Annotated in this window: 39 protein-coding genes; 23 read left to right on the top strand and 16 right to left on the bottom strand. The window is 63.9% G+C overall.

The window, feature by feature from the left end; all coding sequences use genetic code 11:
- Positions 1-128 precede the first annotated feature (128 nt).
- Both H7A19_16210 and H7A19_16205 read left to right on the top strand, forming a co-directional pair.
- Positions 129-2,465 (top strand): ABC transporter permease, encoded by a 2,337-nt coding sequence (locus H7A19_16210; GenBank protein ID MCP5476374.1) that lies wholly within the window; start codon positions 129-131, stop codon positions 2,463-2,465.
- Positions 2,466-2,681: 216 nt separating this feature from the next.
- The gene (locus H7A19_16205; protein ID MCP5476373.1) at positions 2,682-3,113 is read left to right on the top strand and encodes a hypothetical protein; all 432 of its coding nucleotides are present in this window, start codon (positions 2,682-2,684) and stop codon (positions 3,111-3,113) included.
- 303 nt (positions 3,114-3,416) lie between these two features.
- On the opposite strand, the gene H7A19_16200 is transcribed toward H7A19_16205, so the two are convergent.
- Both H7A19_16200 and H7A19_16195 read right to left on the bottom strand, forming a co-directional pair.
- A complete protein-coding gene (locus H7A19_16200) occupies positions 3,417-6,119 on the bottom strand; it encodes a right-handed parallel beta-helix repeat-containing protein (GenBank protein ID MCP5476372.1) in 2,703 nt (900 codons plus the stop codon).
- On the bottom strand, positions 6,116-6,835 hold the full coding sequence (locus tag H7A19_16195) for a hypothetical protein (GenBank protein MCP5476371.1): 720 nt from the start codon (positions 6,833-6,835) through the stop codon (positions 6,116-6,118). The genes H7A19_16200 and H7A19_16195 overlap by 4 nt, the downstream gene beginning before the upstream one ends.
- A 444-nt stretch (positions 6,836-7,279) precedes the next feature.
- On the opposite strand from H7A19_16195, the gene H7A19_16190 reads away from it, so the two are divergent.
- Both H7A19_16190 and H7A19_16185 read left to right on the top strand, forming a co-directional pair.
- A complete protein-coding gene (locus H7A19_16190; GenBank protein ID MCP5476370.1) occupies positions 7,280-7,876 on the top strand; it encodes a TetR/AcrR family transcriptional regulator in 597 nt (198 codons plus the stop codon).
- Positions 7,877-8,194: 318 nt separating this feature from the next.
- Complete coding sequence (locus tag H7A19_16185; GenBank protein ID MCP5476369.1) at positions 8,195-8,671, top strand: hypothetical protein; 477 nt, start codon at positions 8,195-8,197, stop codon at positions 8,669-8,671.
- Positions 8,672-8,822: 151 nt separating this feature from the next.
- Here the strand turns inward: H7A19_16185 and H7A19_16180 are convergent, their stop codons facing one another.
- The 4 genes from H7A19_16180 to H7A19_16165 form a co-directional block, all read right to left on the bottom strand.
- Entirely contained in the window at positions 8,823-13,160 is a 4,338-nt protein-coding gene (locus tag H7A19_16180; GenBank protein MCP5476368.1) for a hypothetical protein, read from the bottom strand.
- A gap of 90 nt (positions 13,161-13,250) precedes the next feature.
- A complete protein-coding gene (locus H7A19_16175) occupies positions 13,251-15,206 on the bottom strand; it encodes a pentapeptide repeat-containing protein (GenBank protein ID MCP5476367.1) in 1,956 nt (651 codons plus the stop codon).
- 96 nt (positions 15,207-15,302) lie between these two features.
- Positions 15,303-17,390, bottom strand: a complete 2,088-nt coding sequence (locus H7A19_16170; protein MCP5476366.1) for a pentapeptide repeat-containing protein — start codon at positions 17,388-17,390, stop codon at positions 15,303-15,305.
- Between the two features lie 368 nt (positions 17,391-17,758).
- Entirely contained in the window at positions 17,759-18,163 is a 405-nt protein-coding gene (locus H7A19_16165; protein ID MCP5476365.1) for a transposase, read from the bottom strand.
- A gap of 503 nt (positions 18,164-18,666) precedes the next feature.
- Here H7A19_16165 and H7A19_16160 point away from each other — a divergent pair.
- Complete coding sequence (locus H7A19_16160; GenBank protein MCP5476364.1) at positions 18,667-19,035, top strand: VOC family protein; 369 nt, start codon at positions 18,667-18,669, stop codon at positions 19,033-19,035.
- A gap of 156 nt (positions 19,036-19,191) precedes the next feature.
- Here the strand turns inward: H7A19_16160 and H7A19_16155 are convergent, their stop codons facing one another.
- The 4 genes from H7A19_16155 to H7A19_16140 all read right to left on the bottom strand — a co-directional run bounded on the left by H7A19_16155 (position 19,192) and on the right by H7A19_16140 (position 25,902).
- Entirely contained in the window at positions 19,192-22,062 is a 2,871-nt protein-coding gene (locus H7A19_16155; protein MCP5476363.1) for a serine/threonine protein kinase, read from the bottom strand.
- A complete protein-coding gene (locus tag H7A19_16150; GenBank protein ID MCP5476362.1) occupies positions 22,062-22,625 on the bottom strand; it encodes a sigma-70 family RNA polymerase sigma factor in 564 nt (187 codons plus the stop codon). The genes H7A19_16155 and H7A19_16150 overlap by 1 nt, the downstream gene beginning before the upstream one ends.
- Before the next feature lie 164 nt (positions 22,626-22,789).
- On the bottom strand, positions 22,790-25,093 hold the full coding sequence (locus tag H7A19_16145) for a DUF1566 domain-containing protein (protein MCP5476361.1): 2,304 nt from the start codon (positions 25,091-25,093) through the stop codon (positions 22,790-22,792).
- Positions 25,090-25,902 (bottom strand): DUF1566 domain-containing protein, encoded by an 813-nt coding sequence (locus tag H7A19_16140; GenBank protein ID MCP5476360.1) that lies wholly within the window; start codon positions 25,900-25,902, stop codon positions 25,090-25,092. The genes H7A19_16145 and H7A19_16140 overlap by 4 nt, the downstream gene beginning before the upstream one ends.
- A 523-nt stretch (positions 25,903-26,425) precedes the next feature.
- On the opposite strand from H7A19_16140, the gene H7A19_16135 reads away from it, so the two are divergent.
- Positions 26,426-28,237 carry a diguanylate cyclase gene (locus H7A19_16135; protein MCP5476359.1) on the top strand — a complete coding sequence of 604 codons (1,812 nt, stop codon included), beginning with the start codon at positions 26,426-26,428 and terminating at the stop codon, positions 28,235-28,237.
- Positions 28,238-28,346: 109 nt separating this feature from the next.
- On the opposite strand, the gene H7A19_16130 is transcribed toward H7A19_16135, so the two are convergent.
- A complete protein-coding gene (locus H7A19_16130; protein MCP5476358.1) occupies positions 28,347-30,746 on the bottom strand; it encodes an ABC transporter permease in 2,400 nt (799 codons plus the stop codon).
- Positions 30,747-31,169: 423 nt separating this feature from the next.
- Here H7A19_16130 and H7A19_16125 point away from each other — a divergent pair, with 423 nt between their 5' ends.
- From H7A19_16125 to H7A19_16115, 3 genes are all read left to right on the top strand, one after another.
- Entirely contained in the window at positions 31,170-32,060 is an 891-nt protein-coding gene (locus H7A19_16125; GenBank protein MCP5476357.1) for an alpha/beta hydrolase, read from the top strand.
- A 299-nt stretch (positions 32,061-32,359) separates the two neighbouring features.
- The gene (locus H7A19_16120; GenBank protein MCP5476356.1) at positions 32,360-32,935 is read left to right on the top strand and encodes an HNH endonuclease; all 576 of its coding nucleotides are present in this window, start codon (positions 32,360-32,362) and stop codon (positions 32,933-32,935) included.
- Between the two features lie 438 nt (positions 32,936-33,373).
- A complete protein-coding gene (locus tag H7A19_16115) occupies positions 33,374-34,675 on the top strand; it encodes an amidohydrolase (GenBank protein MCP5476355.1) in 1,302 nt (433 codons plus the stop codon).
- A gap of 189 nt (positions 34,676-34,864) precedes the next feature.
- Here H7A19_16115 and H7A19_16110 read toward each other — a convergent pair whose 3' ends face one another.
- Together H7A19_16110 and H7A19_16105 are read right to left on the bottom strand one after the other, a co-directional pair.
- On the bottom strand, positions 34,865-35,473 hold the full coding sequence (locus H7A19_16110) for an HAD family hydrolase (GenBank protein ID MCP5476354.1): 609 nt from the start codon (positions 35,471-35,473) through the stop codon (positions 34,865-34,867).
- A 239-nt stretch (positions 35,474-35,712) separates the two neighbouring features.
- Positions 35,713-36,450 (bottom strand): aspartate/glutamate racemase family protein, encoded by a 738-nt coding sequence (locus H7A19_16105; GenBank protein ID MCP5476353.1) that lies wholly within the window; start codon positions 36,448-36,450, stop codon positions 35,713-35,715.
- Positions 36,451-36,968: 518 nt separating this feature from the next.
- Between H7A19_16105 and H7A19_16100 the strand changes: the two genes are divergently transcribed.
- The 3 genes from H7A19_16100 to H7A19_16090 all read left to right on the top strand — a co-directional run bounded on the left by H7A19_16100 (position 36,969) and on the right by H7A19_16090 (position 39,717).
- Positions 36,969-37,979: a hypothetical protein gene (locus tag H7A19_16100; GenBank protein ID MCP5476352.1), complete on the top strand. Its 1,011-nt coding sequence runs from the start codon at positions 36,969-36,971 to the stop codon at positions 37,977-37,979.
- Positions 37,980-38,099: 120 nt separating this feature from the next.
- Entirely contained in the window at positions 38,100-38,705 is a 606-nt protein-coding gene (locus tag H7A19_16095) for an aspartyl/asparaginyl beta-hydroxylase domain-containing protein (protein ID MCP5476351.1), read from the top strand.
- A 187-nt stretch (positions 38,706-38,892) separates the two neighbouring features.
- Positions 38,893-39,717 carry a polysaccharide deacetylase family protein gene (locus H7A19_16090; protein ID MCP5476350.1) on the top strand — a complete coding sequence of 275 codons (825 nt, stop codon included), beginning with the start codon at positions 38,893-38,895 and terminating at the stop codon, positions 39,715-39,717.
- A gap of 230 nt (positions 39,718-39,947) precedes the next feature.
- Here H7A19_16090 and glnK read toward each other — a convergent pair whose 3' ends face one another.
- Complete coding sequence (gene glnK / locus H7A19_16085) at positions 39,948-40,286, bottom strand: P-II family nitrogen regulator (protein MCP5476349.1); 339 nt, start codon at positions 40,284-40,286, stop codon at positions 39,948-39,950.
- A gap of 46 nt (positions 40,287-40,332) precedes the next feature.
- Positions 40,333-41,646, bottom strand: coding sequence for an ammonium transporter (locus H7A19_16080; protein ID MCP5476348.1), 1,314 nt, complete (start codon positions 41,644-41,646; stop codon positions 40,333-40,335).
- 470 nt (positions 41,647-42,116) lie between these two features.
- Here H7A19_16080 and H7A19_16075 point away from each other — a divergent pair, with 470 nt between their 5' ends.
- The 11 genes from H7A19_16075 (at position 42,117) to H7A19_16025 (ending at position 56,968) form a co-directional block, all read left to right on the top strand.
- A complete protein-coding gene (locus H7A19_16075) occupies positions 42,117-43,331 on the top strand; it encodes a magnesium transporter (GenBank protein MCP5476347.1) in 1,215 nt (404 codons plus the stop codon).
- Positions 43,332-43,595: 264 nt separating this feature from the next.
- On the top strand, positions 43,596-44,357 hold the full coding sequence (locus tag H7A19_16070) for a TatD family hydrolase (protein ID MCP5476346.1): 762 nt from the start codon (positions 43,596-43,598) through the stop codon (positions 44,355-44,357).
- Positions 44,358-44,919: 562 nt separating this feature from the next.
- On the top strand, positions 44,920-45,858 hold the full coding sequence (locus H7A19_16065) for a DUF808 domain-containing protein (GenBank protein ID MCP5476345.1): 939 nt from the start codon (positions 44,920-44,922) through the stop codon (positions 45,856-45,858).
- 56 nt (positions 45,859-45,914) lie between these two features.
- Entirely contained in the window at positions 45,915-47,006 is a 1,092-nt protein-coding gene (locus tag H7A19_16060; protein ID MCP5476344.1) for a PA0069 family radical SAM protein, read from the top strand.
- A gap of 246 nt (positions 47,007-47,252) precedes the next feature.
- The gene (locus H7A19_16055) at positions 47,253-47,759 is read left to right on the top strand and encodes an NAD(P)H-dependent oxidoreductase subunit E (protein MCP5476343.1); all 507 of its coding nucleotides are present in this window, start codon (positions 47,253-47,255) and stop codon (positions 47,757-47,759) included.
- Between the two features lie 136 nt (positions 47,760-47,895).
- Positions 47,896-49,419, top strand: coding sequence for a formate dehydrogenase (locus tag H7A19_16050; GenBank protein MCP5476342.1), 1,524 nt, complete (start codon positions 47,896-47,898; stop codon positions 49,417-49,419).
- Between the two features lie 346 nt (positions 49,420-49,765).
- Positions 49,766-52,612: a formate dehydrogenase subunit alpha gene (fdhF, locus tag H7A19_16045; protein MCP5476341.1), complete on the top strand. Its 2,847-nt coding sequence runs from the start codon at positions 49,766-49,768 to the stop codon at positions 52,610-52,612.
- A 196-nt stretch (positions 52,613-52,808) separates the two neighbouring features.
- Entirely contained in the window at positions 52,809-53,006 is a 198-nt protein-coding gene (locus H7A19_16040) for a formate dehydrogenase subunit delta (protein MCP5476340.1), read from the top strand.
- 255 nt (positions 53,007-53,261) lie between these two features.
- On the top strand, positions 53,262-54,137 hold the full coding sequence (locus tag H7A19_16035; protein MCP5476339.1) for a neutral zinc metallopeptidase: 876 nt from the start codon (positions 53,262-53,264) through the stop codon (positions 54,135-54,137).
- A 348-nt stretch (positions 54,138-54,485) separates the two neighbouring features.
- Positions 54,486-55,736, top strand: a complete 1,251-nt coding sequence (locus H7A19_16030; GenBank protein ID MCP5476338.1) for a porin — start codon at positions 54,486-54,488, stop codon at positions 55,734-55,736.
- A 395-nt stretch (positions 55,737-56,131) separates the two neighbouring features.
- Positions 56,132-56,968, top strand: a complete 837-nt coding sequence (locus tag H7A19_16025) for an SAM-dependent methyltransferase (GenBank protein MCP5476337.1) — start codon at positions 56,132-56,134, stop codon at positions 56,966-56,968.
- Here the strand turns inward: H7A19_16025 and H7A19_16020 are convergent.
- The gene (locus H7A19_16020) at positions 56,965-57,630 is read right to left on the bottom strand and encodes a response regulator transcription factor (GenBank protein ID MCP5476336.1); all 666 of its coding nucleotides are present in this window, start codon (positions 57,628-57,630) and stop codon (positions 56,965-56,967) included. The two genes, H7A19_16025 and H7A19_16020, sit on opposite strands and share 4 nt — an antisense overlap.
- Positions 57,631-57,671: the final 41 nt, after the last annotated feature.

Genomic DNA, 57,671 nt, shown 5'->3' with positions numbered 1-57,671 from the left:
GTCCCCCTGCCCCCCTGACCCTTTCCCCGCTTCTGGCCTCGCACCCGGCGAAGCGGGCGGGCGTAGCTTCGCGATACTGGCACGCTGTGTGCTAATCGTTGTCGTCTCCACTCGCTGCGGGCCTGCCCATGACCACCGTCCGACGACTGCTCCGCGCCCCGCTCTACAGCTTCGGCGTCATGCTCAGCGTCGCCTTGCTGGTGCTGGTCAATGGCAGCGCGCTCGGCGGCCTGTGGGCGCTTGGATGGCAGCCGCTGCCCTATCCCCAACCCGAGCGGCTGGTGCAGTTGCGCATCGACCTCAAGGACATCGACTTCCAGGTGGGGCTCTCACCCACGCTGCTGGATGCGGTGCGCGCGCGCCGCGAGACCTTCGCCGGGGCGATCGGTGCGGCGCCGGTCAAGGCGGCGGTCGATCCGGGCGGGCGGGTCTGGCACACCCAGCGGATCAGCGCGGACTTCCACCAGGTGCTCGGCGTGGCCCCGGCGCTCGGGCGTGCGCTCGATGGCGCGGAGGCTGGCGGGCCAGCGCTGCTGCTGTCGCACGCGACCTGGCGCGCGCAGTTCGACGCCTCGGCGGAGGTGATCGGGCAGACCTGGCGGATCGGTGAGGTCGACTACCGCATCGTTGGCGTGATGCCGGCCGGTTTTGCCTGGCCGGACACCCGCGTGCAGGCCTGGACCGCGTTCGCGGCGACCGCCGAGGAGCGCGCAACCGACGCCGCGGGTGGATTCGGCCAGTTCGAGGTAGCCGCACGACTGGCCCCCGGGGTCACGATCGCGCAAGCGCAGGGCGCGTTGGCCGCCGTGCTGGCCAACTCCGGCAGCGAATTCCTGCGCAATCCCGAAGGCCCTGCGCGGGCCGACGTGCGTCCCTGGCGCGCGCAGTTCAGCGCCGGTCACTTCCAACCGCTGCTGCTGGTTCAGGCATCTGCGCTGCTGCTGTTGCTGATCGCGGCAACCAATCTTGCGGGACTGGCACTGGACCGCATGCTCGCGCGCCGGCGCGACCACGCCGTGCTGCGCGCTCTGGGCGCGGTGCCGCGGCAACTGCGCGCTCAGGCGGCGATCGAACTGGCGCTCCCCGCAGCCATCGGCGCGATCGTCGGCGCCCTGCTCGTGCCGGCCGGCATCGCGCTACTGCGCGCACGCGGGCTGCTGCCGGAGGCCCTGCCGGTGGCATCGGCTACGGGTGTTGTCGCGTCCGCGATGGGCGCGGCCGCGGGCGCCCTGGCGCTGTTGCTGGCGCTGGCCTTGCTGCGCCTGGGACAGGGCAGGCTGGCCGCGGGTGCGCTCGGTTCGCGCGCAGTGTCCGGACTGTCACCGGCGCAGGGCTGGCTGCTGGTGGCGCAACTGGCGCTCACCGTAGCACTGGCGGGCGGCTCGGCGCTGCTACTGCGGAGCGCGTGGAATCTCGCGACGGAGAACCGAGGCTTCGATGCGGCGAACGTGGTGCTGACCCAGGTCGATCTCGGCGACCAGGTCAGCGAAGCCCAGGTCCAGGCCCTCCGCGACGCGGTCGCGGCGTTGCCCGGCATGGACGGCGTCGCGCGCGCCGACATGCCGCCCTTCGGTGGCGCCGAGTTCATGACCGAACTGAGGAGCGCGGTGGACCCCGAGCCCGCCGAGGCGCGGATCGCGTCGGTGTCGCCCGGGTACTTCGACGTGCTGCGGATTCCGCTGGTCGCCGGGCGTGCGTTCACGCCGGCCGACGGCGCCGCGGCCGTGGTGGTGGACGAGGTCTATGCGCGCCGCTTCGGCCAGCCCGCCGATGCGCTGGGACAAATCCTGCGGCAGGCGGACGATGCCGACGCGACGCCGCTGCGGATCGTCGGTGTCGCCGCAGCGGTCAAGCAGAAATCGCTGGATGAAGATCTCCGGTACGGCACTCTGTACCAGCCGATCGGCGGCAGCGACCCGGTGCAGTTCCTGGTCAGCCGCGGGGTGGGCGCGGCGCCGGTCGAAGCCGTTCGCCGGCTGCTGGCGCAGGTGGCACCGGATGCCGAACTGCTGGTCAACGTGGCGCTGGACCAGGCGGTGGCGCGCACCCAGCAGGTCCGCGTGGCGCTGATGGAAGCGGTGTCGCTGTTTGCGCTCGCCACCCTGCTGCTGTCCGCGCTCGGGGTGTACGCCGCGCTCAGCACCGCGGTGCGCCGGCGCTTCGCGGAATTCGGCGTGCGCATGGCCATCGGCGCCGCACCGGGCGCAATCCTGCGCGAGGTCTATGCGCGCTCGGCGTGGATCCTGCTGCCCGGATTGCTGCTGGGCCTGGGCCTTGGGCTGGCACTGGCGCGCGTGGCGGGGGACCGGTTGCATCGGGTGACGCCCGGAGATGCTTCCAGCTGGGCCGTGGCATTGGCGACAGTCGCCATCATGGGCGCGCTCGCGGTGCTGCCCTCGGCCTTCCGCGCGATGCGCGTGGCGCCAGCCGCAGCGTTGCTGTCGCGCTGCGATCGCGATGCCTGAATGCCAGCCTCAGGCGCCCTGGTAGCGCGTTGGATCGGCCACGCTGGCCGTCGCGAATCCCTGTGCCCGCAAAAGCTGGGACACCCGTCGAATCCCGACAACATCGCGACAACATCGGACGACAACATCAGATCCCCACTTTGTAGGGTTTTTCCTACGAGCTTTGACACCGTTTTCCGACTGACAGTCGTCGTGGCGGGGTGAATGATTGCTTTCATGACCTACGCCCGTTCCACTCTGATCCCCACCGGCTCGGCTGCCACCTTTCACTGCGTCTCGCGCTGTGTGCGTCGGGCTTTTCTCTGTGGTGAGGATCGGCTGACGGGTCGCTCCTTCGAGCATCGTCGGCAATGGGTGGAGGATCGCATCCATGAACTGGCCGGGATCTTCGGGGTGGCCATCTTGGGCTACGCGGTGATGAGCAACCACATTCATGTGGTGGTGCAGACCTTGCCGTCGGCGGTCGCGGGTTGGTCAGCAGATGAGGTGGCTGCGCGCTGGTTGCGCTTGTTTCCGCGCCAGGATCTGAACCCCGAGATGCGTGCCGAGGTGCTGACGGGCAATGAGGAGCGCATCAAGGTGCTGCGCGAGTGTTTGTCGGATCTGCTCGAGCATTCGCGGGAGCGGTACCGATTCCAACTTAGATAGATACTTCGCAGAAAAGGTTCATGCGTTGCCTGTCCGAGCAGATTGCGCGCTCGGCGAACAGGGGAGACCACTGCAAGGGTGGGTGACGACACGACCCACGCGCGGCGCGGGTTCCGCCACCTGAACGACCCTTGCGCCTTGGTCCGTTGCGCTCTGCACGGGGGACGCCTGCGCCCCGGCTGGAGCGGAACCATGGACTCTCGACCGCACTCAGGACACCTTGCAGCGGTGGATTCGATGACTTTGCGCGGCCAGCTGATCTGATTGAGTCCGCGCATTCTCGCCGTGCCTCGAAAGGTACAGTCAGGTTGGGGGCGGCGCTTCGAATCCATCGGCAAAAAGACCTTCTGTCACCACGGTGTTCACGTCGCTGGCACTGTTGTCGCTGGCGTCGGTCTCCACGGTGCCGGCAGGGACGGTCACGGTGGCGGTATTACTGATGACCTGCCCAGGCGCAGCGCTGACGCTGGCGCTGAAGACATAGCGCAACACGGCGTTCACAGGCAGATCGACCAGCTCGTCGATGCCGCCGCTGCCGCTGGCGGCGGGACAGCTCGCGCCCTGCACCGGCGTGCAGGTCCACAGCACGCTGCTCAGTCCACCCGGCACCGGGTCCTGCACCCGCGCGCCCAGAACGCCGAGCGGGCCGGCATTGGCGACCAGGATCTCGTATTCCACAAAGCTGCCGGCGATGGCGTAGGGTGTGCCGTCGCTATTGCTGATCTCCAGATCTGCCGCCGGCAGCACCTCGACGTCCACTGTGGCGGTGGCTGCGTTGTAGTTGTTGTCGCCCGCCTTCGTGGCAGTGACGGTGCAGGTTCCGACACCGGTGCCAGTCACGCTCTGCAGTGAAACGGAACAGACGCCGCCGCCCGCGGTGACCGCAAAGTTGACGGCGCCAGTCCCTGAGCCGCCCGTGGTGCTGACCGTGCTGGCGCCGCTGTAGGGGATGGAAGCTGGGTTGGCAAGGGCTGTCAGCGTGGCCTGATCGGCCTTTGCAATGGTGATGCTGTAGTGCTGCGTGCCCGTGAAGGGGCCGCCCACGCCCGCGGCACTACTGTCGCTGGCAGTCACGGCAAATTCGAAGGGGCCGCCAGCCGCGGTCGGCGTGCCGGCCAGGGTGCCAGCAGGGGTCAGCACCAGCCCTGGCGGCAGCATGCCGGCGCTGACGGCGAAGCCATACGGCGCGCTGCTGCCGTTGCCGCTGGCACTGAGCATGGCGCTGTAGGGAGAACCGAAGCTGCCGTTCGGCAACACCTCAGGTCCGAGGGTCAAGGTGGTGATGACCGCATGCGACCAGGGCGCTGAACTGCTGTCACCATGGGTGGAAGAGGCACCGAAGCTCGCGGTCAGCAGGCGCGGGCCGAGCGTGGCGAAGACCAGTTCGCAATCGAAGACCACCGAGCTGCCACCATTGGCGCTGGGTGTCGAATCAACGCAAGTTTCGCCACTGGAGGCCATGACAGTCACCTGGCCGTCGGTGGGCGCAGTGACGCTGCCACTGACCATCACCCTGACCGTGACCGGGGCGCCCAGCAAGGAAGGATTCGGGGTGGCATTGGAGATGATCGTGGCGCTGGTTTGCGGCGCAATCTCGATGGCACCCAGATCGCAGGCGCCGTTCTGTGGGCGGGTGACGCCACGCTGATCGACTGATAGCGGTAGCCCCGCCGCACCGGTGCAGATCGAGGGCCCGGCATCGATGGCATTGCTGCCAACGAGCAAGCCATGGGTTCGACCAAGCCCGCCATTCGCTGACAGAGCCGGATCCAGCCCTGTGACCGGCCCGAGAGAGCCCGACTGCGGGCCGCAACTGGCGTCGTCGATGCGGTTTCCCAGACCCGTGATCGCGGCCACCGGAAAGCACTGTCGACCTGAGGCCGTCACCAGGCTGTGCGTCAGATGCAGCTCTGCCTGGGGGCGATCGTTGTCCCAGCGCGCAATACTGGCAGCGCCCGTCGAGGGCGTGCTGCGCTCGCTCTCATTGCCCGCCAAGGTGGCGTGGGCGATTCGTACATCGCTGAAGACGGCAAGGATGCCGCCTCCACCCAGCCAGGTCTGATCGGCACGATTGCCGGAAATGGTGGTGTTCTCGATGTCCGCGCGGGCGCCGCGCAGGGAAAGCGCCCCACCACCGGATTCATCCAGACGCGGGTGCAGCGCGCTGCCATTGGCGGCAAGGTCCGTCGCCGAGTTTCCGCTCAAGGTCGAACGCCGCAGCGCCAGATCGCCACCCAGGATCAACAGGCCGCCACCTCCCCAGCGGGTGTCATTGGCACGGTTGTCCGCCACTTCGCTGTCTTCCATGATCAGGTGCGCCAGGCTGCCGAGAATTCCCCCGCCGCCCTGAGTCAGAGACTGGTTGTCGTGAATGCGGCTGTTGCGAATCATCACCGTCGCCCTCATTCCCGCCGCCAGACCACCACCATCGGCCACATTGCCGGCAATGTCGCAGCCGTCGACGGTAAGCGTTCCCAACGGACCCACGGCAACGCCGCCACCAACTTCGGCTTGCCCATCGATCAGCTTGCAGTTGTGAAGCGTGGCCGTGCCAGCAACCCTGATCAAGCCTCCCTGGCCGGCGGCACTCCCGTGGCGCAAGGTGATTCCCGACAATACCAATGAGCCGCCGGCGATCACGTCCAGCAGGCGGTCATCCGGCGTTCCATTCCACTGCAAGATGCTCAGATCCGGTCCGGCTCCGATGATCTGCAACGGAGCCCTGACATCCAGGTCACCGGTGATACCCATGTCCTCACCCGCACCGCTGAGCTCCAGCTGATAGGTGCCAGGTCCCAGTACAATCCGATCCAGATCGGGTTCCCCGGCCGCGCATCCGCCCACGGGCGCATCTGTCGAAGCCGCCACGATGGCCGCGCGCAACGTGCAATCGGGGCCCGCCAGCGAATCCACCAGTGAGGTGACCGGGATGACCGCCGCAGAGGCCGGTGCAGCCGCAAAGGCCAGGCCAGCGAGCGCCCAGCCAAGGAGTGCGCGCAGCCTCATCCTCCGGTGCCCGGATTTGTCAGCGTACCTGCTGGCAAGCCAAGCTGGATCTCAGCATCGCGCAAGGCGGTTTCCAGCGAACCGCTCATCAGCGTTGGCGTGCACGGAAGCGAAAAGTCAGAATCTTCGATCTCCGCGCTGAAGTTCATGTAGGCGGTGTAAATCGTGGCGCTTTGGCGGTTGAACAACTGCAGGGGCAGCAGATCCTCACCCAGCCGAAGAGCAATCACATCCATCGTGACCGTGATCCCGCTTCTCTGATACCAACGTTCTACGGGCAGGAGCCCGCCGAGATTCTCGTCGCTGACATGCTCGAAGCAGCCGGTACCGATGGAAGGGCGACTGAAAGTCTGAGAGATCGGGAACTGGACGCACTGAGTGACGGTGCCGCCCGTCACCGTGACCTGAGTGAAGGTTTGGGCCGCGAAGTCGAAGTACTCGTCAAGGGTCCCGCTGGTGAACGGCAGCCGTTCTCGCCGCTTACCCCGACTTTCGCTGTACCACCATTCCTCCACAGTGCGATCTACCCCCGTGGACGTGTTGCGCCAGTATTCGAAGTGACCTTCCGGCGGGAAAACCATGCTGCGTTGACCAGCCGGACAACTCTGTGAAAATGCGGGTAGTGCGAACAACGCAAGAACCGTGATGGCCAGGCATCGACACAGGATGGCCGCCATCGATCTTGGGGGCGTCGCTACAGGCAAGGTCTGGACCATGGGACACTCCTCTCCATTCCGGAAACTGCAGATGGCGCCCGAACCACGGGCGCAGTTGCCATCGAACAGGGGTTCGCGGTGGCTGCGCGTGCGCCGCGAGACTGGCCCGCCGAGCGCCCACAAGGCTGATGGCGAAGCCGCCGACAGTGGCGCAAGTCGCGCCGAGTGGGCACCGACCTGAGGGACATGAGGCTTGCTGTTGGACATCGTTTCGCTCGATGGTTACGTGGGCAGCAGACGGCTGCACTGACGGCGAAACGCTATATATCTCCACCTGGGGTTGACTGGGAATACAACCCCCCGCCACCTTCCACGGTCGTCCGGCCGGACTGTTTTCAGGCCGCCTGCGGCGAAAATGGCTCGCCAAGGAATCCCGACGCGTGGACAGCCGACCTGCAGATTGCTAGACAGGCAAGCAGTCGATCATTGACCGGAGCAAAAGGCATGAGCGGACAGGCAGCCCCCAAGCGCGAGCAACTGCTGGAAGTGGCAACAGCGCTGTTTCACCGCTACGGCTACCACGCCGTGGGTCTGGACCGAATTCTGGAAGAGGCCGGGGTCTCGCGGCCTACGCTCTTCAAGCACTTTCCGAGCAAGGACGATCTGATCGTGACCGCCCTGCAGCGCCGCGACCTGCAGGCCCGAGAGCGCTTCTTCGGCGCCCTGGCAGCGCACCCCGGCTCCTTTCGGGAGCGCATTGCCCATATGTTCGATCTGCTGACGGCCTGGGTGAGCCGGCCAGACTTCACCGGCTGCCTGTTCATCAACGCCACCGCCGAGTTCGCTGACCATCGCGACCCGATTCATCAGGCGGCCAAGGCGCACAAGGATGCTTATCGAGGGTTCCTCGAGACTCTGGCCGCCGAAGCTGGCGTGCCTGACGCACAGGCACTGGCAGAACAGTTGATGGTGCTCGTCGATGGCTTGATCGTGACCTGTCATGTCGCAGGCGCCCAGCGCTTCCCCGAGCGCGCCAAGGCCGCCGCGTTGCAACTGGTGGATGCCGCACTAGCCGAGGGCTCCAGACCTGCAATGGCCTGAGCCTTGATCCCCCGCACGGACTAGTTTTCCAGCCTGCGTACCCCGGCGGGTCTGGGTGTGCTCGTCCGACCCTGCGTCTGAGTTGCGTCCTCGCCCGAATCGCGTCCTCGTCTGAGCCGTTCTCCTCGTTTGAGATGTTCTTTTGCTGGCGGCACAGCTCGCGCCCTGGTTTCGATCTGGGCTTGGTCCTTGACGGACGGACGCCAAGGGCACTTCGCCCGTCAGGGAATGACGCAGATCATGAGCCCCAGGTCGCTGAGCCGTTATAAAAATCCAGGAAGGGCCACTGTCCAGTGGCCCAGAACCGGGAGGTGTCAGATGCCCAAGTCGACAGGCCTTTGGGCCGCAGCCCTGCTCTTGCTTGCGCCAGCAGCAATCGCAGCGACACTCACCATCACCATGAAGAATGGCCGCACAGTCACCTATTCCATGGACGAGGTGGAGAGCATCGTCTATGCCGACGATGGCCGGAGCGTTGGGTCTTCCACCAGCGCCGATTCGGCTCCAGCCACGGCAAACTGGACCGGCACCTGGAAAACCAGCGATGTCAGCATCGGGCGCATCGTTCTCACCCAGAACGGCAAGCAGCTGAGTGGCACCTACCACAATGGCAACAGTCGGATCACTGGCACCGTCAACAGCGGTGTTTTCACCGGGCAGTGGAGCGAAGGCAGAAGTCGACGTGGCGGCAGCATGACCCTCACCCTGCAGCCGGGCGGGCGCACCTTGAACGGCACCTGGAGTTTCTCGACGAGCCCCGACACCAAGGCCAGCTTCACGGCGACCCGTGAATGAGCTAAGGCGCTTCCCGCGGAGCGCGACCTTGCCAATCGACGTGATGCTGAACACACCATCCCGGGTCAACCGGTGAAAGGCGAGGACTCTTCGCCCCGACCTGACGTGGTCCGAGACTGGAGGGCCTCGCCTCGGCGAGGCCCAGTCAGCATCACGCGGATGGAGTGGTCGGAACCCACATGCTGATCGAGGGTTCGATTCGACCGCCGGGTCCGGCGAAACTCTCGAAGTTCAGACTGAACATGTTGCGCCACATATCCACGGCGATGCGCGCCGCATTGACGCCGGTCGCATCGTCGTTGAGCGCGGGATCTGGCGTGCGCGAGAGCCAATGCCCCAGCGGATCGTAGATGTCGAGGTAGTAGTCAGACTGCGACGCGCCGGTACCGGTGTAGGCAAGAACGTAGATGTAGCCCTTCATTTCGGTCGTCATGTCCAGGTACTTCTCGTCGCTGCGGGAAGCTGCAGCCATGAGATCGGCCAGATCGTTGCCGTGATAATCGGCCAGCGCATTGCTTGCGCTGCTGCCATCGGCGGTGCGAAGTTGCATGAACGGCACCATGTGCATCACGTTGATCTGAGTCGGATCGTTGGCATCGATCATCAGCGAGTACGTGGTGCTGTGCTCGGGATCGACGATCAACCAGGCGGTGTCGCGGGCCTGCACATTGTTCAGCACCACCGACTGCACGGTGGCGGCAGGTGTGAGTGTGATGTACACCGTGGCCAAGGCCTGCACCACAGAGTCAGGAATGTTCCCCTGGCAGAGATCGCTTTCGGTGACGGCTGGATCGACAAACAAGCCATTGCCTTGGACCGTCGCCTGGGGCGACAGCGCGATGCTGGCTTGCTCGTAGAAAGCCGCAATGACGGCTGCATCGACGATGCCCATGTCCATGTCGGTGCAGGCACTCAGCGGCACGGCGATGGTACCGACGTCTGGCACCGTGACGGATATCGCATCTGCGTTCAGAACCGCGTTGTAGGTGGTACCGTCGCTATCGGTGATCACCCAGGTGTTGGCCAGCGGCGCACCGTTGAGAGCGATCTGGTACTGCGTACCAGCCAACGAGATGTCATAGACATCCAAGCCATCATTGATTCGCCAGTGTTGGGCCAACTCAACGTCGGCCGATGCCAGTGCATTGCGCAGATCCAGACTCACCAATCCAGCATTCAAATCGCTTTCGTACTGCGATGCCGGCAGCTGAATCACTTGTCCACCATCGAAGCAAGGCACCGGATTGCCGTTGATATCGAAGGCCTGTATGCGTTTGTTGATTGCCTCGAGCACCAGAATTCGGCCGTCCTGGCTCACGGCCACGGCCTTGGGTCCGAGCATCAATCCCTGGCGTATGCCTGGCCCGGACAGCAGCGTGCCGGGTTCTGCATCAGCATCGCTGACGCTGGATTGCAGAATCGGCACGATCTCCAGGTAGTGATCGTCGTAGCTCACGCCAACGGCGTAGTTGGCCGGATGAATGACCACGGCGTCCAGTGTTTGCAGCGTGAAACAGCCGTAGCTCTGGCTGCTTTGCATATCGAAGGGTGTGCTGTTGTCCAGGATGACCTTGCGCAACTGGCGCACGCTGGTAGCGCTGTCGATGTAGAAATTGTTCTGCCCGACCACATTGGTTGGATACAGGAAGACAGCAATCGATTGATCAGACTCGCGATTGAGCTGGTAACTGGCCTGCGGCTGTCCGGGAAGCGTGATCGTCCATTCCACGGTCTGCTGCACGATCTGCACGGTGGCATCGCTGGGAATGGGATAGCCGGCAGTTTGGAATGTATCCAGCAAGGCCGCATCGAGCACGCCGGCGTCGAGGTCAGAGATCACAGCCGAGGACTGCGCAGACGGCACCGAAAACAGCGGCTCCGGTCCGAACTGTTCATAAGCCAGGAAGGTTGCCGATGAAAATCCCGCGCTGGGAAACTTCAACGAAGCCTCTGGATTGCTCAGCGAATTGATGTTCTGGAATACATACATCTGACCGTCGCTAGGCGTCGTCGACCCGACGAACGGGATATTCTGATTGGCTGCCTGCCAGGTGTAACCGAGCATGTAGGCAGCGTTGTTGCTTGAAATGGAGACCAGTTCATTGAGCCCACTCGAACTCAGATTGCTCAGCGTCTGGGTGGGCTGATTGCCGGTTTGCCATTGATGACCGGCGCCACTGCTATAGACGATCTTGGACTGGTACAGGTACTGCGTACTGGTGGTCAGCGGCACCAGGTTCTCGATGATCGCGCCGCTGATGGTCAGCGCTGAGCCGCCGCTGGGAATGAGCGCGTCGACCCAGGCGCTGGTCCAGTTTCCAGCCAGCCAGTCGGTATTCGAGTAGACCCCGAAACTGATCTGGAACTGCCCACCGCTGGGAATGCTGTCGAAGAGAACGGTCACTGGCGTTGCGCGATCGGCTTGTTCCACCGGCAATGCGCCGGTCACGGTGTAAGCCGTGCCATTCTTGTATTGCAGCACAGCCTTGTAGTGGGTGGCTTCGGTGGGCCAGATGGGCGGGTTGCCCAGGCTGCCGTGTAGAGGATCCGGGGCGACAGTGGCGCTAACCTGCAGCTTGCGGGTCACCTGAACGGTATAGGTTGCCGGAGAGGCGATGATCTCGCCCGCCGACTCACCCAAGGCGCCCAGCGTTGTGGCGATATTGAGCGCCTCCATGGCCCAGCCGGCAAACGGAATCGCATCGATGGCCTCGCTCACGGCCAGTTTGACAAAAACGAACTCGGACAAGGGCTTGAGGCCCGCGAGCAAGACATCTTCGACCAACGTCTTGACAACGGCCTTGCCGACCTTGTCGGCGATCAATCCGGCGACCTGTCCGACGATCATGCTGGCAATGAAGTTTGCCGTGGTATTGATGACGGTACGCCCCAGGCCCAGCGCGTACGCCCCCACCAGAATCGCGGGGTACAGAAACAAGGCAATCACGATCAGAGCGGCAAGGAAGGCCTTGTCCTTCATGATCGAAACGTACCAGGTGCTCTTCTTGACCGCCGCACCGCCGACAAAAAAGATGATCGGCACGCCGAACTGAAAAATGGCCGTAGCGATCGCTCCGAGCAGATCGGAGGTGGTATTCCAGCGACTGAACCCGATATTACCAAACAGAATGTCGCACGACTCGGCATTGCTGGGCCAAGGGAACTCCAAGGTCTTCGGATTCGAAGGCATTGGAATGTCCATGATTGCATAGACCGAATACAAAAAACCCAGAAACTTCTGGGTATCGTCCATGCCGAAGACGTCCTTTACCGCTTCGAACAGCTTCTCCAGTTCTGGATAGTCGCCGAGGCCACCCGTGAGTGGTTGGTTCTGGCTATCGTAAAAGCGCACATGCATTCCAAGCGTGCGCATATAGGTGTTCTTGACATCGATCGAGAACCGATTGGTGCTCGTATCAAAAGCGATCGAGTCGCTGTAGATCGACAGGCCGTGGCCCGGCGTCTTGTTGTTGATGGTGAACTCGTAGCCACCGGCGTCAGTGGCTTCAGCGACGGCAGCGCTCAACGGCTTGCGAACCAGACGCTTGTTGTCGACCAATCCCTTATTGGTGACACCCGGATCGAAGCCTTGCGTTTGATGTGCCTGATTGACGCTCCAGTGCGAGTCCTTCAAACGCAGATCGTTGGTAACGCCGCCAAGCGAGCTGCAGATCATCCGCGCGCCAGCCTGCTGAGTCGGCGGCGTGCCTGGACTGCCAGGAAGTGTCGGCGTGCCGGTGAAGGCGGGATTCAGGCTGTAGATGTAGATACTGCTGGACGGGTCCTTGCCGAATTGGGCATAGCCCTCATTCCAGGTTGGCGCTTGCGAAGTGCCCGGAAGCGTGCTCGGTTGAATCAGTGCAAAGCCATTGCGTCCCTCGCTGGCGATGCCCAGTTGCGCGATCTCGGATGCGAACTGCGAAGCGTACTTCGACCTGGCGATGTAGCGGTCGAGAATGATGGACGCGTGGTTGCTGTCAGTCGAACACATATTGGGATGGCTGAAAGCAATGCCGCAAGCAGTGTCCGTCGGCAGGTCGCTGACGAGATCGGCGTCGGCCATGAAATCCAGCCACTGCAAATCGCTGAGCGCCTCGCGCTGCGGCATCGCTATTCCGAACACGGCAAGATGCGCCGGAGCATGGCGGGTGAGCATTTCCAGATCGGTGCTGCGAACCTCGCGCAGAGCAGCGGGCGGAATGGCGACCTTGACGCCATACAACTCCGGCAGCGAAGTGCCTTCGCCCTGCGGCGTGTGCAAGCGCATCAAGAATGGGGCGTCGAGTGGAATCTGGACATCGGCGAAGTGCGTGAGGCGATCGAGCTTGTCCTCAGGCATGGCAGCCACCGCGCGGTTAGACAAGCGAGCGGCGGCGCGCGAACTGGCATCATGCGCGCGCAGCGGGAATTTCCCGAGCGGCGTCTTGACGTAGGCCTCAGGATGGACGCTGCCAACAAAGCTGAGATTGAAATGGTAGGACTGTGTCATTTGCTCGCGATGAACTGACATGATGCACCTTGAGTGACGAAGGGAGTCGACAAGAGCCCGGCAACTGCCGTTGCCCGACGGAGCAAAACGCTACTTGCACATACCGGAGCCCGGCGCGCAGGCGGGTGGCGCTGGCGGCGAAGGCGCAGTCATCATGTCCTCGAAGCTCACGCCTGCCTGCACATTTGCGCCATAGGTGACGCCGTTGGGACAAACCGTCTGGTTATCGAAGTAATCAGCAGAAATCTTGGTCGGCGTTACGGTATAGGGGGTCCAGGTCAAGCGCCCATCGGGACCCTGATAAACCGTCATGACGTTGGTACCGTAGACCTTCAGGCTGGTCGAACTCAGTTGGCTGATGCGGAAACCGACATACCCGACCACCGGCGCATCGGCCGAAACTTGATTGGTGTTGAGCGTCCAGTACTGCTGGGCGCGAAAGCTCGTCAACTCCGGGTCCGTGCAGGGCGGCAACGATTGCTGGTTGTCAGTGAACGCGGCAAAGATCGCGCGTGGAATCTGCCGCGAATTCAGCGTATCGACAAAATTGCCGTCGACCGAGAACAGTTTCACCTCCGTCTTGTCGGCCACGGAGAGGCCAGCGACGTTGATCCCGGTGCTCTTGCCCGCGCTGGCGATGCTGGTCAGCAGATACGCCGAATAGTGTCCATGTGCCGGGCGGCCGGCGACACGGATCGTCCATTGCTTGGACGTGTTGACCACAGCCAGCGCTGGCGAAGCGCAGTATTGCAAGGCATAACCGTTTTCCTCGAAACTGGCATTGAGTTCAGCCGTCAAGTAGCCGTTATTCAGATCACCGACCAGACCTTGCACGTCCTCGGAGACATTGAACAAGGGCACGCCCTCGGACAGCGCTACGGCTGAATTGGCCAGATTGACGCCATTGAGGATGGCCTGGGTGAAATCTGCGCCCTGCAGATTGGCCTTGACCAGTGACGCGGCGCGATATCCCTCGCTGGCGAGGAACGATGCGCCAGTGAAACTCGCGTTGATCAGGTCGGCATAGTCGAACACCACGCCATTGAGCTTTGCCGAAGGCAATTGGATGCTGGACAGCGTTGCGTTCGAGAAATTGGCATTCTGGATCGTGGCGCTGCGCATCACCGTGGACTGATCCAGCGTAGCCCCCGACAAGTTGACGCCGATCATTTCTGCGTCGGTGAAATTGGCGTTTTCCAGGATGGCAAAAGTCAAGGTCGCTGCCGGTAGCCCGTCTTGCGCCTGCAGCACGGCGCCGCTGAACTGCGCTTCCTGGAAATTGCCGTAGGCGAGCGTGGCTCCAGACAACTGCGCTTGATTGTTGAACTGCGCATTTGCAGCTTGCACACTGCTCAATGTCGCCAATTGCAGATTGGCGCCATTGAAGAGTGCCGAATTCAGTGTGGCAGAGTACAGGTTGGCTTGGTTGAGAGTAGCGTTGGTGAAGTTGGTGCCGGTCAGATTCATGTACTGGAACTGCACGCCGGTCATCAACGCGTTGCTGAGATCAAGCCCCGCGAGTTGGTCTTTGCAAGCCGCGATATCGGCATAGCTCAGATCGAGCAACTGCCATTGCGGCAAGAAGCTGCAGGTCATCTGGGTACCTGCAAAACTGGTGCGGCAGGTACTGTCAGGCGGACTCGGCGTCATGATGCTTGGCCCGAATTCCGCGCCATCGATATCGGTGCTGGTGAACGCAGTGCACGTCAAGTTCGCAAATTGCAGATCTGCACCCGGCGCACCCTGACTTCCGCCAATGGCTACTTGATCGAAACAGGCGTTGGTCAGGTTCGCCTGGGTGAATGTGGTTGATTCTCCTGCCTCAGGTCCCTGCGCCAGCGTGGCGCCACTGAAATCAGCGCCAGTCAGGTTTGCACTTTCAAACGTCGCGCCGCTCAGATCAGCATTTGAGAAATTGGCGTTACTCAGATCGTGCGACGCAAAGTTCTGACCCACGAGCGAACGACCTGAGTAATCGGCCCCACTGTGGGTCACCTGACTGCACGCATAGGAGCTGATCTGCTGGGCGTAGACCGTCGAACTCATCGATGCCAACAGTAGGATCCCGCCAGTCGTGAGACACCGGAGCGTTAACCACACACCCGATGGAGGTGTTGCATGCTTGCCTTTCATCGGTATGCCTCAATTCGAGGAGAAGGTGATTTCGGTTGCCACACGCCCCGGTTTACCGGCGATGCCCAGATTCGGGATGCAGTTGTTGCCCGTCGTTGCCGGTGTCGTCGTCGGATTGCCGACATCGCCGCTATACCCGGTGTAAAACACAGGTGTAGCTCCAGTGCGCGTGCCGCCGTCGACATAGGCAATGCCATAGGACGGACCGCCGTTGCCACCCGCTCCACCACCGCCGGAGCCTCCCGGCATTCCACCGGCACCGGGGCCGCCATCGGAATAGCCACCACTCTTGGTTGCGCCCGCCGCGCCACCGCCAGCAGCGCCCCCGCTCGCGCCGGCGCCGCCGGCGCCGCCGGTACCGCCAAGACCGCCGGTGATGGTCACACCCGTAATTGCCACCGTGGCATCGTCGACCACCAGCGCGAACGATGCACCACCCTGGGTCCCGCCGGTCCCTCCGGTTCCTCCGCAACCGCCGGCACCGCCGCCACCGCCCACCTGGCCTGCATGCGATGTGACATACCAAGGCAGGTTTTCAGCAGTGCAATAGCCACCACCGCCGCCACCACCGCCACCATCGCCGAGACCGCCGGACACACCGGTACCACTCACCGATGGCACCCATCCCGCACTGCCATAGCTGCCGATCACATCGCTGCTCGGCTGACCCGCATCGCCGCACGTGCCAGCGCTTCCGGAGTTTCCGCCGAAGCCCTTGCCATCGTCGCACTGGTAGGAAATGAAGTCATAGCAAACGCCGTTGCCGTGTTGTCCACCGGACGCGCCGCTGGCACCGTTCGCGCCGTTGCAGGACGCTGAGCTGGGGCCAGTGCAGAAGTTGTCAGAACAATTCACCGAAGTGTTGCCAGAAACGGTGGGGTTGGAATTCATGCCATAACCACCGAGACCGCCGTTGGCCGTCGTGCAGGCCGAGTTGCTGCCTCCGTTCTGGCCGCTGGCAGCGCCGCCCGATCCACCCGGAACACCTGCCGCACCAGCAGTACCGGCAGCCCCTTGAGCAGCAATGATGTTCACGTACTTCAGACTCAAACTGGAGCCATCACTGACCAGGACGCCAACCGAAGAGGCGCTGAGATTTCCGCTGGCGCTGGCCGCCTCGATATGGAAGCCGCTGACGACTGCATTGCTGGCGGCCGAAGCGCTGATGATCGGCAATCCGGCAAGCGTGCCCGCGCCGGCTTGAATCACTGAGTAATAATCCGGCTGCGAACCACTGCTCAGGCAACCGCCGAACAGACCTTGCGACGCACCCACATTGAGCGTCGCGCTCACGTTGTAGGCGTTGTAGTAGGCCAGCACGCCGCAAGACGCTCCTGCCGGGCATTTGGCCAGACCGCCGGAAAGACTCGCGCATGCGCTGCCAGCGCTGGTGCACGAATTGCTATCGCTTCCGCCACTGGGATTGACATAGATCCAGTTGTCGAAGCCGCTGGGCACCGTGCCGCTGCACTCCCAGGTTGGTGCCGTGGTCGCTACCTCAGCGGCCAAGACGGAGTTCGTCGAATCCGGGCAATCGGATGGCAGAGTCGCCTGCGCGAGATTCAGTTGGCCCGCGAATTCCGCGATGTTGCAGTTCACCGAGGCGCCGGTGAAGATTGGCGCGCAGGTACTCGACAATCCGTAAAGCGCCGCACCCACCACTGCGCCCGTCATCGATGCGTTGGTAAAATTGGTGCAGGACAATGCGCTGTACTGGAAATTCGCAGCGGAGATCGTCGTCCCGGTGAAATTGGTTTGGCTCAAGTTGGCCAACGAGAAGCTTGTCGGCGATTGGGTGTTGGGGCTTGCTGCCAGCGTAGCGCCCGTGAAGTTGGCGTTGGCCAGATTCGATCCTGCAAAACTCACGCCGTATAGCTTGGCATTGGAAAAATCCGCACCGCTAAGATCAGCACCCGCGAAGTTCATGTCAGTCAAAGGTTGCCCGGAGTAATTCAGCGCTTCAACGCTGCACCCAGGGCATTGCGCCGCCATCATTGCCGCCGCCTCGCGCGTCGCGGAAGGCTGATAGTGGGGGCTCGCCATCGGCGAGTCACTGAACAAGACCAGTACACTCCACAGCAAGATTCGGTGGAGCATCAGATGCTGCAATGCGGCGCCAGTTCGCATCATCGTGTCCTCTTGATTTTGGGTTCTGCCCAACCCGCAAGCTGGACGGTACAGTTTCCGCCGAGTTGCGATGGGATGCGGTCAAATAGCAGGTAAAACCGGGACAACCTGCAGATTGATTTTCAAGAATTGGTTTTTGTGCTACGCAAGCGAATGCCTTGAAAAAAACTTTCAACGTGTCAGGGAAGGCCTGAACAAGTTACTCGTTTGGCGGCACAGCGGGTTTGACACCACTGAGGACGCATATGGGCTCGGTCAGCTGCGTGCTCCGCTATATCGGGCCCCGTCTCTTGGATCGGAAAATGAGCATTATTGAGCCTTTTATCCCTTTGTTTGCCTCATTCCGTGACCGCTGGACTCACCTCTGCCGTGAGCGCCAATAATCGGTGACGCGCCTGCCAAAGATCCGACAGCGCAAGAAACGTCAGCACCTGAACGGCGTTCTTCGCGAGACCGCGGATCTGCACTTTCACGAAACCGAACTGGCGCTTGAGCACGTGGAAGGGATGCTCGACACGGGTCTGAAAACGCGCCTTGAGAATCTCCAGGTCTTGCGTGGCTTCGCGGATTACATCGTTGGTGATCGCCTTGACCTTGGCGCGCTTCGCAGCGACGTGCCAGGAAACGTCTTTGCGCTCCACTCGATGTTCGGCACCGCTGTAGCCAGCGACTGCGTAGACCGCCACTTCGCTGCCCTGCAACAGGCGCTCGGTCTGCGTCACGTCGGCTGCGTTCGCCGTCACCAAAACTCACCTGACTCATGCGGCAGCACACTCTCCGTCGTTGGTACGACAAGTCCACAAGAAGCAGGACTTGTTCAGAGATTCCCCAATCGTTGAATAAGTGTCCTCTGGGCCCGCCATGTCTCACCGCGCAATACAATGTCCGAGAAGTGATTGACTGTGACGCGTCAGCGTCTTTGCGGAACAAACAGGTCGGCGGCGGATTGGCCAATCCGCAACAACGCGCCAGCTCGCCAATGCGATGCTCGGGCCGCACGAACTGGCGGTCTGCCGGCAGCGAAGCCCGCGCGATCTTCACCAGCGTGATCGAGACCGCCGCCATGGCCAGTCCGCATTTCTCACACCTGCGCGAGCAGATGCCCCCAATTTCCTGGTGCTACAAGGCGATTCCGAGGCACGCACCTGTCACGGCGTGTTTGGCTGCATCTGCCCGCGCAGGTGTGCGAAATGCGGGCTAGGATTCACTGCCCAGGCGCCTCCCACCCAAACTTGTGGAGCCAAGCATGTTCGACCACGTCAAATTCGGTGTCAGCAACTTCGCTGTCAGCAAGGCCTTCTATCTGAGGGCGCTCGCACCGCTGGGCATCACGCTGGTGACGGACTGGCCACCGAATGGGGTCGAACTGAGCCAGCCGGACGGCGTGGCCTCGTTGTGCCTTTATGAGACCCACGAGAAGCCAGCGCACTTGCACCTGGCATTCGTTGCCGAAAGCCGCGAACAGGTCCAGGCTTTCCATCAAGCCGCCCTGGAAGCGGGCGGCAGGGACAACGGTGGCCCCGGCATTCGCCCGCAATACAGCGGCAAATACTACGCAGCCTTCGTCATCGATCCGGACGGACACAATATCGAAGCCGTTTGCCACGAGGCCTGAGCGCTGAGCTTGGCCGACATGGCCGCGGCTCGGCTGTTATGGGGATCCCGGGCCAGCTCGCGACGGCTTTTCGAAACGCACTACCGATTCGCTGCCGCCGAAAAGCCGTGGCTCCAGGGATCCGGATCCAGCAGGAGTCCATGGCCCGAGCCCCACTCACAAGGCCGCCAGCCGCCGCTCCAGCAGCGCCACCCAGCGGTTGCGATTGTCCAGCGCTGGCCCCAATTGTTGTCGGGCCGCAAGCAGCGTCTGGCGGGCCTGCTCGCGCTTTCCCAGCGCCGCCTCGCAAATACCCTGGCTGATCCTGACCTGTACCGCCTGCAGCGGAACGACCTGTCCGCTGCCAAGCTGAGTCAGGGCGTTTCGCACCGACTCTGCACACAGTTCTGCTCGACCACTGTCGGCCTGGAGACGCGCCAGATCGGCGTGAAACAGGGCGAGTTTCCCGGCGCTCGTGCGACCACTGGTCTGCAGTCGCGCCAACGCCAGTGTCATGTCAGACAGGGCCTCTTCCAGACGGTTCTGGTCGGCCCTCAACAGAGCCAGTTTGTGTCCAGTATCGGCTACCGCGGCCAGCTCATCCTCTCCCAGCTGCAGCTGCGTGTGCAGAATCTCCAGCAGCGATTGTTCGGCCGCTTCCGGTTGACCTGAAACTCGCCACAGATCCGCGAGATTACTGCGCATCCGCAAGGTGCTGCTGCCCGATTCCCCCCAGAGTTGCGTCCGCAGTGCCACGGAACGTCGGTAGAGCATCTCGGCCGGCTCCAGGCGGCCCAGATCCATCAGCAGCGCGCCATAGTTGTTGGTGCTGTAGGCCAACATGCGCAGGTCGGGCGTGGGCGCCGAGTCTGCGTTCTCCAGCGCTTCCCGATACAGCCCTTCAGCCTCGATCAGGCGCAGTTGGTCGTGGTACAGATAGGCGAGTTCGGCCATCACATTGCCCAGCTGCGGATGCTGTGGGGCCAGCACCCGTCTGGAGATCCGCAGCGATTCCAGCAACAGCGGCTCCGCCTGATCCAGCTGCCCTTGCGCGGTGAGCAAGGTGGCAAGAGCTTGAGCGCTCATCGCGGTCTTGTAGTGATCGCCCAGGCTGCGTCGGCGATGGTCCAGAACCATCGTCAACAGGGTCTTGGCTTCTTCCACTCGCCCTTGCCGGCGCAGGTTGAGTGCAAGGTTGACGCGCGAGACGTTACTCAATTCGTGTGCCGACCCAAGCACCTGCAGCCGCAGCGCCACGGCGCGTCTGAGCAAAGGCTCGGACTTGGCGAACTGACCTCGCTCATGCAGCAAGAGCCCGAGGTTGTTGAGGGAGTCGGCCAGCGCCCGGAGATCTGTCGGTCGGGCCCGCTCGCGTACGCTCAGTGCCTTCCGCAACAGGATTTCTGATTCGTCATATTGCGCCAGCGTGCGCAGCGTGTCGCCCAGGCGGTCGGCGCTGCTGGCCGTTTCCGGATGTGAATCGCCGAGGGTGGCGGATCGCCGTTGGTAGGCCTGGCGATGTAGTCGCTCGGCATGACTGTACAGACCCAGATTAAGATAGACATCACCCAGGGCAGACATCAATTCGGTCTGAATTCGCGGTTGATCCGCAAGCTCCTGGGCAATGCGAGCACTGCCGGCATCAAGCAGCTCACGCACCGTCACCGTCTCGCCACGAGCCTGACCTGGGTCAGCCACCTGAAAGCTCTCGATCAGAAAATCTGCCACCGCGCGCGCCCGCTGCTCGGCCAACAAGGCACGGTCACGCTCCGCCGCGAGGCGCACCGACTGCACCATGACATTGACTACAAAGGCGACACTGAGGGCAACGATCAATGTCGTCGCCAGAGCACCCTGCCAGTGACGCCGCAGCAATTTGCCCATGCGATAGCGCCAACCATCGGGCCGCGCCAACACTGGGCGCCCGTCGAGATAACGACGCAGATCCTCAGCCAGCCAGGCGGCGCTGCGATAGCGGCGCTGCGGATCGAGGTGCAGGGCCTTGCCGACGATGGTGTCCAGATCGCCACGCAGTCTGCGCAGCAACAGAAGCGGGCGCATGCCACGCGCGCGGGCTCGTGCCGCCAGCTGCGAACCTGGCTCGCCTGCGGCACCGACCAGCGTCTCACTGGGCCGCGCGGATGTGCCCGCCATCAGCCGCTGTGCAAGCTCACTCTGGGTGATGCCTTCAAGGCTGGGCGGGCGGCTGCCGCAGAGCAACTCGAACAGCACCACACCCAGACTGTAGATATCGCTGGCGGTACTCACCGGCTGCCCCAGGAGCTGTTCGGGACTGGCGTAATCCGGGGTCATCAAGCGCTGCTGCGGCCTGGTCTGCGGGCTGATCTGGCCACTCTGCAGGATCAGCTTGGCAATCCCGAAATCAAGCAATTTGGGCCCGGCTTCGGCATTGACCAGGATGTTTGCCGGCTTCAGGTCGCGGTGAACCACCAGCTGAGTGTGCGCGTATTCCACAGCCTCACAGACCGACAGGAACAATCGCAGTCGTGCCTGCAGATCCAGCTGCCGCTGATCGCAATAGGTGTTCAGCGGTTCGCCATCAACATACTCCATGACCAGATAGGGCCGCCCGCTGTCTTCGGCGCCACCGTCGAGCAAGCGGGCAATGTGCGGATGCTGCAAGCGAGCCAGAATCTGTCGTTCGACTCGAAAGCGCTTTTCCCAATCGGCACCCATGCCCGAAGCGACAAACTTGATTGCCACTCGTTGATCGAACTGCTGATCGTCACGCCGGGCCAGCCAGACGCTGCCCATCCCGCCGGCGCCGATGGGCTCGATAAGCCGATAGGGCCCGACCGGCCATCCCGGACAGTGCCAATCACTGCCGAGCGCTTCAACCGCGGCGCGTCCAATCGCCGCCTGCACGCGGTCAGCCGGTTGATCGTATGCCAGCAGCGAGCGCACCTCGCCAACCAGCTCGGCATCGTCGGCAGCAAACTCATTCAACAGGGCCTCACGCGCTGGCTCTGGCAGCTCGGCGCAGCGTTCGAAAAGCGCCTCCACCTGGCGCCAGCGCTCTGGCGTCATCACGGCGCCTGCAGCTCGCGCTGCAGCCAGGCGCGAGCCAGGCGCAATTCGCGGTGCACGGTGGCCTCGGAGATCCCCACAGCCTGCGCCATTTCGGGATAGGTCAGCCCGCCAAACAGCTGCATTTCCAGCAGTGCCGCGCGGCGTGGGTCCATTTTCTGGAGTTGACCCAGAAGAAGATCGACCGTCAGCAGATCCAGGCTTGGCACATCCATGACGGCAAGCTCTTCGCTCAGGCTCACCTGCACCTGCGCGCCTCCGCGCTTGAGTCGGTCGTGCCCCCGGGCATGATCGATCAGGATCCGCCGCATCGTGCGCGCGCTGAGCGCCAGAAAGTGCGCGCGGCTGAGCACCTGCAGCGGTGAGTCGGCCAGACGCAGATAGGCCTCGTGAATCAACGAGGTGGTTTGCAAGGTGTGATTGCCGCGCTCACCGCGCATGGCCCGTCGAGCCAATCGCCGCAACTCTGGGTATAGCGCCGCGGTCAGCTCATCAACGGCTGTCTCGGCGATTTCGCCCACCTCAGCAGCGCCCGCAGGGCTTGGATCGGAGGGCTTGATCACGATCTGAACCGCGTTTCCCGAGCAAGTTGCTGATCATAGCGGAGTGTCAGCGCCAAGCCAGCGCCGGCCCCACCGGCGCTCGCCAGCCAACCAGCGGGGCCAGCTGGCTGGACTGGAACGGGAGCGCGGTGGACCGGCGCAGAACGAGTCGGCCACTAACCCCCTCACTCGTAACCGTTGGCAAAAATGCGCTGCACTACATTGAGGTCGGCGGCGCTGTTGTTGCCCAGCGCCGGATCGAACACCCAGTTCGGTTCGGCCGCGGACACACTGATCTGCGCCTGCACCAACACGCTGGACGGCAGCTGCGCCGGCCATTGACCCGCTTGCAGCAAGTCCAGGCCACCGCCGGCCGGCAGATCAACCAGCAGGCTGAGTTCTCCGGCACCCGCCAGCGCCGGACAACTGGCACCGCCAACAGCACTGCAAGTCCATTGCGCAGCCAGCAACGGCGGATCGGCGACCAACTGAACCGCGCTGACAGCAGCCGGATCGGGCCCGGCGTTGCGAATCACCAGCAGATAGGCGATCGCAGCACCCGGGAAGGCCTCGGTTTCGCCGTCGCCCACCTCCACGCTCAAATCGGCAAAGCGGCGCACCGCCAGGGGCACTTGGCTACTGGCGCTGTCGATATGGCTGCTCGACCCCTGGTAACTGGCCTGGACCTGCGGATTGCCCGGGGTCGCCGGGACAACTGCGCAACTGAATCGAGCGGTGTCACCATTGATACTGGGCGGTCCGTTGTCGGTGCACTGCTCTCCGCTACTGAGACTGAGGCTGACACTGCCCCCCTGTGGCGCAGTGCCTGTCATGCCGACGACGTCAATCGACAGCTGCAGAGACTCACCCGCACGCACCGGCGCCAAGGGCGCGATCACGCTGGTGCTGCTGATGGGACGGAATTCGGCCTGCACAGTGCAATCGGCCAGCACTGGCAAGGTGACGAAAAGCAGTCCATTCAGGCTACCGCCGCAACTGCCGTTCACGGCAAACAGCTGGTGATTCGGGTCCGGGCTGAGCATGAAGCTCTGGCTGCCCTGATAAGGCAAAGTCTGCACGGTATCCGGCGCAATGCTGCCACCAGGCCCGCTACTGGGAATTACCCGAACGTCGTCGGTGCTGCAATGGATCTGCACCGTGTTGACCGCCATTCCAGACACGGAGCCACTGGCCAGGTCGGCCAGGCAGCTTTGAGCAGGCTGCTGAGGCTGGCCCGCCACCGTCACGTTGTAGTTGCTCAAGTCTTCGAGCGGAATGGCGAACCTGAAAGGGCCATTATCGACGACGACCAGATCATCGCCGCCATTGTTTCGCAGCAACAGTCCACTGCCCAGCAAGCCATTGACGATTCCGCCAACAGGAAACCGAACCGTCTGACAGCTGATGAGCACATTGCTTACACCGCCATTGGGCACGATGCCGCTGCCATCGGCCACGGTACACTCTTGAACGGGCACGGTCGGCTGGCCGGCCACCGTGACCGCATAGCTGTCGCCCATGAGGAGTTCGGCAGCGAACTGGAAGGTGCCATCGGCCGCAATGGGCAGGTCTTCGACGCCATTCAGACGCAGGACCAACCCGGCACCCAACAACCCGGCGACGCTACCGCCCACGCGCTGTCCTGGAATCGTGGTCGAGCGAAACTCGGCTGAAGAGCCGCCGACGCGAAGCCTTGTAGTCACCATCGTAGACGGCGTGGGCGCAGCGCGATGCCTGACCTGAATCTGGTCGCCGTTGACCGCAAGCTGGGGCGAGCTGACGAACGGCCCCGCGTTCAGCGCGAAGGCAGCCTCGGACCCACCCATCACACTGACCTGGGTGGGCACATTGAGACCACTGATCGTGATCACTTCTGACTGACGCAGATCGTCCACGGGCACGTCCAGTTGCTCGGCGAAAGCAAAGGGATCCGGCAGGGCAGCTTCGTTGAAACTGCCCCAGGAATCACCACCCCGCACCAGGCGCACGGACCAGCTGCCGGTTTTTGCTTGGGAATTGCCGCTGTCTCCGCGTGAGGTGTCGATAACCAGAACGCGATCCGGCAGGACGACATCGCTGGTGCTGCTCCAATACAAACGCCCACCTACCTCGCCCGGAAAATGGGTCTGGTTGAGCGCTGGAAGGTGGCAACCCCATTCGAGCACGGAGTAGAGCTCGTGAATCGTTGGCAGCCGCCAGTCGTCGAAGCCGCCGTGGTTGCTGGTTCGCGCCAGTTCCAGCGCGGCAGACCAACTGACCCGACTTTCAGTGCCGCCGCAAGTCGGACCGCTGCGCCCCTGTGGGCATTGCTGCCACTCAAGGCCCGTTTCCAGATCGCGCACGATGACTTCCCCTGGCACTGGCTCGGACACTTCAAAGCGCGAGTCTGGCGCCACCAACAGCGCCGGTGACGGGCAGATTGCGGCGACGGCCAGCATCGGTGCGCCCCATGTGATCAAGATCAGAATCCAGCATCGAAGGGCGTTCATGGACCACCTCGTACCAGCCGGACGAAGCGTGCGGCCGTCTTCGGTGCGAGAAAGTTGCGGGGCGTGCCGAATCCGACGGTCCAGGCCTCGTCGCTGCTTGCGACGGCGCCAGCCTCTGGTCGTTTGCTCCAGTAGTTGTTGATGGTCCCCGGGAAATAATCGGGATCGATGTATTTCAATGTGCCTGTCACAGGCTCCTGCAACTGCAGGGTAGTGAGCTCGCGCACGTCCGGCAGGCGCCAGTCACTGGCCCCGCACAGTCCGCCGGGTAGCGCGTTCACCGCATCACGATAGGCCGTGGTGTGGCACTGCGGCAGCGTGCCATTGCACGCCGTTCCGTCGGCGCTGCCGGGCAAGCCCGCATTGATCGTCGGATCGGGGTCGTACCAGGTGTACGCATGGCCTTGATGACGGAGATCCGTGGGTGCATTGACCTTGACCTCCCAGATCAGGCCGGTGTGGTTGTCGCGCGTGCACGCCCAGTCGCCAGGGCCGCTGCCCAGCGTCGCGTCGGCCGAAAGCACGCTCCCGTCATTGGCAATCTTGCTGTAGTCGCGGCCTGCTGCAGAACTCGCGCCGACCTTGCTCAGCAATCCATAGCGATCCGCGGCACTGCGACCACCCACGCAGTCTTGGCCAGGATGACTGGCGGGCTGGGGATCCTGGTTGTCTGGCCCCACTCTGCCGGTCGGGCCGGTGTCATTGAAACAACTGATCTGAGCGCTGTCGGGCACAGGCAGAGCCAGCGCCGGAGCACAAAGCCAAAACAGAAAGCCAGCGTGGATTCGCCAGCTGCGCAAGGTGGACATGGTTTGCTCCTTCACGGGGGTAGTGAAGGGAGAAGCGAGCTTTGGTGACCAACACCCTCACGCAATCCGACACGTCGAACGCACCATCTCATTGTTGCTGTCGGGCACCGAAGCCACATGCGCAGCACCGACATCCACGTGCCCATGGCCAAACGCTTGCATGGCACCGACATTCTCTCCCCTCCGTTCCCTTGACCATGAACATGGCTGACGAGTGCTGTGCCGAAGCCCAACTCTGGCTCCCGCGGAATTTCTGGCCGATCGTCTCGGGCCAGATGCACGTTCTCCATGCCAGTCCGTGTCACCCAAGCGCCGATAGACTCGGGCCCGGGCGCCAGCGCCACGTGTCCGCCGGCCGCCGCGGTCGGGCCAGCATTCGGGGTGCCGGATGGGTCGTCGAGAGCTATCCGCTCGGGTTGCGGCGTCCGGCGCCGCAACAGCACAATCGCGAGATGAGCGTCGACCGCCAATACCTGCACCTGACCTTCTCACCCGGCCCACAACACGGTCAGGTGGGCAGGCCATGATGCTGGGGATCATCCTCGACCAATGCGTGTTTCCGCGATTCATGGCGAGGCTGTGGGCCTGCGGCCTGGCGCTGGCGGGTCTGCTGATCACGACGACAGCCGCGGCCGCCGATCCGCCCTGCCCTTCGGGCGAATCGCCCGAGACGCTGCGCAAGACCTCGATTCGCCATTTCCGCGCTGCTGACTACAGTGCAGCGCAGGCGATCGAACACTGCCTGCTGGAATTGGCGCAAGCGCGCGGCGACCGCAAGGATGAGGCGCAATCGCTCAACAATCTGGGCGTGCTGGCAAAACGCCTGGGCGATGCAAGCACGGCGCAAGGCTATTACGAGCAGGCATTGGAGCTGCGGCGAGTCCTGGGTGATCGCGTGGGTGAAGCCGAGTCCTTGAACAACATCGCGGTGCTGCACAAGAACCGCGGCGAGTTCTATCCGGCGCTGGATCTGCAACTGAAAGCACTGGCGCTGCGTCGCGAACTCGACAGCGCCACGTTGACGGCGCAATCGCTGGACAACATCGCCCTGATCTACAAGGCCCTGGGCGACCTCGCCGAGGCCGAGCGCTACAGCCGGGAGGCACTTGCCACCCTGGGTAGCGCAGCCCCACCGCTGGAAGAGTCGCGCGTGCGCGGCAATCTCGGATCCATTCTGGTCGAGCGTGGCGAACTGGCAGAAGCCGAAACCGTGGCGCAGGCCGCGCTGTCTCTGGCGGTAGCCCATCACGGGCGCAGCGCAGAGATCGATGCGCGCCATGTGCTCTCACGCGTGGCACGCTTGCAGGGCCGCGCCGCTGATGCGCTGGGCCAGATCGAGACGGCGCTGCCGCTGGCCATCACCGCGGGTGATCCGAAGACCATCGGCGAGATCGAGATCGAGCGCGCCGGCCTGCTGCGCGAGCTTGGCCGACTGGGCGAAGCGCGCACACAGATCGAGACCACGCTGGCTGAGGCGCGCAGCCGCCAGGCGCGGTTGATCGAGCGCGCTGCTCTCGACGAACTGGCGCGCTGCGCTGCTGCGCTCGGCGACCACGAAGCGGCCTACGCCGCCCGCGACGCACACGCAAAGCTCGATCGCGAACTCACCGGCGCGCTGACCAGTCGCCAGATGGCAGATCTGCGCGGACGCCTGCAGGCCAAGGAGAGCGAGGCCGAACTGGCGCTGCTGCAGCGAGACAACGAGATCCAGAAGCTGCAGATTACGCGCCAGCGCATCCTCGGCATCGTCCTCGTTGTCGGCGCGCTGGCACTCGGCCTGCTGGCCCTTTTGGTGGCCGCACGTCTGCGCTACAGCCGTCGAGCCAACACTCTGCTCGAAACAAAATCCCGGGAGCTGGAGCAGGCCGCCCGCACCGACCCGCTGACCGGCCTGCCCAACCGACTGCACATCGGCGAAGTGCTGGCGATGCCCGCCAGCGGACGGCGCTGCCTGATGCTGCTCGACCTCGATCACTTCAAGGCCATCAACGATCGCCACGGCCACGAGGCCGGCGACCGTGCGCTCTGCGCCGCTGCCGCAGCGCTCCGCAGTGCGGCTGGCAAGCAGGCCACCGTGGGTCGCTGGGGCGGCGAGGAATTCATCGTCGTTGCCGAGCAGACCGCCGAAGGCACCGAAACGGCGCTGGCAGAGTCACTGCTGGCCGCGCTGCGCGAGATCAAGCTTGAGCACGACGGCCGACCGATCACCCTGAGAGCCAGCCTGGGACTCGCATGCCCCCAGCCCGGAGAAGCCGCCGACCAGGTGCTGCGCCGAGCCGATGCCGCGCTCTATGCCGCCAAGCAACAAGGCCGCGATCAGGTTTGCGCTGGTTAGGTGCCGCAATCTGGCTTCGGCTCAGAAGCTCCAGATCCGCGCCTGCGGTCGCCCGCGCGGGAATGACCTTGGTTTCGTGGCCACGCCGACGAGCAACGCCAGCCCAGGGTTATCCCAACACCCTGCGTGGCGTGACACTGGCGGCGCGTCGTGCCGGTAGCCAGCAGGCGCCGATCGTCACTGCGATCAACAGCGCGGAGACACTGACGAAAGTCAGCGGATCGTAGGTCTGCACGCCGAACAACAGGCTGGACATCCATCGGGTGAGTGCCAGCGCCAGGATCAGACCGACGGCCAGTGCCGTCATCTGCAGCGCGATGCCCTGGCGGAGGACCAGACCGAGCACGCGACCGGGCGAGGATCCCAGCGCCAGGCGCACGGCAATCTCGGCGCTGCGCTGGCTGACCATGAAGGCCATCAGTCCGTACAGCCCGGTGGCGGCCAGCAGCAGCGCGACCACCGCAAATACGCTGAACAGATTCAGCGAAAAGCGCTGCCGGCTGATCGAGTCGCGGTAGACCTCGGCGAGGCTGCTGAAGCGCACCGGCAGTTCCGCGGCGGTGCTGGCCAGAACCTGACGCACGGCAGCGCTGACGCTGCCCGGATCACCCTGGGCACGCACCACGATGCTGAAGTCGCGCGCCCTCGCCGGGCGTTGCACGTAGTTGACGTACACCGTGCCGTGGTCGGCCCGCTCAATCGAGCGCTCATGCACGTCGGCCACCACGCCAATGACGTTCAGGACTTCGAGTTCGCCATCCATGTTGCCGAACTGCAAGCGCTGGCCGATCGGGTCGCGGCCCGGCCAGGTGCTCTGCGCCAGACTGCGACTGACCAGGGCCACATGCGGCGTTCCCGGTTGGTCGGTGCGCGCAAAATCCCGCCCGCGCAACAGGCTCATCCCCATGGCTTCAAGGTACCCGGCGCTGGCAACCCGGAACTCGGCATAACCCAGCGGCTCGGGGCGACCACCAAAATCGGCGTGCTCGTCGAAAAAGGAGCCATTGCTGCCGTCGCCCGACAAGGGCAGGCCGTTGCTGCCGCCGACCGCCTTGACGCCCGGAATGGCTGCGAGCTTGCTGATCAGTGTGTCGAGTTGCGCGACGACCCGCGCGTCACCCTCAACTCCGCCTTGATCTTCCAGTGTCAGGTTGACCGTCAGCGCACCATCGGGCTCGAATCCCGGGTCTTGCTGCAACAGCCCCATGACGCTGCGCGCCAGCAGGCCCGCGGCGACGAGCAGCACCACCGTCAGTGCGCCCTGCGCCACCACCAGCCCCTGGCGCACGCGCGTGGTAGCGCGACCAGCGCTGCTGCTTCTGCCGCCCTCCTTGAGTGCCACGGCAATCACCTGATGTCCGCTGCGCGCGGCGATCAGACCGATCACGGTGCTGATCAACAAGGTCCCAAGGGTGGTCACCCCAATCACCCGCCCGCTCAGCCGCAGATCCTGCGCCCGCGGCAGTATGTCGACTGCGATCTGTGCAAACACGGTCAGCGCCAGATGGGCCGCCAGCAGGCCCAACAGCATGCCCGCCATACCCAGCAGCACGCTTTCGACCACGAACTGCGCCGCGATCCGGGCCGATCCCGCACCCAGCGCATCGCGCACTGCCAGTTCCTGTCGCCGCGCAAGCGCCTGCGCCAGAAACAGATTGGTGACGTTGGTCGCCGCGATCAGCAGCAGAAAACCGACCCCGGCCAGCAACACCCACAATGCTGCGCTCACCGATCCGACCATGGCGGTGCGCAGATCGGTCAGGGCAAAGGCGGCCAGGTCGACATCGCTGCCGTGCTCGCGCCGGAGTGCCGCGCCGATGGCCCTGGCATCCGCTTGAGCTTGCGCCATGTCCACACCGTCACGCAGCCGTGCGATCACCGACCAGTTGTGCGCGCTGCGCGATTCGCTGGGCGGGATCGCGCGGGCGTCCATCCACAGCTGTGCGCCTTCCGGGAACTGAAATGACTCCGGCATCACGCCGACGATCGGCAGGTTCAAGCCAAAGGCGCTGACCGAGCGGCCAGACAGATTCGCCGACGCACCCAGGGTCTCTTTCCAGTATCGATGACTGACCAGGGCGCCCGGTTCCGTTCCCGCAGTGCCCAAGTCCGAGCCAATGACCGGCTGCACCTGCAGGACCTGCAGAAATTCCGGGCCCACCAGGTAAGCGCCGGCACGCACCGCACGATTGGCCGACGACACCGTGGTCACTCCGCCGCTGTACTCGGCCAAGGCGACGAGTCCGCGGTGCCGCGCTCGGAGGTCGTCCAGATTGGGCTCGGCCAAAGGCATCTTGCGTCCCTCGGCGTCGACCTCCTCGACCTGTACCAGCCGTTCGGCCTCGGCATAAGGCAGCGGCTGCAACAGCACCGCATCCACCACGGCATAAATGGCCACGCTGGCACCGATGCCCAGGCCCAGCGAGATCAGCGCCAGTAGCGAAAACGACAGGCGCTGGCGCAGACCACGCACGCCGAGCGACAACTGATGCAATAACCCGGGGAGCATGGCCTTGGTCCTCTCGATTCTTGGGGCGACTGTGAACAGCAGTCGCTAGGCAAGAACCGCGCCAGGGCCACAATGCCCCGTGAGCCGCCGGTGGTGCAGGCCATCACGAACGAAGTTCGCTCTGCTTGTTCGATTCCGGACGCTTTGTTGCGGGAGCGCATCCACGTCAGCATGACCGCGCAATTCCCGGCTCACTCGAAGCCATTGCCGAATATTGCATCGACGCTGCCCAGCTGCACCGTTCCCTCCGCGGCTGGACTGGCAGCGTGGGCTCTGTCCAGCGCTTGCAGACGCCAGTGGCACTGGCCGGGGAGCCGTCGCCGGCAACACCAGCCGAATACTGGTTGTTACATTGATTGAAGGTCTGCAGGCAGGCCAGACAGAATCAGCTCGCCGCATGTGCGGTGCCAGTGGAACGACTCCATGACTCTTGCTGCAAGCGCTGTTCGTGTCCTGTTGCTGGGTTGTCTGATGCTGGGCGGCTGCGCCCATTACACGGTGGATCAACGTGCCGTGCTCAAGCCCACGCCCGAGCCCGCGGACGCGCCTCCGGTGGTGGCGCGACTGGCCGCACTCGGTGTCAGCGGCGAGACCCGAAGCATCACGACGGATGACGGCGTGAAGCTGCATGCAGTCTGGATTCAGCGCGATCCGAGCCGGCCGACAGTGATCTATTTCGGCGGCAACATGACCATCGCCAGCAACAATGCCGTGTATCTGGTGCGGCAGTTCGGCGAATTGCCATTCAATCTGCTGGCCGTGGACCATCGCGGCAGTGGTTTCTCCGAAGGCGAACCCACCATTGACCGCATCCTCCAGGATTCCGTGGTGGCCTACGACTACGCCCGCCATACACTCGGCATCGCCCCCGAGCAGATCGTCCTCCACGGATTTTCCATGGGCAGCTTCATGGCCGGCTATGCCTCCCAGCATCGACCGATTGCAGGCCTGGTACTGGAAGGCAGCGCCACCACCACGGAAGAGTGGGTCAAATCCAGCGTTCCCTGGTACTTCAAGCCCTTCGTGCGCATCGACGTGGCGCAAGACATGCGCGGTCGCGGCAACCGGCAGGTCGTCGAGACACAAACCGCACCCTTGCTGCTGATGGTGGGCACCGCAGACCGCCAGACCCCTGCCGTGCTGACCAAACGACTCGCCGAAGCAGCCCGCAGCAACGGCCACAAGGTCGAGGTGCTGATCGTGAAGAACGCCGCGCATGGCGATGTACTCAATGATGCCGAAGGCCGACGCACCTACGCCGACTGGCTCAAGAGCCTGACATCGACCCAGGCAGCTGCCCTGCCGACCAGCTGAGCCACCATGGGCTACGCAGAGCAGGAGCCCCGGCTCTTGTAGCCCGAACTGCGCGCAGCGCTGTCCGGGCGGTGATGCGGAAGAGCCCCGCTGAGCCGCTGCGCGGCACGGCGGGCTACAAGAGCACCTGTAGCCCGAACTGCGCGCAGCGCTGTCCGGGCGGTGACGCGAAAGACCCCGCTGAGCCGCTGCGCGGCACAGCGGGCTACGGAAGGCGGGGCGCTTAGTGCGGCTAGGTGACCCCAGGGGAAACCTCGCCTTCTGCCAGTTGCCACAAATCTCCGTTACACTCGCGCGCCATGACTGCTGATCTTCAGACTACGCGCGTACTTTCGCTGGACAGCTCCGGGCGCATCCTGGACTGGATCAGCTGGCAATCGGCTGTTTGCCTGTATGTGCGCGAGGCTGTGTTGTGGACGGTGGGTGAGCCTTGCCTCACGGTGCATGGCGGCGAGAATCGGCTCAGTGGCGAACAGAGTCTGATTCATCTGCACCCGATAGTGGCCAGCCGCACCAAGGCCAAGACGCCACTGGTGGATCCGGCGCCGGCGCTCACCAATCAGGCGCTGTTCTCGCGGGACCGACATCTGTGCATGTATTGCGGGCGCCATTACACGCGCTCGGAGCTCACTCGCGATCATGTGTTGCCGCTGTCCAAGGGCGGCCTGGACATCTGGGAGAACGTGGTTTCGGCCTGTCTGCACTGCAATACCCACAAGGGCAACCGCACGCCGCAGCAGGCTGGCATGCCGCTGCTGGCCATACCGTTCCGGCCGAGCTGGGTGGAGCATCTGATTCTGTCCAATCGCCACATCCTGGCCGATCAGATGGACTTCCTGATGGGACACATGCCGCGCAAGCGGCGGCTGATGTAGGCGGTCTGGCGGCAGGCACATCCTGCCGAGCAAGCTCGGCACTACAACAGCCTCGAACACCGAAGCTCTCGTAGAGCGGAGCTTGCTCCGCTGCCTTGGCTGGGCTGTCGCTGTTGGCTTTCACGCCAAGTCCAACAACGGCACATCCTGCCGAGCAAGCTCGGCACTACAACAGCCTCGTACACCGAAGCTCTCGTAGCGCGGAGCTTGCTCCGCTGCTCTGGCTGGGCTGTTGCTGTTGGCCTTCACGCCAACTCCAACAACGGCACATCCTGCCGAGCAAGCTCGGCGCTACAACAGCCTCGTACACCGAAGCTCTCGTAGCGCGGAGCTTGCTCCGCTGCTCTGGCTTTGCTCTGCGTCCGGCGCCTTGTCACTTTCTTGTTGGGGCGTGATCGGTCACCATCGGCGGTCTCCAGCCTTTCGGGATCACCACTGATGACCTTCATTCGTCAATTGCGCCCGGTCTGCTGCACGCTGTTTGCGCTGACACTGGCGCCGCAGATCCCGGCGGCGGAGTTGAGCGACGGGCTCCAGGCCCAGGTGATCGAGTGGCGCCGCGATCTGCACCAGCACCCGGAACTCGGCAACAGTGAAACCCGCACCGCGGGCATCGTGGCGGCGCATCTGAAGGCGCTGGGTCTGGAGGTGCACGAAGGCATCGCCGTCACCGGCGTGATCGGCTACCTCAAGGGTGGCAAGCCTGGCCCCTTTCTGGCCCTGCGCGCAGACATGGACGCACTGCCGGTCACCGAGCAAACCGATTTGCCCTTTGCCTCGAGGATCACCACCCAATTCCGCGGCGAACAGGTCGGCGTGATGCATGCCTGCGGCCACGACACGCATGTGGCCATGCTGATGGGTCTCGCCCAGGCGCTGGCCGAGCAACGCGAGACCTTGCCCGGCAGCGTGCTCTTCATCTTCCAGCCGGCCGAAGAAGGTTCGCCGGATGGCGAACAGGCCGGCGCCCAGCGCATGCTCGCCGAGGGCCTGTTCAGCGATCGCTATCACGGCAAGCCCGATGCGGTCTTCGGCATGCACGTGCGCTCACTGCTCAACACGGGACAGATCGGCCTGCGCAGCGGCCCGGCGCTGGCTTCGTCCGACACCTTCTCGATTCAGGTAATCGGCACGCAGACCCACGGCTCCAGACCCTGGCACGGTGTGGATCCCATCGTCGTCGGCAGCGAGATCGTGCTCAACCTGCAGCAGATCGTGTCGCGCGAGCTGGACATCTCGGCCCTGCCCACCGTCGTCACCATCGGCCAGTTCAAGTCGGGCATACGCCAGAACATCATCCCCGACGAGGCCTTCCTGCTGGGCACCATCCGCAGCTTCGATCCGGTGCAACGCAAACAAGTGATCGAGGCCATCGAGCGCCGCGCGACTGGGGTCGCTGCCGCTGCCAATGCCCAGGCCATCTTCAGCCTGAAGCCGAACGGCTATGTCGTGACCGTCAACAACCCCGAACTGGTGTCACGCATGAAGCCGCTGCTGGCCACTACCGAGGGCGTGACCGAGGTGGTCGACATGGCTCTGATCACCGGCGCCGAGGACTTCAGCTTCTATGCCCGCGAAGTGCCTGGTCTGTTCTTCTTTGTGGGCGTCACCCCGCCCGGCCGGGATCCGGAGCAGGCCCCGGGCAACCATTCACCGCGCTTCGTGGTCGATGAAGCCGGACTGCCGATCGGCATGCGCGCCATGCTCAGGGTGACGCTGGCGTATCTCAATGGAGAGTAGCCGTACCTGTCAGAACGTCCGCTGCGCGGCCAGGCCACAGGGCGCTGCGCCTCTGGTAGGAGCGACCTTGTGTCGCGACCGCAGCGGTGCACCGCTGGGTCTTTGGTCGCGCCGCAAGGGCGCTCCTACTTCAAGGGCGGGCTTGCCGGTCGCGCCGTGAAGGCACTCCTACAAGGGCGGGCTTGCCGGTCACGCCACCTCGCGCCCCTGATAGAACCTGCGGCTGGCCAGTTCCAGAAGCTCCCGGTCCTCGACCGTATCGCCGTAGGCGTAGATCTCCGAATAGGCGGACCGGTCCACGCGCTGGAGCACACGCTCGCGCTTGCAGGACGACACGCATTGCGGGCCTTCATAGTGCCCAGTCAATCGTCCATCTCGATGTTGCAGCGCCGAACAGATGAGCTCCAGTCCTTGCGCCTCGCACCAGGGGGCCAGGTAGACATCCAGCGCCCCTGACACCACGATCACGCGATCACCGCGGGATCGATGCCAGGCAATACGCTCGGCGGCCTCAGGACGAATCACGCCCGGCAACACCGAACGGGCGAAGTCCAGTCCGTGGTCCTGGTAACTCTGCAGGGACACACCCGTGAATCCCAAACGGACGATGGCAGCTCGCAGCAGGGAACCCGAGACCGCACCGAGCTTGTAGCCGATGATCAGCGGCGCCAGCAGCACGCCACCGAACTGCACCCGACGTTTCGGAATCGCCAGACGGAAGAAGTCCGGCAACATCTCCCGGGTGGTGATGGTGCCATCGAAGTCGAACAGGGCCAACGCAGGCAAATCATCGGACATCGCAGATCAGCCTCAAGGGAGCAACTTCAGAAGCGGCCGAAGCATAGACGGTGATGCGGTGCTCAAGCGTCGCACCTGTGGGAGCGGCTTCAGCCGCGATTGAATCTGTGGGAGCGGCTTCAGCCGCGATTGAATCTGTGGGAGCGGCTTCAGCCGCGATTGAATCTGTGGGAGCGGCTTCAGCCGCGATCGTCCGTCCGCGAGCAGCCCCGATCCGCGGTCGCGCCGCAAGGGCGCTCCTACAAGGGCGGGCTTGCGGGTCGCGCCACAAGGGCGCTCAACGGTGGGCTTGCGAGCGCCCACTCCACCGCTGCCAGGGCATGGATGCGGGTGGTGTCGAACAATGGCACGCGGCTGTCGGTGCTATCGACCAGCAGGCCGATCTCGGTGCACCCAAGGATGACGGCCTGGGCGCCGCGCCTGATCAGGCTGGCGATGATGGCGCGAAACTGCGCACGGGAATCGGCGTCGATCCGGCCCTGGCAGAGCTCTTCATAGATCACCCGATGAACGATCTCGCGCTCATCCGGCTCAGGGACGAGCACTTCCAACGCCTGCGCCTGCAGCCGACCGACGTAGAAGTCCTGTTCCATGGTGTAGCGCGTACCCAGCAGACCGATGCGGGTCAGCCCGGCCGCCCGGATTTCGGTCGCGGTGGCATCGGCGATATGAAGAAGAGGAATGGAAACCGCAGCCTCCAGCGCGCCTGCCAGCTTGTGCATGGTGTTGGTGCACAGCACCAGGAACTCGGCGCCGGCGGCTTCCAGCGCCTTCGCCGCATCGACCAGAATGCCGCCCGCCTGAGCCCAGTCGCCGCTCTGTTGCAGGCGCTCGATCTCGTGGAAATCGACGCTGTAGAGCACCAGTCTGGCCGAATGCAAACCGCCCAGACGCTCGCGCACCCCCTCATTGATCAGCCGGTAGTAGGGAATGCTCGATTCCCAGCTCATGCCGCCGATCAGTCCGATGGTTTTCATCAGAACCGGATTCCTGAGTTCCACAAGTCAGAGATTACAAGGCCGCGCTGCCCAGGAAGCAATTCCCAAGCTCCAACCGCGTCATTGCGAGCCACCTGTTTCGGCCCGAAACTGCCCACGGGCCATGACCCCGCCGTCGTAGGTCATGTTGTCCGCGTCAGCGGACTACGTGACATCAAGTTGCGTCACGTAGCTCGCTACGCGAGCAACATGACCTACAACAGCAAATCAACGACTTGCGATATGAGTTCATGGAGAGCCACCTGTTTCGGCCTGAAACTGCCCATGGGCCATGCCCCCCCCTCGGCGTCATTGCGAGCGTAGCGAAGCAATCCAGGGGTGTGCGGCGCTACCCTGGATTGCTTCGTCGCTGCGCTCCTCGCAATGACGCTTCAACAACTGACGACACGGGTTTGTTGCGAGCACAGCGAAGCAATCCAGGTGCACGGCCGATTTTCCCATTCCGCCCTGCCTTGTTAAGCTCGGGGCGAGAGACCCTGGACGAGACCCCCTCACTGATGGCACGAACGATGGACGTCTTCACCCCGAACCAGCTGCTGACCCTCAAGATCTGCGCCGTCATCATCGTCGTGGGCCTGATCATCCTGGCGATCGATCGCTGGTTCGTGCGGGCGGATGAGCCGACGCGCGATGAGCAGCTCGGCCAGGTGATCGAGCAGAACGAATTGCAACAGCTCACCGATCAGGCCGAGCTGGATGAACTGCGGCGCAAACTGCAGGCCTTCGAGGCCGTGACCGGGCAAGTGCAGAAGGTCAACACGGCATTGGTGCGGAAAGAAGCCGCGGCCCGATTGTGGTTGATCGAGTATCAAAGCCGCGAGCGCTCGCTGATTGGGGCCAATGCGCCGATGGCGCGGGTGGATGTGCCGCTGTTCGCCATTCTGATCGAGTTCGAGTCAGACCCCGGCTGGCCGACCTTCACCCAGGAGTACGCTGACGATGTCCCCGAGCTGCTGCCGGCCGACTTCGCCCAGCGCTTGCGGCGCATGGACGAATACCGCCTGGCCATGCAGGGTCGCCGGCTGGTCTTTGCCTCGCAGTTGCAGACGGCCGCCTTGATGCAATCGATACAGAGCAATACCAGCCCGGAATTTCACCCCGGCCTGCTCAACAGCGCCCTGCGCGTGGACGTGCAGTCGGCCATCGATATCGTCAACGCGCTGCCTCGATCACCGCAGCTGGCGCGCTTCTACCGAATCGAAGGCATCCAGGTGAACTTGCCGAAGGTGGATGGCAGCGCCCTCAGTGAGCGCCTGCAGGCGGATCGCGAACGCATTCAGGCAGAGCAACGCGCCGCTTCCGAGGAATTGGCCCGCAAGTTCGAACAGGATCGCGCGGAGTTCCGACAGCGCAACGACGAACTGCGTAGGCAGTTCCAGGAGCGCATGGATGCCGCCAGCGAAAAAATGCGTAGCAACGGCGTTTCGCCCCAAGCTGACAGCGCTTCTGAACCCGCGGCAGACTCGGACCCGCCGCCTTCCGAGTCCAGTTCGCCCAACTCGAACTGAGCGGGCCGGCCGGGATCAGCAGCGAATCCAGCGCCAATGGCTTATTCTTGAGTCCCGACGCTGCCGCCAGAATGACGGCCCGCGGCGGCCAGACCACCCCGTTTCAGCGACGTCAGCATCATGAACTTCACCGCTCAGGCCATTCCTCAGTCAAAGTTGCCGCCCGATATCTTCAGGGCTCCGCCGCACAAGCTCAGCGGCACGGTATTTCCGATTGGCAAGGTCGATGTCGGCGCCATCCGCGAGCTGCTGGCGACCAAGACCGAGGCCGAATGGCAGGAAAATGCCATGCGCCAGCAGAACTTCACGGTACACCGGCACACCGAATCGCTGGTGTTGAAGTGGTGTGCCAACAGCGGCGCAGACACGCCGGTCGAGACCACCCGCCATTACGCCGATTTCGAGCCGTTGCTGCGGCCGATCATGGAGCAGATCCATCAGGCCTACGGCTATGAGCGGCCGGTGATCCGCAAAGCCATGTTTGCCAAGCTCAAGGCAGGCGGCCAGATCCCTGATCATTGCGACGGCGCCGTGGCGCTGCGCATGGTGCACCGCATCCATATCCCGATCATCACCAATGACCAGGTGCACTTTCTGATCAACGACATCGACCATTCGATGAAGGTCGGCGAGATCGCGGAGATCGACAACACCCGCTTCCATTCGGTGCGCAACGACAGTCAGGAAGACCGCATCCACCTGATCATCGACTACTACCACGCCTGAGATCGCCCGAGCCTGGAAACCCGGGTGAGAGGTAGCGCGGCTCCGGCGCGCGCCCGATTGGGATGTGCGGCAGGGCGGTTCGCGCCGGCGGCCGCGGCTCGGACGGCCCTTACCGCGGCGCCTTCGCGTCATCGCCCGGAGAGCGCCGCGCGCACTTCGGGCTACAACAGCCCATGCATCATTCCCGATGAAGAATCCCAATCCACCTCTGATCCTCTGCTACCACTCCACCAACGTTAGCGGCCACGACTACGCCCTGAATGATCATGTGGCGCTGCGGGCCGATCTGGCCGCGCTGCATGCGGCCGGCTTCGATCTGGTGCACGCCTCCGATCTGGACACCGCGCCGCAGGCCGGTCGACCGCGCGCGGCGATCACCTTCGACGACGGCATGGTCCTGGATGCGCTCGATTTCGAACACCCGAGCTGGGGACATCAGGACTCCTTTCTGCGGATCCTGCGCGATCACCATGAACAGACCGGCCAGCACTGCCAGGCCGCCAGCTTCGTCATCGCCAGCCCGCAGGCGCGCGCCGAACTCGACCGCAAGGATTTCCTGTCCCTGAATGTCTGGCACGATGACTGGTGGCAGGAAGCGAACGATTCCGGCTACATGACCATCGAGAATCACAGCTGGGATCACAACCATCCCTCGCTGGACCGGAGCGTGCAGCGCAACAATGAGCGCGGCAGTTTTCTCAGCATCGAGACGCTGGACGAAGCCATGGCAGAAGTTGCCCAGGCCTGCGATTACATCGAGCAGCGCTGTGGGCGCAGGCCCAGCCTGTTCGCCTATCCCTGGGGTCAGGCCAATGACTATCTGGTGGAGGAGTTCTTTCCGCAGCGCGGCGCCGATCTGGGCCTGACAGCGGCTTTCGTGACCACACCCAGGGCCGATCGGCCCATCAATCGCTGGAGTATCCCGCGATGGGTTTGCGGCACAGACTGGCGCTCGCCGGAGGATTTCGCAGCCTTGCTGAGGCGTCATTGCGAGACCACGAATCCCGCATAGACGACCCTGTGGGAGCGGACTCTGTCCGCGATGCTTCTGCCCCTGTCGGGATTCCGATCGCGGATGAATCCGCTCCCACAGCGGAGCAACAAGACCTGTGGGAGCGGGCTCTGCCCGCGAATGCTTCTGCCCTGTCGGGATTCCGGTCGCGGATGAATCCGCTCCCACAGAGGCTCGCTGGTACCACAGTCCGCTCCCGCGGGAGCGGACTGTGCCTTGCTGGCAACGACCTACAGCGCGTCGCCGTCGATCTCGCCAGTGCGGATACGCACCACCTGGTCGAGGTTGTAGACGAAGATCTTGCCATCGCCGATGCGACTGGTGTTGGCCGCCTTGCGCACGGCATCGACCACGGCATCGACGCGATCATCGGTGACGGCGATCTCGATCTTCACCTTGGGCAGGAAATCGACCACGTATTCGGCGCCGCGATAGAGCTCGGTGTGGCCCTTCTGACGGCCGAAGCCCTTGACCTCGGTGACGGTGATTCCGGTCATGCCGACTTCCGACAGCGCTTCGCGCACGTCGTCGAGCTTGAACGGTTTGATGATGGCTACAACCATTTTCATGGTGAGTACTCCCGTATGACTTGTCGATAGAGTGAGCGCTTCATGCTCACAGGTTGTAGCCGCGCTCGTCGTGCAGCACAAGGTCGAGGCCTTCGGTCTCTTCGTCGGCACTGACCCGCAACGGCACGATCAGAGCGATCAACTTGAGGATCACGAAAGTCAGCACGCCGCTGTAGACGATCGTGAACAGCACGCTCTTGGTCTGCACCCACACCTGACCGGCAATGCTCATGCCTTCGGCCAGCCCGGAACCGCCCAGGCTGGCATCGGCGAACACGCCGGTCAGAATCGCACCGATGATGCCACCGACCGCATGCACACCGAAGACGTCCAGCGAATCGTCATAACCCATGGCCCGCTTCAGGCGAGTGGCAGCAAAGTAGCACAGCACGCCAGCGGCAAAACCGATCACCAGCGCACCGCCAGGTCCGCAAGTGCCCGATGCCGGGGTGATCGCGACCAGACCGGCGACTGCACCGGAAGCGATGCCGAGCACCGAGGGCTTCTTGTGCACGAACCACTCGATCAGCATCCAGCCCAGCGCAGCAGCGGCCGTTGCCACCTGCGTGACCAGCATGGCCATGCCGGCGCCTTCGTTGGCGGCCACGGCCGAGCCGGCGTTGAAACCGAACCAGCCCACCCACAGCATCGAGGCACCGATGACCGTGTAGGTGAGGTTGTGCGGCGGCATCGCCGTGGTCGGAAAGCCCTTGCGCTTGCCGAGCACCAGACAGGCCACCAGCGCCGCAATACCGGCGTTGATGTGCACCACCGTACCGCCCGCGAAATCGAGCACGCCCCAGTCCCAGAGCAGACCGCCGTCGCCCGACCAGACCATATGGGCCATCGGGAAATAGACCAAGGTCACCCACAGAATGCTGAAGATCAGCAGCGCCGAGAAGCGCATGCGCTCGGCGATGGAACCGACAATCAGGGCCACGGTGATGATGGCGAAAGTGGCCTGGAAGGTGGCGAACACACTTTCGGGAATCGCCGCCACCAGGGCGTCTCGGGCCACGCCAATGAACAGGGCCTTGTCGAAACCGCCGATGATCGAGTTCAGATTGACCGTACCGCCTTCCATGCCCGCCGTGCTGAAGGTCATCGAATAGCCGTACAGCACCCACAGCACCGTGACCAGTGCGGTGATCGCGAAACACTGCATCAACACCGACAACACATTCTTGGCGCGCACCAGGCCGCCGTAGAACAAGGCCAGCCCGGGTATGGTCATGAACAGCACCAGGGCCGTGGCGGTCAACATCCAGGCGGTATCGCCCGCGCTCAAAGTGGGCGCTTCCTGCGCCGAAGCCACGCCGGCCGCGAGTAGCGCCGGAAGTCCGTAGAGCCATCTTTTCATTTCATATCCCCTTTTCGGACAGGTTGGTTGCACTGCAACAAGGGATAGATGGCAAGAGCGGTGCCAAGGGCTAGAGCACAAACTCAGTGCACGGAACTACGGCGCAAGATCCGAGGCTTTATCGTGTTAAATCAATTCTTTATTGAATGCCGACCATCCATGAAATGCTAGCGACGACAGGATCGTCCAGCGAGCGTGCAAGTTTGCGGTGCACCATGAACGGCGGATAAACGATACCGTTCCCCATACTGGTGCACACCACCACTTCCCACGCTGGCATCGCCCGACTCGGGCGTCTGGAGAACCGTTTCCAAGGACCACCGAGATTGCCTCGTAGCCGTCGAGGGCCAGAGCGCGCCAGACACGCCCCGAGCGCGAGAGCTGCACAAGATCGGCGACGTCGGCGCGGGTTCTTCTTCCTGCACGGCAGGCTGCTAGTCTAGGGCGCAATCAAAGCGAGCCGGCGCGCCATGTCCGACACCGTCATTCGACCCGATCCGCTGCCTGAATTGATCGAGCGCGTGCGCGCGACCGATCTGCAGAGCGCTGCGCGCCTGCTGACGCCTTATTCCGACACCGAGATCGCTCAGGTGCTGGCGGCGCTGAGCACCGGTCAGGCGGTCGAGGTGCTGGAGGAATTTCCCACCGAGCGCCGCGCCACCATTGCCGCCGAGACCGCGGCCGGACCCGACTGGCTGGAGGGTCATCGCTATCCGGAAGGCAGCGTCGGTCGATTGATGGAACGTGCGCCGGCGGTGTTCTTCGAGGACACCAAGGTCGGCCAGGTGATTGCCACCTTGCGCGATGTGGTGCGCACCAAGCAGATCGTCTACGTGTTCTGCATCGATGCGCAGCGGCGTTTCACGGGCGTTGTCGCCTTTCGCGAGCTGCTCTACGCCAGTCGCACCGACACACTGGACTCGGCGATGGTGCGCTCGCCCTTCTCCTTGCGCCCGAGCACGCCCCTGCCCGAGGCCATGCGCGAGGTGGTGACCCGGCACTACCCGGTCTACCCCGTCTGCGATGAAGCCGGTCATCTGCTCGGACTGGTGCGCGGCTCGGTGCTGTTCGAACAGCAGGCTTTCGAAATTTCGGCGCAGGCCGGCTCCATGGTGGGTGTCGAGAAAGAGGAACGTCTGGGCACACCGTGGCCTCGCGCCCTGCGCTACCGCCATCCCTGGCTGCAGTTGAACCTGCTGACGGCCTTCATCGCCGGCGCCGTGGTTGGCGTGTTTCAGGGCACGATCGACCGCATCGTGCTCCTGGCGGTGTTTATCCCTGTGCTATCGGGACAATGCAGCAATACCGGCTGTCAGGCGCTGGCCGTGACCTTGCGCGGCATGACCCTGAACGAGGTCAAGCCCGGCAGCGCATTGCGCCTGATCAGCAAGGAAGCCTGGCTGGGCTTTCTCAATGGCGCCCTGGTCGGCGTGGTCGCAGGCATTGCCATGTTCGTGCTCGCCACCAGCCAGAAAGCCACGGCGCCCATCACCTTGAGCCTGATCACCTTCTTTGCGATGACCGTCAGCTGCATGGTCAGCGGCATGGCCGGCGCCGGCGTACCGCTGCTGCTCAAGCGTGTCGGCGCAGACCCGGCCACCGCCTCCAGCATCTTCCTGACCACCGCCACCGACGTCTTCAGCATGGGCGTGTTTCTGGGGCTGGCGGCGTGGTTGATCGTGTAGCTTCGCGGGGCACGGGGCACGGGGCACGGGGCCGGGACACGGGGCGCGGGGCACGGGGCACGGGAACAGGATCCGGTAGGTCACGTTGGCCGCGTAGCGGTCTACGTGACACGGAATAGCCGCAAGCCATTCACCTTGCGCCAAGCCCGGCAGGCTCTTCGCCAGACACGGCGTCCTCGTCACGCAGCCCGCCAGGCCAACGTGACCTACGAACAGCGCCTTATCTGCGACAATCGAGCGCGAGCCTTGCTAGCCCTGCCATCCATGCTCATTGATAGCCACTGCCACCTGGATGCCCCCGAATTCGATGCCGATCGCGCAGCCGTGCTGGCGCGGGCGCGTGCGGCTGGCGTGATCGCGCAGATCATTCCGGCCGTGACCGCTGCCAGCTTCGAGCCGTTGGCCGCGTTGACGTCTGCAGAAGCTGATCTGCACGCCGCCTATGGTCTGCATCCGATGTTTTTGGCCGAGCACGTCCCGGAGCATCTGGCGGCCGTGCGCGAACGGCTGGCCGATGGTGCTGCGGTGGCCGTCGGTGAATGCGGCCTCGATTTCTTTGTCGAAGGTCTGGACCCTGATCTGCAGCGCGCGTACTTCGTCGCCCAGGTCGAACTGGCCCGGGAATTCCAGTTGCCACTGGTCCTGCATGCGCGACGGTCGGTCGAGGAGGTCATCGCCACGCTGCGCCGCGTGGGCGGCGTGAGCGGCGTGGTGCACAGCTATTCGGGCAGTGAAGAGCAGGCGCGCCAACTCTGGAAAATGGGCTTCTGCCTGGGCGTCGGCGGACCCGTCACCTTCGAACGTGCCCAGCGTCTGCGGCGCCTCGTGGCCACCATGCCGATCGAGTTCCTGCTGCTGGAAACCGACGCTCCCGATCAGCCAGACCAATGGCATCGCGGCCAGCGCAACGAGCCGGCCCACCTGCCTGCCATCGCCGCCACCATCGCCCAATTGCGTGGGGTGTCGGCAGAGGAGATCGCGCAGGCCACCAGCGCCAATGCCCGGCGGGTGTTCGGGTTGGTCTGATGAGGGCACGTTGAGCGAGGGCGCGAGGGCGGTTCGCCAGGATCCGGCCCCGGGCCGAGCTGTGGGAGCGGACTTTGTCCGCGATCGAGGCCGGTGTGTGCCCGGAGCCAATCATCGCGGCTGAAGCCGCTCCCACAGGGCCCGGGTTCATGGCCTGTGTGCAGCGCCGGCACTACACAGGTGGCTCTCCATGAACCCATATCGTAAGTTTTTGATGCGTCATTGCGAGGAGCGCAGCGACGAAGCAATCCAGGGTAGCGCCGCACGCCTCTGGATTGCTTCGCTACGCTCTCCATGAACACATGTCGTAAGCCGTTGATTTTCTTACTTCACCTGTAGGAGCGCCCTTGCGGCGCGACCGCTGCTTCGGACGTGCGGCTTGCCGGTCGCGACGCGAGGTCGCTCCTACGGGCGGGTTTGTGGTTCATGGCCCTTGGGCAGTGTCGGTCCGACACAGGTGGCTCGCAATGACGCGGTTTACCCTGCGGATCTCGCCCTCCTGCCCTCCTGCCCTCGTTAGCCGCTATCCTGAGCCCAACCTCAACGATCACTCTCCTACCTCATGGCCGGAACCAGCCTGCTCACCCTGATCGACGACATCGCCGCCCTGCTGGATGACATCGCGGTGATGAGCAAGGTGGCCGCCACCAAGACCGCTGGCGTGCTCGGCGACGATCTGGCCTTGAATGCCGAGCAGGTCTCCGGCGTGTCCGCCGAGCGCGAATTGCCGGTGGTCTGGGCCGTGTTCAAGGGTTCGATGCTGAACAAGCTGATCCTGGTGCCAGCGGCGATGGCGATCAGCGCGCTGGCGCCCTGGGCCATCGTACCCTTGCTGATGCTGGGCGGCGCCTATCTGTGCTTTGAGGGCTTCGAGAAGGTCGCTCACAAGTTCCTGCACTCGCCGGATGAAGATGCAGAGCACCATCAGGAACTGGTCGCGGCCGTGGCCAATCCCAAGGTCGATCTGGTGGCCTTCGAGAAGAACAAGGTCAAGGGCGCGATCCGCACCGACTTCATTCTGTCGGCAGAGATCATCGTCATCACCCTGGGCACGGTGGCTGGCGCCAGTTTCGGCAAACAGCTCGCGGTACTCAGCCTGATCGCCCTCGCCATGACGGTCGGCGTCTATGGGCTGGTCGCGGGCATCGTCAAGCTCGACGATCTGGGGCTCTACCTGAGTCGCTTGAAGGGGGCTGTACAACGTCGGCTGGGCCTGTGGCTGCTGGCCGCAGCGCCCTACCTAATGAAGACGCTCTCGGTCGTCGGCACGGCGGCCATGTTCGTGGTGGGTGGCAGCATCCTCGTTCATGGCATCGAGCCGCTGCATCATTTCATCCAGCACGGCGGTGAACACGTTCAGCAGATGGGTGCACCGGGCTGGATCGGCGGGCTGGCGGTGATCCTCATGGAAACGCTGGTCGGTCTGATCGCGGGCGGATTGGTCCTGATGTTCCTCAATACCGGCAAGCGCCTGTTTGGCAAGAAGGATGCGGTTGGCTAGTCATTGGCGACGGCGAGTCGCTCGCAGATCCGGAGGCAGGACCGCCTTGCCTGCTCATGACTGACCCACCCGCTCGTATCAAGGGCCGCGGCGCGGCCAGCAATCCGGTCGGGCGCTTCGAGAGCACCCGCGGGGATATCGTGGACGATGGCTGGTGGCAGGAATTCCTGCCCTCGCGCCCGCAAACGCAGGTGGTGGATGAGACGGCTCGCAGCATCCTCAGCCGCAATGATTCGCCCGACATCCCCTTCGACCAGTCGATCAATGCCTATCGCGGCTGCGAACATGGCTGCGTCTATTGCTATGCGCGACCAACCCACGAGTATCTGAATCTGTCATCTGGCCTGGATTTCGAGACCCGGTTGTTTGCCAAGACCAACACCCTGGACTTGCTGCGACGTGAGCTCGGCAAGCCGGGCCACGAGGTCAGTCCGATCAACCTCGGCGCCAACACCGATCCCTACCAGCCCATCGAAAAGCGTTATCGGCTGACACGCCAGATCCTGGAACTGCTGCTGCAGACCCGGCATCCGCTGACCATCGTCACCAAGAACGCCCTGGTGCTGCGCGATCTGGATCTGCTGCGTGAACTGGCAGCGCTGCAGCTGGTACAGGTGTTCCTGTCGATCACGACGCTGGACAACGGGCTGGCCAGCCGACTGGAACCCCGCGCCAGCGCGCCGCATGCACGGCTGCGCGCCGTGCGCGAACTGGCGCAGGCCGGTGTGCCCGTCGGCGTGTTCGTGGCGCCGGTGATTCCGGCCATCACCGATCACGAACTGGAAACCATCATGGGCGCCGCCCACGAAGCCGGCGCCAGCATCATCAGCTACACCCTGGTGCGCCTGCCGCATCAGGTGGCGCCGCTGTTTCGCGAGTGGCTGGAAGTCCATTTCCCGCAACGCGCGACGCATGTCATGAGCCTGATCCAGCAGATGCGCGGCGGGCGTGACAATGACGCGCGCTTTGGCTCGCGCATGCGTGGCGAAGGTCAGTTTGCCGAGCTGTTGCGCCAGCGCTTTCGACTGGCGAAGAAGAAGCTGGGATTCATCAGCCGCGATGAGCGACCAGAGTTGCGCTGCGATCTGTTTCAACCACCGGCGCGCCCGAGGCCTACATCGCCCCAGGGCGATCTATTCGGCGGTTGAAGCACCCGCCCAGTGCGAGCGGACTCTGTCCGCGACAAAGCGATCGCGGCTGAAGCCGCTCCCGCCGTAGGAGCGACATCGTGTCGCAAGCGGACTCCTCACATCGAGCGATGCCCGGATCGCGGCTGAATCCGCACAGGTGGGTGGGTTCCTGGCGGCCTCGATGTCCTGCCCTTCCCGTCGCCCTTGAGGTTCGCCATGACGTGAATCGGTGCCGGGGCTACAATCCATGCAGGAGGTGTCCCCATGTCTGCTGCTACACCCTGGAGCACCGAGCTGGCGGAGTCGCTGATCGCAGCGGAGCAGGCATCCGCCAGGACTTTCTACGGTGAGGATGGCGATGGCGCCACCGCACTGTTGCCCATCCTGCATGCTTTCGCGCGTCGCTTTGGTTTCGTCCCTGACGAGGCATTGCCGATGATTGCGAAGCGTCTGAATATCTCCAGAGCGGAAGTGCGCGGCGCCTTGAGTTTCTATCACGACTTTGACGATTCGCCCCCGGGCCTGCACGTGCTCAAGCTTTGCCGCGCGGAAGCCTGCCAGGCCCTGGGCTGCGAGCAGACGGCTGCCCATCTGGCCGAGCAGCATCAGCTGAAACCCGACAGCACGGCGGGTGCGGTCACGCTCAAGAATGTCTATTGCCTGGGCAACTGTGCATTGGGGCCGGCGGCGCTGCTGGGCGAGGAATTGCTGGCGCGCTTTGACGCGCAGGCGGCCGATGCCTTGATGGCACGGTTGGGGAAGCCCGCATGAGGAGCGCGCGCCGGGGTTGGACACCTGCCGCCTGCCCCATTCCCCCGCTTGTGGGACGTCCCCGTCCCGTAATCCGGCAAACCGGACAACGTGACCTACGGTGCGCCTGGTTCGAGAACCGTCTTCTGCCGGCATCATCGCCATGAAGGTCTTTGTCTCCCGCGATGCCGCTGCACGCTCGGTCGGCGCCGATGGCGTCGCCACAGCCATCTCCGATCGGGCACGCTCAGCAGCGATCGACCTGACACTCGTCCGAACCGGCAGCCGCGGCATGCTCTGGCTGGAACCGCTGGTCGAGGTGGAAACCGAAAAGGGCCGCGTGGCCTACGGGCCGGTCAAACCCGAGGACGTCGAATCGCTGTTTGCCAGCGGTTTTCTCGAAGGCGGTGCGCACCCGCTGCACCACGGGTTGACCGCACAGATGCCGTGGATGGCGCGCCAGCAGCGCCTGAGCTTTGCCCGCGTTGGCGTGATCGATCCGCTGTCGCTGGATGACTATCGCGCCCACGATGGCCTGGCTGGACTTGAGCGTGCGCGCACGCTGTCGCCAGCGGAATTGCTGCAGCAGATCGTCGATTCCGGCCTGCGCGGTCGCGGTGGCGCCGGCTTTCCGGCCGGCATCAAGTGGCGCACGGTGGCCGAGGCGCCCGGGCCGGTCAAGTACATCGTCTGCAATGCCGACGAGGGCGACAGCGGCACCTTTGCTGACCGCATGCTGATCGAGGGCGATCCCTTTGCGCTGATCGAGGGCATGTTGACCGCCGGTCTGGCGGTCGGTGCCAGCCGCGGCGTGGTCTATCTGCGTTCGGAGTATCCGCAGGCCATCACCGTCCTGCGCAGCGCGCTGGCGACGGCTCGGCATCACGGCCTGCTGGGCGAGGATTTCGACATCGATCTGCGCGTGGGCGCCGGCGCCTACATCTGCGGCGAGGAGACCTCGCTGCTGGAAAGCCTGGAGGGTAGACGCGGACAGGTGCGGGCCAAGCCGCCATTGCCGGCCCATCACGGCCTGTTCGGGCGCCCGACCGTGGTCAACAATGTGCTGACACTGGCAGCGGTGCCGTGGATTCTGCAGCACGGCGCTCAGGCCTATGCCGACTTCGGCATGGGCCGCTCGCGCGGTTCGATGCCGGTGCAGCTGGCGGGCAATATCCGTCGCGGCGGGCTGTTCGAATGCGCCTTCGGGATGACCCTGCGCGAACTGGTCGAAGACATCGGCGGCGGCACGCTCAGTGGCCGCCCGCTGCGCGCGGTCCAGGTCGGCGGGCCGCTGGGCGCTTATTTCCCCGATGCGCTGCTGGACACACCGCTCGATTACGAAGCCATGGCGGCCGCCGGCGGTCTGCTCGGCCACGCCGGCATCGTGGTCTTTGATGACAGCGTCGATCTGGCGAAGCAGGCACGCTTCGCTTTCGAGTTCTGCGCCATCGAAAGCTGCGGCAAATGCACGCCCTGCCGCATCGGCTCGACCCGCGGCGCCGAGACCCTGGACAAGGTGATCAAGGGTATCGAGCCCGAACGCAACATCGAGCTGGTCCGGGAGCTGTGCACGGTCATGACCGATGCCTCGCTGTGTGCGCTGGGCGGCCTGACGCCGCTGCCGGTGCTGAGCGCACTCGAGCATTTCCGCGAAGATTTCGGCCCGAGGGTGGCGTCATGAGCGCCCGGTTGATGCGCCGAGCTTCGGTAGGCCGGGTCCTCGCGTCGAAAGAACCGGCCTTTGCGTTGAGATCAATACGCGAGGCGCCCGGCGCTCTTGCGAGCACACGGCGACGAGTCGCGGCCACCGCCGCGATCAATCCCTTGCGAACGCCTGCCTCTTTGCGCGCCAGAGCCGCGCTACGCGCTGCGGCGCCGCTCTTGAGTCCGTACAGATCAACAGCGGCCGCGCAGGCGCGCGTCCCCCCTCAGAATCGCTTCAAGCACGCCACGTCAGGCATGGCTCATGAGCTACGCCGCGCCGGCACGGCTCCCCTGCGGCGACCGCTGAACCTCCGAGGTGTCACATGACCCTGCTCAAGGAACCCGACTACGGCACGCCGCTGCGCCAGAGCGCAGAAACCGTCACGCTGAACATCGACGGCGCCACAGTGTCTGTGCCCAAAGGCACCTCGATCATGGCCGCGGCGCGCAGCCACGGCGCCGCCATTCCCAAGCTCTGCGCCACGGACATGGTCGAGGCCTTCGGCTCCTGCCGATTGTGCCTCGTGGAAATCGAAGGCCGCCGCGGCACCCCGGCCTCGTGCACCACCCCGGCCGAGGACGGCATGGTGGTGCGCACGCAGACGCCGCGCCTGGCCAAACTGCGCAAGGGCGTCATGGAGCTGTACATCTCCGATCATCCGCTGGATTGCCTGACCTGCTCGGCCAACGGCGACTGCGAGTTGCAGGACATGGCCGGCGCCGTGGGCTTGCGCGAGGTACGCTACGGCCATGACGGTGCCAAACACCGCACTGAGGCCAAGGATCAGAGCAACCCGTATTTCACTTTCGATTCGTCCAAGTGCATCGTCTGCTCGCGCTGCGTGCGCGCCTGCGCCGAAGTGCAAGGCACCTTCGCCCTGACCATAGAGGGGCGCGGTCTGGACTCGAAGGTTGCTACCGGCAGCCTGGATTTCCTGTCTTCCGAATGCGTCTCCTGCGGCGCCTGCGTGCAGGCCTGCCCGACCGCCACGCTCAACGAGAAATCGGTGATCGAACTGGGCACGCCGACCGGCCACGTTGACACCACCTGCGCCTATTGCGGCGTCGGCTGCGGTTTACGCGCCGAAACCCAGGGCAACAAGGTGGTGCGTATGGTGCCCTCCAAACAGGGCCTGGCCAACGAGGGCCATTCCTGCGTCAAGGGTCGATTCGCCTGGGGCTATGCCACCCACAAGGACCGCATCACCAAACCGATGATCCGCAAACTGATCACCGATCCCTGGCGCGAGGTGTCCTGGGACGAAGCCTTCGCGCACGCGGCCTCGGAGTTCAGGCGCTTGCAGGCCGACTACGGCCGCGACGCCATCGGCGGTATCACCTCGTCACGCTGCACCAATGAAGAGACTTTCCTGGTGCAGAAACTGGTGCGTGCCGGATTCGGCAACAACAATGTCGATACCTGCGCCCGCGTCTGCCACTCACCCACCGGCTATGGCCTGAAGAACACCTTCGGCACTTCGGCCGGTACCCAGGACTTCAAGTCGGTCGCCCAGGCCGATGTCATCCTCCTCATCGGCGCCAATCCCACCGACGCCCATCCGGTATTTGCCTCGCGCATGAAACGGCGCCTGCGAGAGGGCGCCAAGCTGATCGTGGCCGATCCGCGGCGCATTGACCTGGTACGCTCGGCGCATATCGAAGCGACACATCATCTGGCCCTGTTGCCGGGCACCAATGTCGCGCTGATCAATGCCCTCGCCCACGTGATTCTCACCGAGGGTCTGGTCAGGGAAGACTATGTGCGCGAGCGCTGTGACCTCGACGCCTTCGAATCCTGGGCGCGCTTCATCGCCGAGGAACGCAATTCTCCCGAATCGATGGCGGCCATCACAGGTGTTCCGGCCGCCGACATCCGCGCGGCGGCGCGTCTGTACGCCACTGCTGGCAATGCCGCCATCTACTATGGCCTGGGTGTCACCGAGCACAGTCAGGGCTCGACCATGGTCATGGGCATGGCCAATCTTGCCATGGCCACCGGCAACATCGGCCGCGAAGGCGTGGGCGTGAACCCACTGCGCGGCCAGAACAATGTGCAGGGCGCCTGCGACATGGGCTCCTTCCCTCACGAGTATTCGGGCTACCGCCACGTCAGTGACGACGCCACGCGCGAACTGTTCGAACATCTCTGGGGCGTGTCACTGTCGAAGGAACCGGGACTGCGCATCCCCAACATGCTCGACGAAGCAGTATCGGGTGGATTCAAGGGCATCTACATCCAGGGCGAGGACATTGCCCAGTCTGACCCGGACACGCAGCATGTCATTGCCGGTCTGGAAGCGATGGAATGCGTGGTGGTGCACGACCTCTTCCTCAACGAGACCGCCAAGTACGCGCACGTGTTCCTGCCGGGCTCGTCTTTCCTGGAGAAGGACGGCACCTTCACCAACGCCGAGCGTCGCATCAGTCGCGTGCGCAAGGTCATGGAACCGCTGGCCGGATTGGCCGACTGGGAGGTGACACTGCGCTTCGCCCAGGCGCTTGGCTACGAACTGCACTATGCGCATCCGTCCGAGATCATGGACGAGATCGCGCGGCTGACGCCGAGCTTCGCCGGCGTGTCCTACGCCAGGATCGATGAACTGGGATCGCTGCAATGGCCCTGCAACGAGGCGGCGCCGCAGGGCACGCCGGTGATGCACGTGGATCGTTTCGTGCGCGGCAAGGGCAACTTCATGCTGACCGAATTCATCCCCACCGATGAGCGCACCGGGCGGCGCTTCCCGCTGCTGCTGACCACCGGACGCATCCTTTCGCAGTACAACGTCGGCGCCCAGACCGCGCGTACGCCGAACACCGAATGGCACAACGAGGACGTGCTCGAGATCCATCCTTTCGATGCCGAGAACCGCGGCATCAACAGTGGTGATCGGGTCTCGCTGCAGAGTCGCTCCGGCCAAACCTCACTGCGCGCGGTGATCACCGAAAGGGTGCAACCGGGCGTGGTCTACACCACCTTCCACCACGCCCGCACCGGCGCCAATGTGGTCACCACCGACTATTCCGATTGGGCCACGAATTGCCCCGAGTACAAGGTCACCGCCGTGCAGGTCGCCCGCACCAGCGAGCTTTCGCCCTGGCAGCAGGACGAGTTGCAGCGCGAGCAGTTCCTGCGTCGGATCGAACGGAGTGAGTCCCATGCGGCCGGTTGAGGCCCGTTCTCAGCCTACTGTGGGAGCGGACTCCGTCCGCGAGCTCTTGGCTGCGGAAGATGGCATGACCTTTGACGATGACCGGCCCCGGATCGCGGGCGGAGCCTGCTCCCACAGCCGGAGCGGAAAAGCATCGCGGCTGAAGCCGCTCCCACAGGAGGGGCGCTGACCGGTGAAACGCGAAATACTGATCCGCATGGCCAATGAGATCGCCCGCAATCTGCGCGCCCAGGCAGGCGACGAGGCCGGCAGCGCCACGGCTGCACACCTGCGCAGCTTCTGGACACCGGGCATGCGCGCCGAGCTGATCGCACACGCCAAGGCCGGTGGCGAGGACCTGGATCCGATCGCGCTGGAGGCCGGGCTTCGGCTTGGTGGGGCGGCGGTGCCCTAGTGATTAGTGACCGGGCGCGATGCCGCTTGTGCGTCGTAACCGACCGTGGCTTTTGTGGGTCCAGACTTGCCTGGACGCTCTTCGTCAGGTGGTGCAGAAGCGTCCAGACAAGTCTGGACCTACAAGAGCACGGCGCCAGGCGCCGCCGAATTCTTGCTGTTTCGCAGCTGCTAGCGTAGGAAGCGACTATCCTCGCACGGAGAATCAGGCCACCGCTGCCTGCCACGCCAGTGCACTTCACATCAGGAGCCCCACATGAAATGGCAACGCGCCCGACAGAGCCAGAATATTGACGATCGACGCGGTGGCCGAAGTGCCGCGCGCGCCGGCGGGGTCGGCATCGGGGGGCTCGCCATTGCTTTGATTGCGGGCTGGTTTCTCGGCGTCAATCCGGCCGAGATTCTGTCGCTGCTGGGTGGCGTGCAGGGCTCCGGCACCAGCGCGCCATCGGCAAGCTCGCCGGAAGAAGAAGCCGCCCGCGCCAATGATCCGCGCCGCCAGTTCGTCGCCGCCATCCTTGGCGACACCGAGGACGTCTGGGGAGCGATATTCAGGCAGAACGGCCAGCAATATCCCAATCCCACCCTGGTGCTCTTTGAGGGCGCCGTGAATTCCGCCTGTGGCCAGGCCAGCGCTGCGGTAGGACCCTTCTATTGCCCCGGCGACCAGCAGGTCTACATCGATCTCGGCTTCTTCAAGGAGATGCAGACCCGCCTGGGCGGCGGCGGCGATTTCGCCGAGGCCTACGTCATCGCCCATGAAGTGGGCCACCATCTGCAGTCGCTGACCGGGGTGTCGCGCAAGGTCAACGACGCCCGCCGACGCGGCCAGGATGTGGAAGGCGACAACGGCCTGCTGGTGCGTCAGGAATTGCAGGCCGACTGCTATGCCGGCGTCTGGGCGCACCATGCCCAGGCTCGCCATCAGTGGCTGGAAGAAGGCGATATCGAAGAGGCGTTGAATACCGCCAGCGCCATCGGCGACGACCGATTGCAGAAGCAGTCGCGTGGTCAAGTGACGCCCGATGCCTTCACTCACGGCACCAGCGAACAGCGTGTGCGCTGGTTTACTCAAGGATTCCGCAGCGGCCAGATCCAGAGCTGCGATACCTTCGCCGTCGCCCGTCCCTGAGCGCGCCCCGCTGCCGGTTTCAGGCCCGAGCCGGCGGCAAGCTCACCAGAAAAATGTCGTAAGCGACTGATTTTACTACCGCGCAAAATGCGGGGCAGGGGGCAGGGGGCAGGGGACCCACCCCGCCGCACGATCTGATCGAGTAGCGAGTTTGGGCCCCTGCCCCCTGCCCCTCGCCCCTTGTTTGTTGCGCGACTACGCGCACCAGCCGGGGCAACCGGCACTCCCACCCAATGACCCAATCAGGCTGCCGACGTGCCGCTTGCGTCCGCTGTGCTGGCTCGTCTATCTTTCGCAAATGCGAATCGGTTGCATTCGCACATTTTCGACCGCGATTGGAGACACTCGATGAAGCTTCTGTACCCTGTTGGGGGAATTCTTGCACTGCTCGCGTCCACCGCCAGTCCAGCGGCGGAGACACCTACGCTCGAGGAAATGTGGCAGCTGGTGCAGAAGCAGCAGGCGCAGATCGAGGCCCTGCAGAGCGAGCTCAAGTCGGCTCGCGAGCAAGTCCTGCTGACCGAGCAGAATGTGCAGATGGCCGATCAGAAGATCGCGGCCAGCGAGCAACGCCTGGACCAGACCGATGCCTCGCTGCAGGATCTGGTCAGTGCGGTGCCGGAATCGCCAGCCTGGGTCGAGGACACCAGCTTCGGCGGCTACGGCGAGTTGCATTACAACGGTGGCGACACCGACAAGATCGATCTGCACCGCTTCGTCTTGTTCTTCGGACACAAGTTCAGCGACCGCATCCGCTTCAATTCCGAACTGGAAATCGAACACGCTCTGGTCGGCGACGGCAAGCCCGGCGAAGTCGAGCTGGAACAAGCCTATGTCGAGTTTGATCTGAACGACCGTCTGCGCGCCAAGGGCGGTCTGTTCCTGGTGCCGGTGGGCATGCTCAACGAGTACCACGAGCCGCCGGTCTTCTACGGCGTCGAGCGCAATCCGATCGAATCGCGGATCATCCCGACCACCTGGTGGGAGGCCGGCGGTTCACTCTCGGGCCAGTTCGCCCAGGGCCTGGACTGGGATTTCGCGGTGCATTCCGGACTCAAGGCCAGCGCGAATTCGCAATACACCGTTCGCTCGGGTCGGCAGAAAGTGGCCGAAGCCGTAGCCAAGGACGCAGCCTTCACCGCGCGCATCCGCTACAGCGCCATACCCGGACTGCAGCTCTCCGCCAGTTTCCAGCATCAGCAGGACATCACCCAGAGCGCCGACCCCACCGCAGGCTCGGCCAACCTGTTCGAGACCCATGCAGTCTGGAACACCGGCGGCTTTGGCCTGAAGGCGCTGTATGCGCGCTGGCAACTGCAGGGTAGCGGCCCGGAATCCCTCGGAGCCGACGTTCAGGAGGGTTACTACCTGGAGCCGTCCTATCGACTCTCGCCAACGCTGGGCGTCTTTGCGCGCTACAACGTCTGGGACAATCTGGCCGGCGATTCGATCGACAGCGAGTGGCGCCAGACCGATATCGGCCTGAACTACTGGCCGCACCCGGACGTGGTGTTGAAAGCCGACTACCAGTTCCAGGATGGCCCGGGCAACAACGATGGTGACGACCGCATCAATCTCGGCATCGGCTATCAGTTCTGATCGGACCTGCGAGTTGATTTTGCGGAATGCTCCGAGATTGCCGCGGCGGTGGAGGGCGTCGCGCTGCGGCGCCGCTTTGCCGGGTGCGGAAATCCAGAGCGGCCGCGCAGGCGCGCGTCCCTCCTCAGAGCCGCTTCGATCCAGCAAGAGCTGTCTCATGTAGCCCGAAGTGCGCGCAGCGCTCTCCGGGCCGTGACTCGACAAGCGCCGGGGAGCCGCTGCGCGGCACCCTCGGCCTACGCGCAACAGGCGGGTTCATGGTCCTTCGGCAGTGTCGAGACGAAACAGGTAGCTCGCAATGGCGCCGGTACAAGCTCCCTGGGCAGCGTCGAACTGAGACAGCTCGAATCAGGTAGCTTTCATGCCTGCAAACCGGAACTACCCGAGAAGTTGGCATGACTGGCCCTTTGCTGACCAGCAAGACCCATGATCTGCTCTGCCGTGGGCGCAGCGCTGGCGAAAGCAGCATTAGCTGCAGTCTGGACCTGGACCGTTCGACCACCGTGGTCGAACTGTTGCCCGAGCACTGGTGCTGGCAGGGCCAGGCCTTCCCCTATCTCAAGAAGTGCAAGGATCGAACGGTCTACCACTGGGATGGCAGCAGCTTCGAACCGATCGCGCGCTTCAACGGATCGTTGATCAAGCTCGTACCCACGCCCTGGGGGCCTCCGACCTTCGAGATCGATGGCATCAAGATGCTGCCGACCGCGCAGATTTCTCCGTGGGACGACGCCGAGAACAAGGTTGCGCTGATCCAGCCACGCGGAAAGCGCGTCCTCGACACCTGCGGCGGCCTCGGCTACTTCGCCGCCTGGTGCCAGCAGGGTCAGGCGGCCGGCGTGCAGTCCTTCGAGAAGAATCCCGACGTGATCTGGCTGCGCAGCCTCAACCCCTGGTCTCCGCGCACCGACGCCGTGCTGTCGCTGACCCAAGGCGATGTCTGCGAACACCTTGAAGCGCTGGACAGCGCCTCGTTCGACGCCGCCCTGCACGATCCACCACGTTTTGGCATCGCCGGCGAACTCTACTCGCAGCGCTTCTACGATCAGCTGGCCCGCGTACTGAAGCCCGGCGGCAAACTGTTTCACTACACCGGCAGCCCGAACAGACTCACGAGTGGCCGTGATGTGCCGAAGGAAGTTGCGCAGCGTCTGCGAAACGCCGGCTTCGTTGCGGAACTCAAGTTAGACGGCGTGCTGGCGGCAAAGGGTCCGCGAATGATCCGCGCCTAGCTCTTGAACGACAGAATCCCGTCCTGCACGGCGCGAAACACGGCTTCGGACCGCGACGTCGCAGCCAATTTCGGGTAAAGATTCCGAACGTGATGCGCTACGGTATTGGGCTTCATGCCCAGACGAGTGGCGACATCACGGTAGGACAGACCGCGGGCCAAGGCCTCAAGCACGTCGCGTTCGCGAGCGGTCAAGGCCATCAGTCGATTCACTGGAGCGGGTGCCCGCTCGGACTGCCGCAGCCGGCGCAACAGATAGCCTGCCACCGCGGGCGAGATCGGCGATTCACCTGCCGCCGCCAGGCGCAGCGTATCCAGCAAGCTCGACGGATCGGCATTCTTCAGCACGTAGCCGTCAACGCCTTCGCTGATCGCCTCAACCACGCTGGCCTCATCGCCCAGAAGGGTGAACACCACCACCACAGGTGGCTTCGCCAGCTTGCGCAACTGGGGCAACAGGTCGACTCCGCGGCCATCAGGCAATCCCAGATCCAGCATCAACACGTCAGCGCCCAGCAGCAGTTTCCGCCGGGCGCTTGCCAGATCATGCGCCATCCAGGCCAGGCGGAACTCAGATGAGGCATCAATAATGGCGCTGACCGCTTCGCAGACTGCGAGGTTGTCTTCCACCATGGCTACAGACTGAACTTCGGATAGAGCCATGGGCAAGGAGCTCGAGATCGGGAGTTAGCGCACCCACACGG

The organism is Rhodanobacteraceae bacterium (genome assembly GCA_024234055.1).
In the GTDB taxonomy this organism is placed as follows: domain Bacteria; phylum Pseudomonadota; class Gammaproteobacteria; order Xanthomonadales; family SZUA-5; genus JADKFD01.
The sequence above is the reverse complement of the archived record's forward strand: the minus strand, read 5'-3'. Positions and strand labels throughout refer to the sequence as shown.

Bases quoted from the DNA above. Each gene is read 5' to 3' on its own strand.
- H7A19_16080 (MCP5476348.1), bottom strand. From the start codon at position 41,646: ATGAAAAGATGGCTCTACGGACTTCCGGCGCTACTCGCGGCCGGCGTG.
- H7A19_16110 (MCP5476354.1), bottom strand. From the start codon at position 35,473: ATGTCCGATGATTTGCCTGCGTTGGCCCTGTTCGACTTCGATGGCACC.
- H7A19_16140 (MCP5476360.1), bottom strand. From the start codon at position 25,902: ATGTCCACCTTGCGCAGCTGGCGAATCCACGCTGGCTTTCTGTTTTGG.
- H7A19_16210 (MCP5476374.1), top strand. From the start codon at position 129: ATGACCACCGTCCGACGACTGCTCCGCGCCCCGCTCTACAGCTTCGGC.
- H7A19_16180 (MCP5476368.1), bottom strand. From the start codon at position 13,160: ATGACACAGTCCTACCATTTCAATCTCAGCTTTGTTGGCAGCGTCCAT.
- H7A19_16020 (MCP5476336.1), bottom strand. From the start codon at position 57,630: ATGGCTCTATCCGAAGTTCAGTCTGTAGCCATGGTGGAAGACAACCTC.
- H7A19_16190 (MCP5476370.1), top strand. From the start codon at position 7,280: ATGAGCGGACAGGCAGCCCCCAAGCGCGAGCAACTGCTGGAAGTGGCA.
- H7A19_16145 (MCP5476361.1), bottom strand. From the start codon at position 25,093: ATGAACGCCCTTCGATGCTGGATTCTGATCTTGATCACATGGGGCGCA.
- H7A19_16030 (MCP5476338.1), top strand. From the start codon at position 54,486: ATGAAGCTTCTGTACCCTGTTGGGGGAATTCTTGCACTGCTCGCGTCC.
- H7A19_16035 (MCP5476339.1), top strand. From the start codon at position 53,262: ATGAAATGGCAACGCGCCCGACAGAGCCAGAATATTGACGATCGACGC.
- glnK (MCP5476349.1), bottom strand. From the start codon at position 40,286: ATGAAAATGGTTGTAGCCATCATCAAACCGTTCAAGCTCGACGACGTG.
- H7A19_16065 (MCP5476345.1), top strand. From the start codon at position 44,920: ATGGCCGGAACCAGCCTGCTCACCCTGATCGACGACATCGCCGCCCTG.
- H7A19_16175 (MCP5476367.1), bottom strand. From the start codon at position 15,206: ATGAGTTCGACGGTCTACGCCCAGCAGATCAGCTCCTATGCGTGCAGT.
- H7A19_16170 (MCP5476366.1), bottom strand. From the start codon at position 17,390: ATGCTCCACCGAATCTTGCTGTGGAGTGTACTGGTCTTGTTCAGTGAC.
- H7A19_16075 (MCP5476347.1), top strand. From the start codon at position 42,117: ATGTCCGACACCGTCATTCGACCCGATCCGCTGCCTGAATTGATCGAG.
- H7A19_16120 (MCP5476356.1), top strand. From the start codon at position 32,360: ATGACTGCTGATCTTCAGACTACGCGCGTACTTTCGCTGGACAGCTCC.
- H7A19_16205 (MCP5476373.1), top strand. From the start codon at position 2,682: ATGACCTACGCCCGTTCCACTCTGATCCCCACCGGCTCGGCTGCCACC.
- H7A19_16040 (MCP5476340.1), top strand. From the start codon at position 52,809: ATGGCCAATGAGATCGCCCGCAATCTGCGCGCCCAGGCAGGCGACGAG.
- H7A19_16060 (MCP5476344.1), top strand. From the start codon at position 45,915: ATGACTGACCCACCCGCTCGTATCAAGGGCCGCGGCGCGGCCAGCAAT.
- H7A19_16095 (MCP5476351.1), top strand. From the start codon at position 38,100: ATGAACTTCACCGCTCAGGCCATTCCTCAGTCAAAGTTGCCGCCCGAT.
- H7A19_16195 (MCP5476371.1), bottom strand. From the start codon at position 6,835: ATGGTCCAGACCTTGCCTGTAGCGACGCCCCCAAGATCGATGGCGGCC.
- H7A19_16070 (MCP5476346.1), top strand. From the start codon at position 43,596: ATGCTCATTGATAGCCACTGCCACCTGGATGCCCCCGAATTCGATGCC.
- H7A19_16155 (MCP5476363.1), bottom strand. From the start codon at position 22,062: ATGACGCCAGAGCGCTGGCGCCAGGTGGAGGCGCTTTTCGAACGCTGC.
- H7A19_16100 (MCP5476352.1), top strand. From the start codon at position 36,969: ATGGCACGAACGATGGACGTCTTCACCCCGAACCAGCTGCTGACCCTC.
- H7A19_16115 (MCP5476355.1), top strand. From the start codon at position 33,374: ATGACCTTCATTCGTCAATTGCGCCCGGTCTGCTGCACGCTGTTTGCG.
- H7A19_16130 (MCP5476358.1), bottom strand. From the start codon at position 30,746: ATGCTCCCCGGGTTATTGCATCAGTTGTCGCTCGGCGTGCGTGGTCTG.
- H7A19_16160 (MCP5476364.1), top strand. From the start codon at position 18,667: ATGTTCGACCACGTCAAATTCGGTGTCAGCAACTTCGCTGTCAGCAAG.
- H7A19_16200 (MCP5476372.1), bottom strand. From the start codon at position 6,119: ATGAGGCTGCGCGCACTCCTTGGCTGGGCGCTCGCTGGCCTGGCCTTT.
- H7A19_16125 (MCP5476357.1), top strand. From the start codon at position 31,170: ATGACTCTTGCTGCAAGCGCTGTTCGTGTCCTGTTGCTGGGTTGTCTG.
- fdhF (MCP5476341.1), top strand. From the start codon at position 49,766: ATGACCCTGCTCAAGGAACCCGACTACGGCACGCCGCTGCGCCAGAGC.
- H7A19_16135 (MCP5476359.1), top strand. From the start codon at position 26,426: ATGATGCTGGGGATCATCCTCGACCAATGCGTGTTTCCGCGATTCATG.
- H7A19_16185 (MCP5476369.1), top strand. From the start codon at position 8,195: ATGCCCAAGTCGACAGGCCTTTGGGCCGCAGCCCTGCTCTTGCTTGCG.
- H7A19_16025 (MCP5476337.1), top strand. From the start codon at position 56,132: ATGACTGGCCCTTTGCTGACCAGCAAGACCCATGATCTGCTCTGCCGT.
- H7A19_16090 (MCP5476350.1), top strand. From the start codon at position 38,893: ATGAAGAATCCCAATCCACCTCTGATCCTCTGCTACCACTCCACCAAC.
- H7A19_16105 (MCP5476353.1), bottom strand. From the start codon at position 36,450: ATGAAAACCATCGGACTGATCGGCGGCATGAGCTGGGAATCGAGCATT.
- H7A19_16055 (MCP5476343.1), top strand. From the start codon at position 47,253: ATGTCTGCTGCTACACCCTGGAGCACCGAGCTGGCGGAGTCGCTGATC.